This window comes from candidate division WOR-3 bacterium (genome assembly GCA_039802005.1).
Classification (GTDB): Bacteria; Hydrothermota; Tepidihabitantia; order SM23-42; family JAOAFX01; genus JAOAFX01.
Genome location: JBDRVV010000022.1, coordinates 1 through 46,347, shown reverse-complemented (window position 1 = coordinate 46,347; position 46,347 = coordinate 1). Strand labels below are relative to the sequence as shown.

Annotated in this window: 41 protein-coding genes, 4 tRNA genes and 1 pseudogene; 5 read left to right on the top strand and 41 right to left on the bottom strand. The window is 38.2% G+C overall.

The window, feature by feature from the left end; genetic code table 11:
- Window positions 1-221: 221 nt before the first annotated feature.
- The 14 genes from ABIL69_08150 to ABIL69_08085 form a co-directional block, all read right to left on the bottom strand.
- Entirely contained in the window at window positions 222-1,082 is an 861-nt protein-coding gene (locus ABIL69_08150) for an Omp28-related outer membrane protein (protein ID MEO0123954.1), read from the bottom strand.
- A gap of 188 nt (window positions 1,083-1,270) precedes the next feature.
- Complete coding sequence (locus ABIL69_08145) at window positions 1,271-2,233, bottom strand: T9SS type A sorting domain-containing protein (GenBank protein MEO0123953.1); 963 nt, start codon at window positions 2,231-2,233, stop codon at window positions 1,271-1,273.
- A gap of 84 nt (window positions 2,234-2,317) precedes the next feature.
- Complete coding sequence (locus ABIL69_08140) at window positions 2,318-3,559, bottom strand: YCF48-related protein (protein MEO0123952.1); 1,242 nt, start codon at window positions 3,557-3,559, stop codon at window positions 2,318-2,320.
- Window positions 3,560-3,639: 80 nt separating this feature from the next.
- Window positions 3,640-4,971 carry a T9SS type A sorting domain-containing protein gene (locus ABIL69_08135; GenBank protein MEO0123951.1) on the bottom strand — a complete coding sequence of 444 codons (1,332 nt, stop codon included), beginning with the start codon at window positions 4,969-4,971 and terminating at the stop codon, window positions 3,640-3,642.
- Window positions 4,972-4,983: 12 nt separating this feature from the next.
- Window positions 4,984-5,547, bottom strand: a complete 564-nt coding sequence (locus ABIL69_08130) for a hypothetical protein (GenBank protein ID MEO0123950.1) — start codon at window positions 5,545-5,547, stop codon at window positions 4,984-4,986.
- Window positions 5,548-5,605: 58 nt separating this feature from the next.
- Window positions 5,606-6,373: a T9SS type A sorting domain-containing protein gene (locus ABIL69_08125; GenBank protein MEO0123949.1), complete on the bottom strand. Its 768-nt coding sequence runs from the start codon at window positions 6,371-6,373 to the stop codon at window positions 5,606-5,608.
- A gap of 372 nt (window positions 6,374-6,745) precedes the next feature.
- On the bottom strand, window positions 6,746-9,496 hold the full coding sequence (locus ABIL69_08120; GenBank protein ID MEO0123948.1) for a S8 family serine peptidase: 2,751 nt from the start codon (window positions 9,494-9,496) through the stop codon (window positions 6,746-6,748).
- Between the two features lie 135 nt (window positions 9,497-9,631).
- Complete coding sequence (locus ABIL69_08115) at window positions 9,632-12,196, bottom strand: prolyl oligopeptidase family serine peptidase (protein MEO0123947.1); 2,565 nt, start codon at window positions 12,194-12,196, stop codon at window positions 9,632-9,634.
- A gap of 139 nt (window positions 12,197-12,335) precedes the next feature.
- Window positions 12,336-13,637, bottom strand: coding sequence for a signal recognition particle protein (gene ffh, locus ABIL69_08110; protein ID MEO0123946.1), 1,302 nt, complete (start codon window positions 13,635-13,637; stop codon window positions 12,336-12,338).
- Window positions 13,622-14,272: a ribulose-phosphate 3-epimerase gene (gene rpe, locus ABIL69_08105; GenBank protein MEO0123945.1), complete on the bottom strand. Its 651-nt coding sequence runs from the start codon at window positions 14,270-14,272 to the stop codon at window positions 13,622-13,624. Before rpe ends, ffh begins: the two co-directional genes overlap by 16 nt.
- Entirely contained in the window at window positions 14,269-14,973 is a 705-nt protein-coding gene (locus ABIL69_08100; protein MEO0123944.1) for a PASTA domain-containing protein, read from the bottom strand. The genes rpe and ABIL69_08100 overlap by 4 nt, the downstream gene beginning before the upstream one ends.
- Window positions 14,970-15,698 carry a PASTA domain-containing protein gene (locus tag ABIL69_08095; GenBank protein MEO0123943.1) on the bottom strand — a complete coding sequence of 243 codons (729 nt, stop codon included), beginning with the start codon at window positions 15,696-15,698 and terminating at the stop codon, window positions 14,970-14,972. Before ABIL69_08095 ends, ABIL69_08100 begins: the two co-directional genes overlap by 4 nt.
- A gap of 31 nt (window positions 15,699-15,729) precedes the next feature.
- Window positions 15,730-15,818: transfer RNA gene (locus ABIL69_08090), tRNA-Ser, on the bottom strand.
- 47 nt (window positions 15,819-15,865) lie between these two features.
- Window positions 15,866-16,048, bottom strand: a complete 183-nt coding sequence (locus tag ABIL69_08085) for a twin-arginine translocase TatA/TatE family subunit (protein MEO0123942.1) — start codon at window positions 16,046-16,048, stop codon at window positions 15,866-15,868.
- A 266-nt stretch (window positions 16,049-16,314) separates the two neighbouring features.
- On the opposite strand from ABIL69_08085, the gene ABIL69_08080 reads away from it, so the two are divergent.
- The 3 genes from ABIL69_08080 to ABIL69_08070 all read left to right on the top strand — a co-directional run bounded on the left by ABIL69_08080 (window position 16,315) and on the right by ABIL69_08070 (window position 16,671).
- Window positions 16,315-16,388, top strand: a tRNA-Arg gene (locus tag ABIL69_08080).
- Window positions 16,389-16,523: 135 nt separating this feature from the next.
- Window positions 16,524-16,596: transfer RNA gene (locus tag ABIL69_08075), tRNA-Lys, on the top strand.
- 3 nt (window positions 16,597-16,599) lie between these two features.
- A tRNA-His gene (locus tag ABIL69_08070) sits at window positions 16,600-16,671 on the top strand.
- A gap of 46 nt (window positions 16,672-16,717) precedes the next feature.
- Here the strand turns inward: ABIL69_08070 and speY are convergent.
- Genes speY through ABIL69_08055 form a run of 3 tightly spaced genes read right to left on the bottom strand, consistent with a single transcriptional unit; the run spans window position 16,718 to window position 19,902 of the window.
- Window positions 16,718-17,881 carry a deoxyhypusine synthase gene (gene speY, locus ABIL69_08065; GenBank protein ID MEO0123941.1) on the bottom strand — a complete coding sequence of 388 codons (1,164 nt, stop codon included), beginning with the start codon at window positions 17,879-17,881 and terminating at the stop codon, window positions 16,718-16,720.
- Window positions 17,882-17,889: 8 nt separating this feature from the next.
- Window positions 17,890-19,017 (bottom strand): type III PLP-dependent enzyme, encoded by a 1,128-nt coding sequence (locus ABIL69_08060; GenBank protein ID MEO0123940.1) that lies wholly within the window; start codon window positions 19,015-19,017, stop codon window positions 17,890-17,892.
- A gap of 12 nt (window positions 19,018-19,029) precedes the next feature.
- Window positions 19,030-19,902 (bottom strand): DUF2330 domain-containing protein, encoded by an 873-nt coding sequence (locus tag ABIL69_08055; GenBank protein ID MEO0123939.1) that lies wholly within the window; start codon window positions 19,900-19,902, stop codon window positions 19,030-19,032.
- Between the two features lie 217 nt (window positions 19,903-20,119).
- Between ABIL69_08055 and ABIL69_08050 the strand changes: the two genes are divergently transcribed.
- Entirely contained in the window at window positions 20,120-22,804 is a 2,685-nt protein-coding gene (locus ABIL69_08050; protein MEO0123938.1) for a T9SS type A sorting domain-containing protein, read from the top strand.
- A 7-nt stretch (window positions 22,805-22,811) separates the two neighbouring features.
- On the opposite strand, the gene ABIL69_08045 is transcribed toward ABIL69_08050, so the two are convergent.
- The 7 genes from ABIL69_08045 to selD are packed head-to-tail and all read right to left on the bottom strand — an operon-like array spanning window position 22,812 to window position 28,908.
- Window positions 22,812-23,522, bottom strand: coding sequence for a FecR family protein (locus tag ABIL69_08045; GenBank protein MEO0123937.1), 711 nt, complete (start codon window positions 23,520-23,522; stop codon window positions 22,812-22,814).
- On the bottom strand, window positions 23,519-24,094 hold the full coding sequence (locus tag ABIL69_08040) for a hypothetical protein (protein ID MEO0123936.1): 576 nt from the start codon (window positions 24,092-24,094) through the stop codon (window positions 23,519-23,521). Before ABIL69_08040 ends, ABIL69_08045 begins: the two co-directional genes overlap by 4 nt.
- 3 nt (window positions 24,095-24,097) lie before the next feature.
- Window positions 24,098-25,042 carry a hypothetical protein gene (locus tag ABIL69_08035; protein MEO0123935.1) on the bottom strand — a complete coding sequence of 315 codons (945 nt, stop codon included), beginning with the start codon at window positions 25,040-25,042 and terminating at the stop codon, window positions 24,098-24,100.
- A 19-nt stretch (window positions 25,043-25,061) separates the two neighbouring features.
- Window positions 25,062-25,304 (bottom strand): hypothetical protein, encoded by a 243-nt coding sequence (locus ABIL69_08030; GenBank protein ID MEO0123934.1) that lies wholly within the window; start codon window positions 25,302-25,304, stop codon window positions 25,062-25,064.
- Window positions 25,305-25,316: 12 nt separating this feature from the next.
- Window positions 25,317-27,479 carry a transglycosylase SLT domain-containing protein gene (locus tag ABIL69_08025; protein ID MEO0123933.1) on the bottom strand — a complete coding sequence of 721 codons (2,163 nt, stop codon included), beginning with the start codon at window positions 27,477-27,479 and terminating at the stop codon, window positions 25,317-25,319.
- The gene (gene ndk / locus ABIL69_08020; GenBank protein ID MEO0123932.1) at window positions 27,469-27,888 is read right to left on the bottom strand and encodes a nucleoside-diphosphate kinase; all 420 of its coding nucleotides are present in this window, start codon (window positions 27,886-27,888) and stop codon (window positions 27,469-27,471) included. Before ndk ends, ABIL69_08025 begins: the two co-directional genes overlap by 11 nt.
- 51 nt (window positions 27,889-27,939) lie before the next feature.
- A complete protein-coding gene (gene selD / locus ABIL69_08015) occupies window positions 27,940-28,908 on the bottom strand; it encodes a selenide, water dikinase SelD (GenBank protein ID MEO0123931.1) in 969 nt (322 codons plus the stop codon).
- A gap of 216 nt (window positions 28,909-29,124) precedes the next feature.
- Here selD and serS point away from each other — a divergent pair, with 216 nt between their 5' ends.
- A complete protein-coding gene (gene serS / locus ABIL69_08010; protein MEO0123930.1) occupies window positions 29,125-30,393 on the top strand; it encodes a serine--tRNA ligase in 1,269 nt (422 codons plus the stop codon).
- Window positions 30,394-30,399: 6 nt separating this feature from the next.
- On the opposite strand, the gene ABIL69_08005 is transcribed toward serS, so the two are convergent.
- The 17 genes and pseudogenes from ABIL69_08005 to ABIL69_07925 all read right to left on the bottom strand — a co-directional run.
- Window positions 30,400-31,377: an RluA family pseudouridine synthase gene (locus ABIL69_08005; protein ID MEO0123929.1), complete on the bottom strand. Its 978-nt coding sequence runs from the start codon at window positions 31,375-31,377 to the stop codon at window positions 30,400-30,402.
- Window positions 31,378-31,380: 3 nt separating this feature from the next.
- Window positions 31,381-32,097 carry a ribonuclease PH gene (rph, locus tag ABIL69_08000; protein MEO0123928.1) on the bottom strand — a complete coding sequence of 239 codons (717 nt, stop codon included), beginning with the start codon at window positions 32,095-32,097 and terminating at the stop codon, window positions 31,381-31,383.
- Between the two features lie 9 nt (window positions 32,098-32,106).
- Window positions 32,107-32,907, bottom strand: a complete 801-nt coding sequence (gene murI, locus ABIL69_07995; protein MEO0123927.1) for a glutamate racemase — start codon at window positions 32,905-32,907, stop codon at window positions 32,107-32,109.
- A complete protein-coding gene (locus tag ABIL69_07990; GenBank protein MEO0123926.1) occupies window positions 32,904-34,250 on the bottom strand; it encodes an N-acetylmuramoyl-L-alanine amidase in 1,347 nt (448 codons plus the stop codon). Before ABIL69_07990 ends, murI begins: the two co-directional genes overlap by 4 nt.
- Window positions 34,247-34,696, bottom strand: a complete 450-nt coding sequence (gene smpB, locus ABIL69_07985) for an SsrA-binding protein SmpB (protein ID MEO0123925.1) — start codon at window positions 34,694-34,696, stop codon at window positions 34,247-34,249. The genes ABIL69_07990 and smpB overlap by 4 nt, the downstream gene beginning before the upstream one ends.
- A gap of 124 nt (window positions 34,697-34,820) precedes the next feature.
- Window positions 34,821-35,798, bottom strand: coding sequence for a beta-ketoacyl-ACP synthase III (locus tag ABIL69_07980; GenBank protein MEO0123924.1), 978 nt, complete (start codon window positions 35,796-35,798; stop codon window positions 34,821-34,823).
- Window positions 35,795-36,763, bottom strand: coding sequence for a phosphate acyltransferase PlsX (gene plsX / locus ABIL69_07975; GenBank protein ID MEO0123923.1), 969 nt, complete (start codon window positions 36,761-36,763; stop codon window positions 35,795-35,797). Before plsX ends, ABIL69_07980 begins: the two co-directional genes overlap by 4 nt.
- Window positions 36,764-36,843: 80 nt before the next feature.
- Window positions 36,844-37,032, bottom strand: a complete 189-nt coding sequence (gene rpmF, locus ABIL69_07970) for a 50S ribosomal protein L32 (protein ID MEO0123922.1) — start codon at window positions 37,030-37,032, stop codon at window positions 36,844-36,846.
- A gap of 15 nt (window positions 37,033-37,047) precedes the next feature.
- The gene (locus tag ABIL69_07965; protein ID MEO0123921.1) at window positions 37,048-38,844 is read right to left on the bottom strand and encodes a glutamate mutase L; all 1,797 of its coding nucleotides are present in this window, start codon (window positions 38,842-38,844) and stop codon (window positions 37,048-37,050) included.
- Complete coding sequence (locus tag ABIL69_07960) at window positions 38,807-39,127, bottom strand: hypothetical protein (GenBank protein ID MEO0123920.1); 321 nt, start codon at window positions 39,125-39,127, stop codon at window positions 38,807-38,809. Before ABIL69_07960 ends, ABIL69_07965 begins: the two co-directional genes overlap by 38 nt.
- Window positions 39,115-40,542: an aminomethyl-transferring glycine dehydrogenase subunit GcvPB gene (gene gcvPB / locus ABIL69_07955; GenBank protein ID MEO0123919.1), complete on the bottom strand. Its 1,428-nt coding sequence runs from the start codon at window positions 40,540-40,542 to the stop codon at window positions 39,115-39,117. Before gcvPB ends, ABIL69_07960 begins: the two co-directional genes overlap by 13 nt.
- Window positions 40,542-40,736 carry a DUF6485 family protein gene (locus tag ABIL69_07950; GenBank protein ID MEO0123918.1) on the bottom strand — a complete coding sequence of 65 codons (195 nt, stop codon included), beginning with the start codon at window positions 40,734-40,736 and terminating at the stop codon, window positions 40,542-40,544. Before ABIL69_07950 ends, gcvPB begins: the two co-directional genes overlap by 1 nt.
- Before the next feature lie 123 nt (window positions 40,737-40,859).
- Window positions 40,860-41,894 (bottom strand): diaminopimelate dehydrogenase, encoded by a 1,035-nt coding sequence (locus ABIL69_07945; GenBank protein ID MEO0123917.1) that lies wholly within the window; start codon window positions 41,892-41,894, stop codon window positions 40,860-40,862.
- A 1-nt stretch (window position 41,895) separates the two neighbouring features.
- Window positions 41,896-43,140 carry an ACT domain-containing protein gene (locus ABIL69_07940; GenBank protein ID MEO0123916.1) on the bottom strand — a complete coding sequence of 415 codons (1,245 nt, stop codon included), beginning with the start codon at window positions 43,138-43,140 and terminating at the stop codon, window positions 41,896-41,898.
- Entirely contained in the window at window positions 43,127-44,344 is a 1,218-nt protein-coding gene (gene lysA, locus ABIL69_07935; protein MEO0123915.1) for a diaminopimelate decarboxylase, read from the bottom strand. Before lysA ends, ABIL69_07940 begins: the two co-directional genes overlap by 14 nt.
- An 899-nt stretch (window positions 44,345-45,243) precedes the next feature.
- Window positions 45,244-46,083 (bottom strand): annotated as a pseudogene (locus tag ABIL69_07930) (RHS repeat-associated core domain-containing protein).
- Between the two features lie 12 nt (window positions 46,084-46,095).
- A partial coding sequence (locus ABIL69_07925) for an RHS domain-containing protein (GenBank protein ID MEO0123914.1) occupies window positions 46,096-46,347 on the bottom strand: 252 nt, incomplete at its 5' end.

Below are 46,347 nucleotides of genomic sequence, written 5' to 3'. Positions count from 1 at the left end.
TTATTTTTCTAATAATCCCCTTCTATTCCCCTTTAAAAAGGAGAAGGAGTAATCACCCTATGTCCCCCTTTAGAAAAGGGGGATAGAGTAGTTCCTATAAAAGGTGATAGACGCAAATTGTCATCTCTGTCTCCCTCTAAAAGAAGGGAGAAGGAGCAATCCCCCACTCTCCCCCTTTAAAAAAGGGGGATTAAGGGGGATTTAATAATATTTTTTCAGCTTTACCTTACTACAATCTTTCCATTCGCATTCAGTTCCGAACTGATTAGTCTGTAGAAATAAACACCAGATTTAACACGATTGTTATTATTATCCAGAAGATTCCATTCTACAGTTTGAGTTTTACCCGTGCCATTTCCTTCAATCCTTTTCATCTCGCGACCAAGAGCATCAAAAATCACAATCTTCCATTCAACACCCTTATTGATGTTAAACTGAAAGCTCGTTCCATTTACACAGGGATTCGGGGTGGGAGAGATTTTTGATACTACATTTTCATTATTAAATTCTTCAACTACTGTGAGGTTGGTTACCTTAATAAATCCCGCCTGATACACTTCGCGTGTTGAATTATTCTGTATCCAGGTTACAATGTTGCAGCGATTGACATTCCAGCCTGATTGGATTGTGAAATTTTGCGAGACCGTTACTGAATCACCCGCTGGAATTGTCACTTGTTGGCCGATCTGGTTTGGGACATAATCGCGTGCAACATGATTATGCCACTGGTCACCATAGGGTGTAACATAATAGATACTATCTTCAGTGATAACAAAATATACATAGGCAGTGACTGATGCTGTTGAATCATTACGAAATCGGGCATAGATTGTGCCAGAACCAGAGCCATAAGTCCCCCACATTGAGATACGCATCGGTGCAGGTTGATTCATCCGTGTAACAATGTATGATTGCCAGGATGTATAACCGCTCCCTTTTGGCGTGCCATCAAGAATAAGGTTGGGCGTATACCAATTTGAACTTGGGTAGTATTGCATCCGGGCATATGCCTCTGGACAATATAACGGATAGCTGCTATTTAGATGCATCTCAATTGCGGCAATGCGTGTGGGATATTGCACACAGATATTGTCCAGCGTACCGCTGGCAGCAACACAGGAGGATCAGCTCTCCTGATAAAACTCTTCACACAAAACCACCCGCTGGGCAGAAAAACCGAGCAGCGAAATGCCCAGCAATATTAATAAGTATTTTGACATGAAACCCCCTTTCACTATAATTTTACTTGTTTTTTAGTTTATGTCAATAACTAATTGTTTCCTTTAAGTAGAATTACTTTCTCAATTTTAGTGGACTCACCAGAATCAAGTTTTACAAAGTAGATACCCGTAGGAACCTTATGACCTTCATTATCATCGCCAAACCAGGTGATACTGGATTCATGATTCAAGATACCTGATTCAAGATTAAATGACTTAACAACGCGACCCGAAATATCATAGATCCTCAAAGAAATTTCGGATTTCGGATTGCGGATTGCGTATTTGTTTGGAATTCGGGATTTGGTGCTTGGGATTTGGAACTTAACTACGCAGTAGTTCCTGAATGGATTTGGTGTGATCTGTAAGGAGATACTCTTCCCAATCTCCTCAAATTCTTCCGCGCCAACTTGTATATTCCATCGATACATTCCTGTGCCATTTGTTCCGCAGAACAACCAGTTATTTGGGTAAATTCCTAAAGAAGTTGTATTTGTATTTAATAGTCCAGTATTCATCAATGTCCATCCACCACCGCCAGTAGTGCTCTTGTAGATACCATTACTTGTTGCGGCATATATTTCGTTTTCATTTGAAGGATTTATCAAGACTGCCTGAACATTTTGTGATAAACCTGTACTTGTCCAACTGGCACCCGCATTTGTTGATTTGTAAACACCCGAAGAGGTTCCCGCATAGACTGTGTTTGCCTTGGTTGAAGCGACCTTAATATCATAGACTGTTCCACTCAATCCAGTATTAGAAAGAGTCCAGTTAACACCACCATTGGTTGTTTTGAAAAGATAACCATTATAGCCGCCGGCATAAACAACATTAGAATTACTTCTATCTATCGCGAGTGCATAACACATAGAATAATCTGTTGTTAGTGTATCCCTTTCCCATGTTGTTCCACCATCGGTTGATTTTGAGACTGCCATTACATAAGTTGAACCATTGTATATATAGCCACCGGTATAAAGGATTGAACTATTATTCGGATCAATTGCCATTGCCCCGCCATCGGTATAAAATGCATCAAGGGCATTTGACCAGACGGACCCGCCGTCTGTGCTCTTGTAGAGCTCGGCATTCCCTCAACCACTTCCTTCTAAGGCATATATGATATTAGGATTGTTATACGCAACCGCAAATTCACAGATATTTCCGCAGCCAACCGGTGTCGGCAATTGAATCCAATCTGTTCCTGAATTTGTTGTTTTATATACACCAACTTCAGCAAAGGAAGTATAGATCGTTGAAGGTGAAGAAGGCGCATTTGCAAAAGAAAGGATAGAACCCATATTCAAATTGTTATTGATACTTACCCAGGAAGTCCCGCCGGTTGTTGTCTTAAACATACCTTTGTTATTTCCAGCATATACATTAGAAGCATTCTGTGCACTTGCGGCAAGGCCATAGAAGGAAGTTCCACTCAAACCCGAGCTTACAGATGTCCAGGACAAGCCGGCATTTGTCGTTTTGTAAACCTCACCATAACAACCAGAGTAAGCGATATCAGGTGATGCTATACTCGTTGCCATACTATAGTTGTAGTAATTAGTAGAAACTTTTGTCCAGGAATTTCCGCCATTGGTTGAACGCATAATACCTTTTAAATAAGTACCAGCATAGACTATGTTAGAATTCGTTGGATGAACAGCCATAGAGTAAATATAATAAGCGTTCTGAAATACTGTATCAGTAGACACATCTATCCAGTTAGTGCCTCCATTTGTGGATTTGTAAATTCTGGGTATGTAAGATGTGGTATAAGAATAGCCACCCACATAAATCGTATTGGGATTCGTACGGTCAATTGCGAGACAATATCCATAGTTTGAAGAGCCTGAAGTATCCATTACAGTGGTTGTCCAGTTTACACCGGAATCTGTGCTTTTGAAAAATGCAAGCCCCCATTTTGTTCCTGTATAACTCATACCCGCGGCGCAAATTGTTGTAGGCGTTGTTGGATGGACCGCTATGCCGTAGATATATTTATTGTTCATAGTAGTTGATAGCCAATTCACACCGCCATCAGTTGAACGATACATTACATGTCCACTCCCCGCATATAGTTTATTATCATTCGTTGGGTCTATTGCCATACAATATGCCTGATTTGGTATTGAACCAACTGTGGTCCAGGTTGAACCACCATTTGTGGATTTTGCAACTACAGTGGGATTAGCATAAGATGCAGCATAGACAATATTGTCATTGGTTTGTGATACAACCACTGAGCGGACATAACCACCATAGGGACCTATTGTCTGCCACTGGGCAAATGATGCAGTGGCGACAATTAAAACAATCCAGATAAGTTTCTTACTGCCCATAAAACCCCCTTTTTAGACTTAAGTCCAATTATAAAAGATTTTCAGGAAGGGAGTATTTATACTCCCTTCCTGATTTCTAACTATTCTATCTTTATTACCTTCTCAATATATTTTTGACCGCCCGTTTCCAACCGCACGAAATAAATACCTGCGGGCACCTTGCGGCCGATTTCATCGTCACCAGACCACACGATTTTATTAAATTGGTAACTGGTTAAATGGTTAAATGATTTTATCAACCGTCCTGTTGCATCAAAAATCTTGAGTGAAATTTCGGATTTCGGATTTCGAATTTCGAATTTAACCACGCAGTTATTCTGGAATGGATTCGGTGTTACCTGGAAAGATATCTTTTGGAGCCCTTCTTGCTTATTCTCTTCAACAGGTACTTGGAATATTCCGAAGAAATGGAGGATGGAGTCAAGCAAGGCAGCACGGGTAGAGACACCCCCACCATCTACGAGTGCACCAAGTTCAAAAGAAGTTCCCACAGTCCTATATGTTCCGGCATCGCGGGCAACACCACAATCATAACTCTGGTCAACATCTTTAAATATTAAGAAAGAACCAGTTCCAGTCGGACTAATCCAGTCCATATAATTATTCTCACCCGAATAATTAAAATACATCTGGTTTGTAAATGTTCCTGGCTGCCCTTCTATTGGTCCTAAATTATAACTTCCATCAGCAGTTGCGTTGATTCCAAAAAGTGAGCAAAAGTTATAGCCGCCTATCAACGGGTCATAATACCAGACGTCACCGCCCTCAAGATAGAGTCTGCCACCGCTATTGACATAGTTGACGAGTGCTGTTGCCTCGGGGCTTGATGCACCAATTACATAATTATTAGGGTAGATTCCCACACAAACCAAAATTGCGCGATACACACTGAGGTCGGTCGTAGGCAGTGTTGTTGAATATAGACCACTGTAGCCGAGGGATGTCAAGATATTATGCATTGTCTGTCCCGGCGTGGCAGTCGGGTCAGGATTCCAGACCAGATAATGATATGAACCAACCGTGAGACTAAAGAAAAAGGTATCAACAAAAGCCCCTTGGGTTGTTATCAAGCGGAATTGAGCAATATGTCCCTGCGGGGTTGAGGCACTGACATTCACAACATAGGGGTCAGAGATATTCTCCTTTGTGCTGTCAATAAGAATCGTGCCAAAATAGCCAGAATTATCCGTGACTGTAATATAAGGACTCGTTGTTGAGAGTGTAGAATTTAGATTTGTAAAATTCGCACCACCAATATTTTTTAGAAAAGCAGTGATATTTGCTGTCTCTCCTGGGTCTAATCTACCATTATTATTTCCGCTCGGGTCATAGACTTTAGACTTAATGAAGGTAAGATAGAGCTGTGTTCCAGAATAATTCAATTTTACATCATCGGCGAAGACCTTCGCCAATTGTGAAGCCCCTCAACAAGTGTGGGCAGTTGTATCATAGAGCGCAATTTCTACCTTTTTCACATTTGCTGGATTGACGCCGGGAAGATTTCCAAGTTCAGTCTGGAGATTGAATGAATAATTATGCCAGAGTGAATCGCTAACTGTTATTAGATGGATTGTTGAAGTGTTTTGCCAGGGACAGGGTGCAGTGAACTGGCAAATTCTGGTTTCTCCAAGAAGTGCACCCGTGGCATTACGGTAAATTATTCTTATTGCTGCGGCAGCGTAAGTCAGAGTATCTGCATTATTATCATATGCATATAACTTTGCCTTTGTAGAAAAAGTAAATTCACTCGGTGTCGTAATATCAATAGTCTGAGAAAGTGTTGCAAACCCACTGCCTGAGCCTTTTTCCACACGCACTTCATAATCCGGGTCCGGTTCATAGGTTGTTGCACGGTCAATGTAGATATATGAGCCACTCTGGGTTGAAGTCCAGCCCGAGTTGAGTGCTTCCTCAAAATCGCCATTAATCAGCCAGTTGCCAGCGCTAACAAAACCTATCATTAAAAAGATAGGAATCAACATTTTCATAATACCCCCTTTGCTCATAATCAATTTTCTAATAGAGTCTTTCGTATTTCACCTCCTTCTACTCAATTACACATTTACCAGAAAATATTATTTTTTTATCTACAAAACGGTAAAAATAAACACCGGGTTTAGCTTTATACCCTTGGTTGTTTTTTAAATCCCATTTAACCGATTTGGCATTACCTGAAATATTCTTTATCTCCCTTCCGGTGCAGTCATATATTGAAATTTTGTAGTCGGTTGGATATGGAAAATAGAAGTGCAGGGCATCGGTGCGCGGACAGGGGTTGGGGAAAACCTGTAGACTTAATTTTTCACACTTCTTGCCTGGATTTTCTTCAATACCGAGTTCAAGTAGATTAACTATCGCACCCTGCCATATTTCCTTTGTTGAATCAGGTTGCATTACATCGTTTTGAATCCATGTTTTTATCTTGCAATGCGATTTATTCCAGTTAGGATGGGTGGTAAAAGGCATAGTTATTGTAATTGAATCGCCCGGTGGAATTGAGACTGTTGTGCCATTATGGTCGGGAATATAATCCCTGGGTACATTGCTATGCCATAATGCACCATTGGGTGCTGGATAAAATAGACTATCTTCAGTTATAACGAAGATTACCCTTCCATTGATCGTTGCGGTAGAATCATTTTTATATGTGGCATAAATAGTCCCTGAATTACTACCCGGTGAATATTCACCATCAAGATAAATTGTAACCGGTGCAGGTTGGTTCATACGGTTTACAATCATAGATTCCCATTGAGAATAATTCGTCCCGCCATGTTGATTTCCATCATACCAGAGCCAGGGATGCATATACATACCGTAAAATGGTGGTGGATAATAACGGATTCTATTATATGCTTCTTGCAGGAAGAAAGAATCTGCTGGGTTATCGTGAACATCAATTGCTGCTACCCTTCCGGGATAGTTTAAAGCTATTTGAGCAAGCGCACCGCTTGCCGCAGCACAGGATCCTCAGGTTTCGTCGCCGATCATCTCCGCAACTACAACCCTTTGTGCACCAGAAGAAATATTGAGCATTATAAGAAAAAACGATAGTATTACAACTGACTTAGCAATTTTCATAGCACCCCTTTCAGTATTTTCTATAGTATATTCATTATTTTTACAATGTCAACAATGAGATAAGCAGAGCCCCGGCTAAAGCCAGGGCCCTGCTCATCCATCTTTTTAGCGCGTAAGGACGAATTTTTCGGTTATTATTCCATCGTCCTTCTCCAGCATTGCAAAGTATATTCCATCGGCAAGAGAAGAATTCCGTGGATTCCAGTTGATTACACTCGCTCCTTTATCAAAATTGACTTTTGCTACAAGACGACCGCTGATATCGTAAATGCTCAAGTAGTTATGCTTTATATTGTTAGGATTGATGTAAAATGTAAGATTACTCTTTGCTGGGTTTGGAACAACCTTAAGTAGTTTCCAATTAGCAACATTCTCTTTTTCGGATTCTTCAACCGGGGTGAGAGGTGTGTAGAAACCTTTGACCTTTACAATTTGATTAACATAGGAGCCACTGATTTGCACAATCGTAACCCAGTAATTACCGTCTCTCGGGTCTGCCTCAATACCACGGATATTCCAACCAGGATTTAAAAGAAATTTCTTGCCAGTAAATGTAGGTGGTGTGCCCGTGAATTCAACAACACCAACACTATCAAGTGCCTGGCTTGAATTGAACCAGGTCTGGACATTTACAAAGGAATTGCCCAAAGAGTCATAAGCCAGACAGCGGGTATTGTAGTATCCCTGAATCGGACTGTTATATTGTGTTGCTGTTCCAAGGGTATCTCCAATATAAATTAACTGAGTACCACCAAGAGCGGTTCTTCTATCTGCATACCACATTGTATTAGGCGGACGGAAGGCAATACCCACCGGATAATCATTCGCGGGATTATTGAACTGACGAAGAACAGCGCCTGTATTTTTATTCAGCTTCCATACCAGTTTCTGCGGATAATTGGCGAAGTATAATGCGTCATCATACCGGGAGTATGCCAGGTCAACTCCAGAATCCTGTGGTGCAGTGATTGCACCGTAGTATGTTACAAAACTATCTGAGGAATAGTAACGGATTTGGGTAGACAAGAAATCTACCACATAGATTCTATCACCGGTGCGGTCATAGGCAACACCATAGATAAAATTGTTTGTTGGGAAATTGGGTAGGGATTTTGGACCCCATATAATTTCACCAGGTGCAACACCAACCTGATATGAGAAAGTTCTTACCCAGGTAGTCTCTGCAGCAATGAGCACCAGCTGGAAATTCGCCATATGCCCGGGTGGTGTTGAGGCATGGACACTTATATCATACGGGTCGGAGACATTATTTGCACTATCACCAGAATTTATCGTGCCATATGTGTACATTGAATCGGTTATAGTGATATAAGGCGATGTTGTCCTTAATCTTCCCTGCACATTGGTTGCTACTACACCGCCTGTATTCTTCACATAGGTCACAATACCTGCATTTTCACCCGGATCAAGTTTTCCATTGCCATTGTTGTCATTAACAATATTTGTCCGGCTCAATACTACATTCGGTCGGTTGCTGGTTGGAACTGCCTGTAATGAACGCCACAAGTTTATTCTGCCCCAACCATAATTATTATTCGGATATGGTGCACCAGCAGAAGGTTGATCACAGTAGTTGCGGAATAAATCATAAAGGTCACCCACAGTAAGCCCGTTATTCTTCTGCAATAAAACTGCGGTTCCACCAGTTACATGTGGTGACGCCATTGATGTTCCGCTCATTGTTCCGTAACCACCGGTTCTCAATGAGGAATTGACATTGACACCGGGTGCTGACACATCGGGTTTTAAGAAATTCCAGGTTGAATAGTACCAGTATTGTGGGTCATTTATTGGACTGACATTCGGTGATGGTCCACGCGATGAGAAAGACGCGATATTGTCGCCGTTATCAGTTGCACCAACACCAATCGTTATTGGATAACTTGCCGGTGAACCAACTGTTCCTGCACCAGGTCCTGAATTACCATTAGAAAATACGGGGAATACACCAAGATTCTTCCAGTTCAAGACTGCGGTCCAGAAGCCAGTATATGAACCATTACTATTGCCCCAGGAATTTCCAATCACCCGGATATCAACGCCGCTCTGTTTTAAATTTGCCAGATACTGCATACAGGCATCTATCCAGGAGAATTGACCTGAGCCATTAGCATCAAACGCTTTTGTAGGAATGAATTTTGCACCATAGGCAACGCCAATATCATATGTAAATGGACCAGGACCATCACCGCCACAGATTGTGCCCATTGTATGGGTTCCATGATTATGGTCATCATAAGGTGTTGATTGACCGCTGACACCATCGTGCCAGTATGGTGAAAGCCATTTGCCGGCGAGCGCGGGATGGTCAGTATAAACCCCGGTATCAATATGACCGATTATTATTCCGGTTCCATTGAATCCTGCTGCCCAGCATGATTCTGCCATAATTTTAGTAATATTCCATTCCGGAGTCCTCGGTTCAGTGACCTCTTCGCCCATGGTAGCATCCAATTGAATCGTTCCATTATGAGAAATGCACCATATATCATCCCTCTTTGCCAGTTCTTCAATCACATCCTTTGTTGCCTTCAAATGAAATCCATTGAAAATCCAGAATTGTCTAACAACTTCTGCCTTGTCTTTCGATAAAGAATTGAGATAATTCACTACATCGCGCTGCGAATTCATTGCCACGGACTCAAAAACATCGCACTTTTCCTGTGGTGTCATTCCTTCAATCGCATCGTACGGATATTCTGTATTCATATGGACGATCACAAAAACTTTTTCCTGTGGTGGTGTGTTATTTAAGATTTTTACGAGTTCCGGGGTCATTTTACCCGGAATGGGTGGCAATAATGCCAACAACATTATTGAACACAAACCTATCATTTAGCCCCCTTTCATTATTTTATTCACTCCCTTATTTCTTTACTAATATTTACTTATTGATTTTTTATTAAGATCACCTCCTTCTTTATGACCCTTAAGTCCCTATATTATATTATATCTATTATCGCTACTTTGTCAAGGGGTAAATTGATATAATAAATTCCAATCAATCTGCCAATTTTTATTAAAAAACCCTGCAGAAAGTACACCTGTCCAACCATATCTTGCCGCAGATTCATCCCATATAATAAAATCAGGTAATCCTGAGCCAGAATAGATTACCGGAAATAATCCAAGATATTTTTGTGCTTTTTTTGATGTTGCTGAATATAATAAAACAAATTTTTCTCGATTCAATGGATTGGGATAGATTTCCATCAGACATAAATCGGGATTTCTCAGGACCTTATTTTTTATTGCAATGCAATCTTCATAAGAACCGACACTTTTAAAATTTATCGGCAGTTTTTTGCTTATTTTCTTAATGATTGCATTGGTTTGAGAATTCCCAAAAAGGACAAGATTGAAATTCTTGATATGTTTTTCAACAATTTCAGTATCGGGAATAATCTCACAGAATCCATTTGCCCTTATCCACCAGGTATAAGACTGCAATCTTGCATAATGGAGATTATTTTCAACATCAATTGAATCGCCGATTGTACCATAAACCAAAATAAATGGGTTGAAATATGCCTGTTTTATGGGTCCATAAAGTGCTGGGGTCTTTTTCAATCCTTTTTTGCTGTATTTTATCATTTTAAAACCGTCTTTGTATTTTATAAATGTTATTTCATCCTGATAATCATATTTGCATTTTATCTCTTTACCATTTATATTGAATAAAATATAACCAGGAACAAACTTAAATTTTTTAAGTAAAACATTGAAAACTTTTATATTCTCAGTTTGAATATTGTATTGAATAAAACTATGCCAGGGGCCCACAGATGTTTCATCCCAACCCAAGGAATCAAATTTAGCGATTATCTTTCCATCCTGATAAATATTATCCAGTTCATCTATTCTTATCCAATACCCTTTATTTGAATGTCCAATATTTGAAGTTTTAAAAATAATACTCTCGGGATATGGATTCCTCTTTTTCTCTTTCAAAAAATCCATCATTTCTTTTAAATCCACACAATCAATTCCTGGTGTTGAATCAATATCCCACCAGTGTTCTTTTCCCGCAACTTCATTATACATAAAATCATAGTTTAATTCTTTCAGATACTGAGCCATCATTCTTCCCTGAATCGGTGGGACATTATCATCTGCCTCACCATGTAAAATATATATTGGTAAATTTAGAGCATTCTCTAAATATGCGGGTGCATTATCTTCTCTCAACACCATATCACGATATTTTATCTGTTCAGGTTCAGCAAAAATTTCGCTTCTCTGTAAAAACCACGGAAAATATAATTGGAAACTTGCCCAACCCGCACTCGGTGCAATTGCGGCAAATAAATCAGAATGTGATAATCCAATGTGCCAGACGCCATGTCCACCCATTGAATGCCCGGTAAGATAAACCCTATTTTCATCAATCTTAAAATTCCTTTTTACATCTTCAAGGACCTCAAGAAAATCAAGCCTTCCCCAGTCTTGCCAGTCAAAGCCATATCTTCTCCGATTTGTCGGTGCAACAATGTAAGCCCAGTCTTTTTGTGAATATGATTTAACCTGGTTTATCGCTTCTACATTTGCACCATGGCAGGACATAATTAATGCATAGGTAGATTCAGGCTCAAAATTTTTTGGTGGAAGGATTGCATAATATTGGCAGGAATTATCTATCTTTGAGATAAATGTCTTAATATAAGGCTCACCAGGTTTTTTAATCTTTATCCACACAGAGTCTTTCGCTTCATAAATGCTATTATATGCACGAATTCTGATTAGCGTGCTATCTTCTCTTTTTATCTTATCTTTTGATTCCAATACTACAGGAATTTTTGCCAATGATAAGGGCATAATCCTTAAAAATTCTTTTTCGGTCTTTTGTATATCATCGCCATAAATCTCAATCTTCAATCTATCTATTGTCTTTTCGGTTGTATTTATAACAGGTACACCAATATAGCCAGAATAATTCTCTCCATAAATGAAATCAGGTTTGGTGATATCTCTAATTATCATTAAAGATGCTGGGCTTGTAATGATTTTAAAAGAAAATGAATTCCCGCCATAGCCAGTGGGTCTTATAATAATTTTATTTTTGCCCTTGTTTAATACGACTGGTATCTGGACATAACCATCGCTATATACATCCCCAGGATAGGCTCTGCCATTCAAAATAAACGAACCCAATCCCCGGGCGCTTATTAAAGCGGAGATTCTATCAGTAGATTCAAACTCTCCATATAAAATACTTGCACAGGCGAGTCCTGCAACACCATAATATTCCTGGATTGCATCCCAGAACACATTGTTATATTCAATGTTTACATTATCATTTTCGGTATTTAATTTTCTCCACTTAATAAATCCCTCTGGGGCAAGAAAGCTGAAGTAACTAATCATGGTATCTGGTTGAAAATTTTCATTAAAAAAATCAATATCCAAGCCGGTTATTCCTTCCCGGACGCCAACGGGAAACGGACCGAGATACCACCAGTTGTTTATTATGATTGTATCTTTTAATACTGAATTATTGTCTAACGATACAATAATTATTAACAACATTATTCCCATTGTTCTACTCCCTTTCTTATTTTATCCACTTTTAGTATTTCGTCAATTGACTTAAAAAGCAAATAATGTGCCATTAGTTTTAAATATCAATTTTATTTTCCTATCGCGGTATCTATAGTAGATACTTATATTATAAAGTTTATTTTAGCTTAAATGGACTCTTTCCGGGTAATTTACTGTGCGCCAATTTCTTCAATAAATCCCGTGCATAAAAAAATTGCTTTAATAACTGATTCACATCTGCTACGGTCGTACCACTCCCTAAAGCAATTCTGCGTCTCCTTGAACCATCAATTATCTCTGGATTTTGCCGTTCTTTTTTTGTCATTGAGTTTATTATTGCTTCAATCTTTTTGAATTCTTTTTCATCAACATCTGCTTCTTTCACACCAGGAAGCATACCCGCGAGTTTGGAGAGTGGCCCGAGTTTTTTCACTGCCTTCATTTGTTCCATAAAATCTTCAAGATTCAAATCACCCTTAGCAATCTTTTTCTGTAGTTTTGCCTGATCTACTTCTTTTTCTATTGTTTTTACTTTTTCTACAAGGCTTACTACATCTCCCATCCCCAGAATCCTTTGGGCAATTCTGTCCGGATAGAATTCCTCAAGCCCATCAATATTTTCACTTATACCAATGTAGTATAAAGGCACACCCGAAACCCTCGCAATTGACAATGCTGCTCCACCCCTTGCATCACCATCAAGTTTGGTAAGAATTACACCATCAAGTCCAACTTTTTCTTTAAATGTTTTTGCCTGATTTACCGCATCCTGTCCGGTCATACCGTCAGCTACGAGAATTTTGTAATCGGGTTTTACGGTGTTATTTATTTTTATCAACTCCTCAACAAGTTCCTCATCAATATGCAGTCTTCCTGCAGTATCAATTATAACAAGCCCATAATTCTGTTTTTCTGCAGTCTCTTTTGCGAGTTTTGCGGTCAGAACCGGGTCACCATCTTTTAATGGGAAAACGGGAATATTGTTTCTCTTCCCCAACTGGGTAAGCTGCTCAACTGCTGCTGGCCTTTTTGCATCTGCCGGAACAAGGAGCGGCTTTTTATTATTAAAACGATGCGCAATCTTTGCGGCAGTGGTTGTTTTCCCAACACCCTGCAATCCAAGAAGGCTTATTATTGTTGGACCGGTGTTTTTAAAATTGATATGCTGTGGCTTGCTTCCTAACAATTGGACAAGTTCATCAAATACGATTTTCATCACTAATTCGCCAGGATTCAATCTCTTATCAAGATTTTGATTCAATGACTTTTTCTGGATATTTTCAATAAACTCCTTCACAACCTGATAATGAACATCTGCTTCAAGGAGTGTAATGCGCAAATCCTTTAATATTAAATCTATTTCCGTGCGTGTGATACGACCATAGCCAAGAACTTTGCGTCGAAAAATTTGGAATCTATCGGTTAAATTCTGGAACACTTCAAATTCCTTATTGCCTTTTTGTAGTTTTTTGTTTTAAAAACACCTGCACCAGCAACGAGTATATCTGCACCTGCGCGGGCAACGATGGAGGCATTTTCTCCATTTATCCCCCCATCAACTTGTATCAAACAGCGTAAATGATTTTTATCAATAAATCTTCTTGCTTGCTCAATCTTTTTCAAAACCTCAGGAATGAATTTCTGACCGTAGAACCCGGGGTGCACGGTCATTATCAATAGGTAATCAAGTCTATCGATATATTTAAATATCTTTTGCAATGGGGTTTCAGGATTGATAGCAATGCCGGGATGGCATTTTTTCTTTTTCAAAAAATTTATACTCTCTTTAACATTACGCACTGTTTCTATATGGAATGAAATCCATTTTGTACCACACTCAATAAATCTTTCATAATATTTTTCGGGATTGACAATCATAAGGTGGGCATCAAGTTCAAGTTTTGTCATTTTGTTTATTGCTTCAACAATCATTGGACCAAAAGTAATGTTGGGAACGAATACCCCATCCATAATATCAAGGTGGATTAAATCTGCTCCTGCCTGTTCAATCATTTTTATTTCATGCTTTAACTTGGTAAAATCTGCAGCAATGATTGATGGTGCAATCTTCACTTCACCACCATTAAATTTATCGTATCACCTTTATTTACTAACTGGTCGGGCTGTGGATTCTGGACAATTATTGTGCCTTTATCTCCGGTTCCCTCCACTTCAGTGATAGAACCAATGACTAAATTTGCATTTTTTATAAGAACCTTTGCTGAATCAACTTTCAAACCGATTAAATTCGGTGCCTTTAGTAGAATCCCCTTGCTGAGGATGATTTTTATCGCATCGCCTTTTTTTACTTCGGTCTCGGGCTCAGGTATTGTCTGTATAATCTTACCTTCACCGATTGAGTCCGAAAATATCGTATCAATATCGCTGATTGAAAGTCCTAGGCGGTCAATTATCTGCTTAGCCTTAGTGAATTCTAATCCAGAGAGGGTAGGTATTACAATTTTTTCCGGACCAAGGCTTACTGAAAGATTGATTATCCTCCCTTTTTTAACTTTTGTATCGGGTAGTGGCTCTTGAATTATAATCCTACCTTGTTCAATTATCTGGTCATACCTTCTTTCCGTAACAACAGATTGGAGTCCAGCTTTTTTCAATATTATCGTTGCGGAATCTAATGGCAGATTGCAGACATTCGGAACAATAACTTCTTCGCCCTTGCGCACAAAAATTGGCATTAATAAAAAATTCGCCGTTAAAAGTCCGATGATGAAAAAAATAAGAATAATAATTAAATAACTAAGAAATCTCTTCATTGATCAAGGACAGTAGCAACAGTGAGATCTACTTTTGAACCCTTCCTTGCCTTTGTCCCGGCACGGGGATTCTGTGCCATCACAATTCCCACATCAAACTCTGTGCTCACTTCATAAGATACACTACCCACAACAAATCCTTTTTCTTCAATAATTCTCTTGGCAGTGGATAATGCCCTGCCAATGACCCTTGGAACCTCAATCATTTCAGCGCCACCACTCAAAACGATTGTTATGGCATCTCCTTTCTTTGCTTTAGAACCAGAGGATGGTAGAGTCGTTACTATTTTATCCTTCTCAACTGTAGAATTCTCTTCAGTCTTAATATCACCGATACGCAGACCGAGTTCATTTAGCCTTATAGTTGCTTCGCTCAAACCAAGACCTTTTAAGTCAGGAATTATCACACTACTTGATCCTTTGGAAATAAAGACCGTGATACTGGATTTGCTGCGAACGATGGAACCGGGTAAAGGAGTTTGTCTACAAATCTGATTATCGGCATACTTATCATTTTCTTCTTCTCCGCCTACTACGAGCAACAAACCGCGATTTTCAGCAATGACTCGTGCCTGTTCAGGTGTTGAACCAGTAAGGTCAGGAATAACAACTTCGCCTGATTTTCCAATCGGCAAAACAAAAAAGAATAATACACAGACCACAATGGAAGTTATCAGAGAAACAAGAAAAGAAACCAAGAAAATCTTTGTTCCATTGTAATACATAATTCTCCTCTCTTTCTTTCAACGATATAAACGGAGAGGGCGGGATTTGAACCCGCGTTCCGCCTTTCGGCGGAAACACGATTTCCAGTCGTGCTCCTTGGGCCACTCGGACACCTCTCCATAAAGATAGTTTATAGGTATATGGTTTGGACGCTGGTTAAATTTTATCAATTTTGTTTTTCTTCCTTTTTATCCTTTTCTTCTTCTGAACTTTCTATATCGTGCAAGCCTTTTTTGAATTCTTTGACACCCTTACCCAGACTCCGTGCGAGTTCAGGAATTTTTCGGGCACCGAAAAGTAGAAGCACAATCAGTAAAATCAGCAGAATCTCCTGCCAGCCTAAGTTCATTAAAGCCTCCTTGAATTAAGTATATAGAAAATCAATATATTGTCAAGACATTAACCGTTTTATTATCTTCATTAGTTGAAAAGTATTACTCACTCCTTAACTCCATGGTAAACCAATAAATAAGGTAAATCCAATGTTTGCTTTACATTTACTTTTGATGCAAATCGAAATAATTGACTGAAATCAAAAAATGGATATAATTTATTTAAAGTGAGAAAGATGGTTTGTTGGTTAAGGTTGGGAAGTGGGAAGCCCATCCCCCTTATGCGCCTGTAGCTCAACAGGATAGAGCAACGGATTTCTAATCCGTAGGTTGGGTGTTCGATTCACCCCAGGCGCGTGCCAATTTTGCTGACAGCCATCAAGCGCAGCGCAGATGGATGTCATTGCAAAATTGAGCATCCCGAATGTAATGAGGGATGCCAATGACTGTGGTTGTAGGGTTGAGCATCCCGAATGTAATGAGGGATGCCTTGCCTCGCTAGCTCAATTGGCAGAGCAGCGGATTCTTAATCCGCGGGTTGCAGGTTCGAGTCCTGCGCGGGGTATTGGTGGGTATAGCTCAATGGTAGAGCACTGGACTGTGGCTCCAGGCGTTGCGGGTTCAAGTCCCGTTACCCACCTTCACCCTATCCATCTCCCAAACATGGGAGAGGAAGGGTGATGGGTTTACTTATGGTGTGCATAGTATTCACGAATTAAGTTTTGCAAATATTCCTGTCTTTTGAAATATAGTTTTTTTACTTTTCTCTTTTTATGCCTTGCTAATGCATAATGGGCAATGATTGGGAAACCAACAGTCGCATCAAGATAGCATACCACTGCATCGGGTAATCTCGTCGGGTCAACTTTTCCCCAGGATACTGCTTCATGTGGTGTGGCACCTGATAATCCACCGGTATCAGGTCTCGCATCAGTAATCTGGAAGAAATAGTCATGACCGACTTCTTTTATTCTTAGGACTTCTTGAATCTGCGGTTCAGTCTGTAGCAAGAAATTTTTTGGACTTCCACCACCTATCAAAAGTGCGGCAGATTTTCCACCCTGCCTTTTTGCCGCAAGGACTATCGCGGTTGTCTCATTAACATCTATTGATGGATTTATACGCAATTGCCCCCCAATAATTTCTTCTTCAGCGATATTCATCCCTAAGGTTGAATCTCCAGGAGAACTTGTATAAAGTGGAATACCAAGTCTGTAAGCACACGCAAGAACTGATGCATCTTTATTGCCGGTTTTGTCTTCCCATTCAGCCGCATATTTTCCCAGTAAATGATGGAATTCAGCAGTCCCCATCTCTTTTTGAAATTCGGGTTGTTTAAGAATCTTTCTTAAAATTTCATCCGTTGCCATCAGACAATCACTATAACCTAATAAAATATCATAAATGCGAACCACATCATTCTTCCTCAAATCTGCATCATCAACAAGCGGTGTGCCAACGTGTAATGGAAAATTAAAAGCGAAGTGTAAATCATGATACAAATTTGCACCGGTTGAAACGACCCAGTCAATAAAACCTGCCTTCATCAATGGAACAATAACAGATTTTCCCAATCCTGCGGGAATCAATGCACCGGCTAAACTCATTCCAACTGTCACATCCGGCTCCAGCATCTTTTCTACAAATAATCTGCACCCTTCACGAAGTCGGGCTGAATTATAAGCAAGGAATACATTTTCAATTATATCTTCAAGTTTTTGTTTGCCGGTCAATGCCGGCGGAAAAATCCTCGGACCTGATAAATATCTTTTCTTGTGTGGATATTTTTTCTTTTTTAACCAATCGGGTGTTTCATCAATATCCTTTTTTACTCTATGCATTCTTTTCATAAAACCTCCTATGGGATTATTACCACCTTTGCAGGTGGAAGTCCATTAAAATTTGTGGCGGTTGCCCAGGAATAGGCACCAATATTTTCAACATATACAATATCTCCGATATCAAGCTCAGGAAGTTCTTCACTCGTTGATATTATGTCAAATGAATCACAGGTAGGGCCAGCGAGGGTTGTAATCTGGGTGACACCTTTTTTTAGAACTTTATATTGATACTTACAATGGTCATAAACAAGGCCTGAGAGCGAACCATAAACACCATCATCAAGATAATACCAGTGTTTGTTGTTTCTGATTGATTTACCTATGACCTTCATCACCAGAATACCTGCGGGACCACACAAAACCCTTCCCGGTTCAGCAATGATTTTTATATTATCCGGGAATAGACGATTGAGTTCTTTATTTATACTACCTGCGGTCTGGGCAAAAAGGTCTTTTTCATAATCAAAATGTTTGATCGGAAATCCACCACCAATGTCAAGGATTTCAAGCGGAATCTGTTTGAGCTGGGCATCTTTGAAAATAATTGATGCAATCTCTAAGGCATCAAGATAGTTTTCTATATGTATATTTTGAGAACCCACATGAAAACTAACGCCAGCGGGTTTCAATCCCAGTCTTATTGCTTTGATCAAAAACGGTATTGCATCGGGCGGTTCAGCACCGAATTTTAGTGATAGTTCTACCATGGAACCAACATTGGGGACTTTTATTCTTACCAGTACCTTCGCCCCTGGTGCATATTTTGCAATCTTATTTAATTCATATTCAGAATCAAATGTCATTAGATTAATCTTATTATTTGCGGCAAACTTTAATGCCTCAGGGGTCTTAACAGTATTGGCAAAGACCATTCTATCCGGACTCACACCCATATCAAGCAATGTCTTCATTTCCTGGACTGATGCCACATCAAAGCCAGTTCCTGCATCAGCAAAGGTCTTTAAGATAAAGGGATGGGAATTTGACTTGACTGCATAGAATGGTTTTACCCTCGGCAAGAGCATCTGGAATCTCTTTAATTGCCCGAGAAGTTTGCTCTTGCTGATCAGAAAAAGTGGTGTATTGTGCTTACGCACAAGACCTTCAATGAGTTTTTTTATATTATTTGCAGATTTTGTCTTCACCTTACTCCTTTTCTATTGAGCAATTAAATCTTGTTCAAATGAATTTAAATCTCCGTCAATCTTCCAGATCCTCAATTTCATTTCCGAGAAATTTTTTAATGACTCATAAATATCCTCATCAATACTTTTTAAATCTTCTTTTGTAATCGTAATTGGCTCGTGAGCAAGATTTATTCTTTTAATAGATATTCCTGAAAATCTGGATAGTAATCTGGGTGTGAGTATGATGAGTTCAACCGTTGTAAATCCTGATGCAAGGCGCGTGATCTTCAACGGATAAAAAAGTTTTTCAGTAGAAAATCTATACTGAATGGGCTCAAGGGTATTCTGTTCTTTATTGAGATTGATTATATCAAAGACAAACCAGACAAAACCTCCATTTATATATTCTTCAATCAATTCCTTATGGGCTTGGGAAATTATTTCTCCTTCAAATCCGAGCGATGCGATATATTTCTTCACCCACTCTACAAAGCCATTTACTTCTTTAAGATGGACAACCGAAATATCATGGGCGCCGATTTTCTCGTGAAATGTTATCTCTGCGGGTGGTGGAATTGTTCCTTCTGATAATCTACCGCCATTCTTTTTCTTGCTGATATAGATTCTTTGATTTATAAGATTCGTTGCCCTGCGGAATGTTTCAATATCACCTTTTTTTACCTGTGGTTCTGATGGCAGAGGCAGGACTTCCAGAACCATCGTGGAATCAGATGCACTCAAATCAGTAGATAACAGAAGAATCTCTTCTTCTCCATTCCAGGCAATGATTGCCCTTTGATTGGGTTCAAATATTGCGATATCAGGATTAAATGGAATCAACCCGCGGTCAGCAAAAATCATTGATAATAAAAGAATTTCTGTCAGAAAAAAATTTTTAAACATAAATTGATTATAACAATTATTCTAAAAAAATCAATAGGAAAGATTTTCACTATTGACAGAGCAAATTACAATATTATAGTTTGTAATGGCAGAGTAAGTAGGAATATAAAAAAAAATTAAACTGTAGAAAAGAGTTAACTATGAAACATTGGGCCAAAATGAAGATTTCACAAAAATTTCACAAATTAAAAATATAATGAAATAAAGGATGTTTATTATGAAAAGAATTTTTATAGTTGCAATAATATCCCCACTCCTGATTTATTCTTACTGGGATATTCGGTACAACACAATTGCCCAATGGGAGGTAGCAATATCCAATTATGGCAAGTTCGGGCAGTCTAAGGCCGGAAACACAGGTGCTTTCTGGCCCAGAAATTCAGGACATAATTATATCTTTGGTGCTGGAATCTGGATTGGTGCGATTGCACCCAATGGAGATACATTGGTTACTATTGGTTATGATCCGTCAGGGGGAGTGTCTGAATTTACACCCGGTATTCCATATTCAAGTTATATCGATCCTCGGTGGAAAGTATATTTTTCCTTTGATAATGATTATCCATTTACTTCTGTTTCAATGGAAGATGGCTATGCAGTCTTTCATGACTTTGACCCGACTCAGCATATACCCAATGATACAAGACCGATTGGTAGTACTGTCACTCTAAAGACCTTTGTCTGGCCCAAAGATTGGGCAAATGATATTCTGTTTTTTAAATATATTATCAAGAATGATACAAATTATACAATTAACAATATATATGCAGGAATCTGTATGGACTATGATATTGGAGATGAAGTTGGACCGGCTGCCAATGACCGTGGGGGCATAGACTTACCAAGAAAATTGTTTTTCGGCTGGCAGGAACAACCAGAACCTGGCTGGGACTCAAGAGGGATGATTGGCTTCAAATTACTTTCCCCTTATTCCCTTTCTTGTTTCAAAAGGTTGACACTAAACTTTGCGCCTAATATAGATTGGCAAAGGTATATGGTAATGGCTGGGTATAATTTCCAGAATGGCAATTATGAGCCATTTGATACCGTGTGGTTCCCACCCGATGACCAAAGGATTTTGATGTCAGCAGGTGTCTGGAATCTACCTCCCGGTGATAGCATTATTCTTGACTGGGCATTGATTGCGAGTCATGATTCAGTGCCACCGAGCCCCGAGATGGAATATAAGGCAGATAAGGCACAAACACTCTTTGAAACACCTCTGCATAATGTCACCGTAGTGAATCCCAATGGTGGTGAAGTCGTCTCGGGTATCTATCAAATTAATTATACGGCAAATTCTTCAACCAATAATCCCCTTCTTGTTGATATTTTCTTTAAATCAGAACACGGACTTGATACCATTGCATTGAACCAACCAAATTCCGGAAACTTTTTCTGGCATACCGATTCATGTTTAGATTGTGTTTTAGGGAAAATATTGATTATGGTTTATGATACAATCACTTTCGGATTTGATGGCTCTAATAATTATTTTATAATCAACAATCCGGGTAATGCTCCACCATATTTTAAGGTTTATTCACCAAAAAATTATCATTCTTCTTATACCGTTGATACGCTTGCTCGTGAGCTTGATATTAACTGGTTTGCGCGCGACCCGGAATTCCAGGACTCACTTTACATCAATATCTATTTCAAGAGCCAGTATGATACAAGTTTTGTTTCTATTGCCTTAAATGAGCCAAATGATAGCCATTTTATCTGGAATACCCTATCCTATCGTAATGGTTCAGGATTACTGGTTGTTGAGACACATGATGAAGAATTTACCGTTGCGGAGACTATTCCTGTATATCTTAAAAATCAAATCTCGGGTGGACCGATAAATCAAATCAGTGGGATAAATAATATTGTTAATCTTGCCTGTTTGGTTCATCAGCCTGAAAACCTCACCGGGCATAATTACGAACTTGAGTTCCTGCAATATCAAAGGATAAAAGAAGGAACCTACCTACACTATCCAGAATATATCTATAAACTTACGGATTTGAATACCGGTCAGGTTGTCCTTGATACCTATTCGTTAAAAAATGCCTATTTCCGATATTATTATTTCAATGATTACTCTCCAATTGTTGATGGTTTTTCAATAAGGGCATTTACACCCAGCCCAAATGTAATAAGGCAGACAAATTTCCATAATGATTCAGTAAGGGTTGTAGTTGGAAGTTATCCTGAGGATTCTATTTATCTCTACGGTACCAGTAATTATACCTGGTGGGCATATCGTGGTTCTACCTTACAACTTGACTGGGTTATTAAGCCTTGTGGTGGATTGACACTACTGGTTACGGACTTAAATTACAACGATACAATCCCATATAAACCATATAATCGTTATGGTTTAAATCCGGATAGTGCCTATGGCTGGTGTTTCGTTCGTTTTCTACCTACCAATTCACCACCGTCTGATACCTTTCGTCCAGGATACGACAATGTTATTATGTTATGTGGTGAAGTGATTAGACTTAGGGCACACGGGACATTTCCCCAGGTGGGTGAGCGCTGGATTGTCTATCCTTCCCAGTATTCGCCCCCGATAAAAGGAAATATTTATAGATTCGCGCCGATAAATTATGTAGCAGAGATAAAATCTCCATTGAAATCAATAAGTTTTAATATCTTTCCTGTGCCGAGTAAAAATAATTTAACTATTACCTACTCATTATCTAAGGCACAAAAAATAAGTCTTATTGTTTATGATGTCGTGGGTCGGCAGGTGAAGAGATTAAGGGATGGTATTGAAAAGAGTGGTGATTACAAAATCTTCTGGAATGGATTTGATGATAACAATCGCAAAGTTTCATCAGGTGTCTATTTCTGCAGATTTGAAACCGAGGGTTATTCTAAGACAAAGAAGTTTATTATAATGCGATAAAGTCGCTTTACCAGAAGATACAACCCTTTATTTTCTTCTTTCCTTCTTTTATCAGTTCTTCTTTTTTCTCCTTTATCTCCTGCTCTGCCTTCTTTCTTAATGAATCAAGCACTGCACCGCGGTTGAGGAATTCTTTGTATTTATCTGCAAATGCCTGGATTTCTTCAATGGGCAGTTTATCAACAATGGGTTTTAATTCTCCCTTGCCAATCTTTGCCTTGAAGTCTTTATCAAGCAATATTTCTTTTGCCCCTTCAACTAAACTTTTCACCTTTATCTTTCCGGCAAAAACACTGAATGAACTCTTCCCTTCTTTATCAACACTGGTCTTGAATATCGTTCCCCTTATATATGCCTGTGCTGCATCGGTCTTTACAACAACCTCATCCCCTTTATTTAATTTTGCGACCTTGGTAATTACTTCACCAATTGAAGCGAATATCCGCTGGTAAAATTTCTTGTCTACTTTTTCTTTCTTCTCAATCTTTATACTTGAATTCGGTTCAATTCTGACCAGAGAATAATCAGAGAATTGTATCTCACAAACTGACTCGCTGTAAGTTGTAATAATATCATTTACATACAACTGGGCATTTAGAACCCCGGTATATTTCTTGCCACCCCTTTCCACAATTACATTGCCAACAAGGTATGTTATCTTTGCTGGCACTTCTGCTGAAATCAATGATAAAAATAAAATTCCTGCAATGATATTCATTTTTCCTCCTTTTTAGCGAATCCTACCTTAACTGCAACTTTTTTTGTGTAATGCTGAACCTGTAAAATTATCAAAGGGAGTCCAATTAATAGTGCGTATACAAACACAAAATATGAATCATATCCAAATGCCATTGAGAATATTATGAACCCAATACTTATATAAAATTTTAGAACTGTCTGCCTATCTTTTTCAACCATTCGGAAGTTCTTTTCTCTTAAATATATTCCATAACACAAAAGTATTATTCCAATTATGGGTAAGACCGGACTGTTTAAAATTTTATACCTATGCCACCAAACAATTGTGATAATACCGAAAACAAAGGAAGAATAGAAGAATAGTGCAAACAATCCGCGCAATAGATAATTATGGGCTTCGTTCGGAATGTAAGTCGGCTGGAAAAAAAGATTTTTCTGGTAATATTCTTTGCAGAGCCAGATGACAAGAAACATTGTATATAAATAAGAGAAAAACCAGTTTTCATAAGGACTCAGACAGTTATAAAAGAACAGCGCAGAGTAAAGCAGAATAAATATATCCCAGAGAAGTCTTTTATAATTGATTTTCATTTTTTAATAGAATATCAAGTCAAAAAGATAATCACCTTCAGGGTCAGGCATAAGAACAATATTCTGTTTAGTGATTTTGCCAATAACCGCATATATCTTATCATTCAGAATCTTATTAACCTCAGATTTACTCAATTCCTTAACCTTGAATTTTGTATCACAATTGACCTTATCCATAAATTCAGCAACAGTGAGCGAATCTTTTAATAGATTATCTTTTATCATATTTACAGGGTAAATCATCAGATTAGTGTTGTATTTCTGTTTAATTTTATTAAATATGAATTCGCTTATCGGCTGATTTGCAGTAAATATTTTAGTCTGGAGTGTTTTTAATAATAATTGTTGGAAGTTATTTATCGTATTCAATAGTGTAGTATCAGGACTTATCTTTATCTTTTTTACTATTGTATCCTGCAGAGTTCTTTCCCGAATAATAAAATCAATCGCGATCGGAGGCGAGCTCAATAATTTCTTATCCACAATCCATAGTACATCACTCCGCTCTTTTACCGTTGCAAGTTTTACCTGGTCTGAAATACCCAGAGAATCACGATATTTGGTAAATATTGCAAACCTAATTCCTTCATAATTTTTAAATCCATAACCGAGGTCAACAGGAATTGATAAGAATTTTGTTCCATAAACTGGCTGATTGGTAATAAGAAAATCAAGCGGGATTTCGTCAAGGATATTATAAAATCCTAATCGCTGAAATATCCGGGACATAAATGGAGTTGCAAAATTGAGATAGCCGACCTTAATACCCTCAAAGTTTTTGGCACCACAGAGATAGGGCTCAGGATTGTTGATATCATCAATGAGTGAGGATAGATACACAACTTCAATCTTTGTTGTTTTTACGCTTACCCTTTTTGGGCAATTGAGGAATATTAAACATATAAAAATAAATATAAAAATTTTCTTTTCAGAACAAAATAGTTTCATAACTTATTATAACTATTGCTCAATCAATGTCAATATCTGAAGCAGGGTGTGAGAGAAATTCCTGAACATATTCAAGGGCTGGTTCATAGTCTTTTTCATCAACTAAAACTTCACCCCAGCCACCTTCTAATATTTTGGGTAGACCATCAAGCCAGGTCGTTTCAAATCTCCGTATTAATGCATCAATGTTATGTCCCTTTAACATTTCTTTTATTGTTATTGCACCAAATTCATCCTGGGCAAGATAAACACGTTTCAGCAAAAATTCTCCTTTTTAATCAAGGATATCTCCCCATATCATTTTATATATCATCTGGCGTGCTAATGTAAGCCTTACATAATCCCTGGTCTCACCGAAGGGAATCAATTCGATGAATTCATCAAGTTCTGCATTGGAATTCTTTCTGAGCCATCTCTTTAAATTTAGTGGGCCAGCATTATAGGCAGAAAGGGCAAGCGGTACTGAATTAAATTCATTTACCATCTTTTTGAAATAATAGGTTCCAAATTTTATTGAGATGTATGGGTCATAAAGTGAGTAATCGATCAACCCGAGCTCACCGGCAATCAGCCTTCCAGTGTTAGGAATTATCTGCATTAATCCCCTTGCATCAGCACGACTTCGGGCACCGGGGTCAAACATACTCTCCTGCCAGATGATTGCAAGGGTGAGCCATACATCATTACTGTTTTCTTTAATTGAAAATAAATACCGTGCAGGATATAGCAATCTCAAGAATTCCAAAGGATAAATTTTTGAATCTATATTATTTTCAAATCTTTTTTTCAATTCAAGAGAGAATTTTATTGAACCATAATCATAACCATATTCAGCACATAATCTGCTAAGATAAATCAAATCAGCAAAAGATCTATCTTCTATTGACTCAAGTTCAGCGAGAGCATACTTTTTTTCACCAATAGAGAAATATCTGATTGCCCTTTTGATATGTAAAGAATCTTTCTGGTCAAAGGTCGTGATTGTATCACCAAGTCGTCCAAGCCAGTTGACAATAGATGTAGTATCTAAGGGAACAGCATCTTTAATTTTTATTAATGTATAATAAGAAAGTGGATAATTCTGGATTAAGAAATTTCGTAAACTATCTGTGGCTTTGTCCAATCTCTCTCTTATTTTAATCTGCCAGTATATAAAATCTGGTTCCTTATAATTTGAAAATATCTCAAGTGCTCGGTCTAACTTTCCAATTCTAAAAAGTTGAAATCCGGCACGAAAATTCGTTGTTTTTTCTTTAACTTTTACAAATGTTTCAACTGCACCGAGCGTATCACCCATATCTTCCATTAAAAACGCCTTCCGTTTCAATGCCCTTGTCGCATATTTAGAATTTTTATATTGATTTATTAATGAATCGTAAATGATTATTGCAGAGCGGTAATCCTGACGATTTTCATAAATCAACGCGCGGTAATAATATGCCTCCATACGACTGCTTTTGCGAAAATAGCTCAGTGCGCTATTATATTGTTGCTGGTCATAAGCAATTTTACCAAGATAATAATTTACATCACTGTCTTTTACTGCTTTAGTTAGAAACTTTGTTGCCAGTGGATAATCATTATGGATGAATGCGACTTTGCCAAATAATTTATATTCATTATTATTCTGTGGTTTCAAAACTGTTATACAATACTTTGCACCTGGAGATGAAGGATTATTTATGATTAAATCAAAGGCAAGTTTTTTAAAATTAACTTTATCTTTTTCGCGCTCATATAATTTAAGAAACAGAAATTTACGTGCAGCCGATTCTTTTATTTTAGGCAATTCTTTTTTTATCAAAGAGATATCTGCAGTACTCAGTAAGAGGTCAAAAAGTAAGTTTTGATACTCCGAAGATAGAGCAGGACTTATTGAATCAATCTTAAGGGCGATATTCAGGGCATTCTGAAAGTCATTCAATTTATAATAACAGCGGGATAAATAAATCAGTCTATATTCATTCGGGTCAGAAACTTGAGATAAATATTCTATTGCCTCACTGTATCTTTCAAGGTTGTATAATGCAATTCCTTTTAATAGTGTGTCATCGGTGAGGTTGATAACCTTCTCCCAATTTTTTTGATTGAGATAGACCCGCAGGCAGAGACTTTTTAACAAAGAATCACTTTCTACTTCATTATCATTTTGCAGACTATCTAATAAAGCAGATGCCCTTGAATATTCTCTTTGTTCAAGATAAATATTCAAAAGGATTTTTATTTTATCAATTCTGTATTGGGAAGAATGAACTTTTTTTAAGAGTTCAAAAGAATATAGAGGCTTCTCCTTTATATTATGTTCTGCTTCTATAAGTAATTCTTTTTCGGGAATTCGCTCAATAATTATTTCTTTGGTTCCCGGACTCGGGCAGGAAATAATTGTTAATAGAAATACTAATAAATAATGGACGCTTTTTAAATGCTTAAAAATCAAAAATCTCTTGTTGACTGAAAAAGAAATTTATTTCACGTTGAGGGTCCTCATCAGGTGCTGATGCATGCACAACATTTTCACCAACTGATGTACCATAGAGATTTCTGATTGTCCCGGGTGCAGCCTTTTTTGGATCTGTAGCACCAACGACTTCGCGCAGTTTTTTGGGTGCATCAGGATATTTCAAACAGGCAACGACGACGGGCCCTGATGAAATGAAATCCACAAGCCAGTTATAAAAATCTTTACCCTTATGTATCTCATAGAATCTTCCGCCCTGTTCTTTTGTCAGCCATACCATCTTCATCGCCACAATCTTGAATCCAGCATCCATAATATGTTTTAATATATTACCAATCAAATTTCTTTTTACTGCATCTGGTTTTATGATTAATAATGTTTTATCCATAACTTAAGTATATAAAAAATTTTGTTAATGTCAATTATTTTAATGTATGAACTAAATGATTTTTAATATTCCGGGATGTTCTTTTGTTATGCGACCAATATCTCTGACTGATCTTTGATATTTTTCAATAAATAAATTAACTTTTTCCTCAGGCATAACAATTGCCAGACCGCCTGAGGTCTCAGAACCAAAAACCAAATTGCCAATCTCCGTGCTTATATTCCCTTTCACAACCCGGTCTGAAAAAGATTTAATATTCATTGTGATACCGGGTTCAACAATACCACTCTTTAAAATTTCAATAGCCCCGGGATAAACGGGTATTTTGGATGCATACAGCTCAATACCGGCATTGCTCGCCTCAGCCATTTCCACTAAATGCCCAACAAGTCCATAACCAGTTATATCAGTCGCGGCATCAACACCAACTTCCTGCATTACCTGTGATGCATTTTTATTAAGAGTGGTCATTCCTTCAAAAACGGGCTTCAGATCTATTCCCTCTGCTTTATCAAGAAGGGTTGCTTGGATAATCGTGCCCACGCCGATTGGCTTGGTAAGAAGGATTACGTCGCCTGGTTTCGCATTTGCATTCGTGACAATCTTCTGGGGATTGATATAACCGATGACCGAAAGTCCATACATTATCCCTTCAGAATTAAAAGTATGGCCACCGCAGATAGTCACACCGGCCTCCTTTGCCTTTGTTTGACCACCCCTTAAGATTTCACCGAGTATCTCGGGGTCGCCATTACCCGGGAATCCAACGATATTGAGCGCCAGTTTTGGCTCACCGCCCATTGCGTAGATATCTGAGATACAATTCGTTGCTGCAACCATCCCGAAGAGATATGGGTCGTCTACGACTGGAGCAAGAACATCAACCGTATAAACGAGTGCAAAATTATCACTTATTTTATAGACACCCGCATCATCAGCTGTATTCAACCCAACGAGTAAATTAGGGTCTACAATTCCCGGTAAATGTGAAAGTGCTTTCGCTAACTGCGCCTTAGAAATCTTGCTTGCTCAACCCGCACACTTGATGAAGGATAATAATCCTTTCGGCATCGCAATCACCCCCTTTCGTTTTCATATTATACACATTTAGTATTTTAAGTCAAGAAAAAACAAATCAATTATTTGAAAGCGATTATATAGTGATGGCAAGTAATAAAGAAAGGACCCACAGATACAACAATTGACTTTTGAAGATTTTGGAGTATACTTTTTCATATGTTGGATTTGAAATTATTAAGAGAAAATCCAGAAATAATCAGACAGGCGTTACAGAATCGTGGCATAGAATTCAATCTTGATGAATTACTTGAGATAGATAAAAACAGAAGGGCAATAATTACTGAAATTGATAATTCAAGAAAAGAGCGGAATAGATTATCTGAAGAAGTGGGAAGATTAAAGAGAGAGAAAAAAGATGCCTCCGAATTAATGGAAAAGGCACGGGTCATTGGTGATAAGATAAAAGAAATGGAAGAAGAACTAAAACAAATAGAGAAGAAATTTGATGAATTGATGTTATTACTTCCCAATATCCCCCATCCCAGTGTGCCTGCAGGAAAAACAGGTGCCGATAATAAATTTGTCAGGGGTTTAAAAGAACCTCCACAATACAAATTTAAACCACTCCCCCATTGGGAGATATGTGAGGCTCTTGATATCCTTGATATAAAAAGGGCACCGAAACTTGCTGGTTCAAGATTTATACTATATAAAGGTATGGGTGCAAGATTAGAACGGGCATTGATAAATTTCTTTCTTGATTTACATACAAAAAAACATGGGTATAAAGAGATATTTCCGCCGATTCTCAATAACCCTGATTGTTTTTATGGAACCGGGCAATTGCCAAAATTAGAATCGGAAATGTATAAGTGCAAGGACGATGAATTTTATCTTATTCCTACGGCTGAGGTCCCCTTAACAAATATGCATCGTGAAGAGATTATCTTAGAAAAAGAACTTCCTATATGTTATGCTGCATACACACCTTGTTTCCGGCGTGAGGCAGGTTCTTATGGTAAAGAGGTTCGTGGAATAACCCGTGTTCATCAATTCAACAAAGTGGAACTTGTTAAATATACTACACCGGAAACCGGATATGAAGAATTCGAGAAATTATTGAATGATGCTGAAGAAGTCGTAAAACTTCTTAATTTACCCTACCGGATTTTGCTTTTGTGCACCGGTGATATGACCTTTGCTTCTGCCAAAACCTATGATATTGAAGTATACGCACCAGGGATGGGTGAATGGCTTGAGGTTTCTTCGGTCAGTTGTTATGAACAGTATCAGGCAAGAAGGGCGATGATAAGATATCGTAAATCAACAGGTGGTGTTGATTATGTATATACAATAAATGGTTCAGGACTCGCAACACCAAGAACATTTATTGGAATTGTAGAAAATTATCAGACTGAAGATGGGAGGATAAAAATTCCTGATGTCTTAAAACCCTATATGGATGGGGTTGAGTACATTGAATAAAGACTATTAGTTAAAACTTTTTCTTAGATACTCTAATATAATTTTCATATCATCAGGCAATGGGGCAGAGAAGTGTAGGATTTGTTTTGTGCGCGGATGCTTGAATTCTAATTCGGATGCATGTAATGCCTGTCGGTCAATCAATTTTAATATTTCTTGAAAGTTTGATAAGTATACAGACTTTTTTATAACACCTGGGTTTCTACCACCATAATCTTTATCGCCGATTACCGGACAACCGATATAATTTAAATGGACGCGAATCTGATGTGTCCTGCCGGTGATGAGCCAGACCTTCAAATAACTTGCAATTGGAAATTTCTCTAAAACAAGATATTTTGTTGTTGCCAATTTGCTTGAAAGTGGTGTCACGGTCATCTTTGTTCTCATCACAGCGCTCCTGCCGATGGGTGCTTCTATTATACCTTCATTCATTCCAGGAAAATTCCAGCATAAAACATCATATTTTTTTTGTATCTCCCGGCGTGCAATTGCCTTTCCCAGAGTGCTTAATGCCTCATCAGTCTTGGCAAAGATAATAAGCCCGGTTGTATCTTTATCAAGACGATGCAGGACGCCGGGTCTCACTTCATCAGTCAAACTGGGAAGTCTTCCACAGTGATGTAATAATGCGTTGACCATTGTGTGCTCAAAATGTCCCCTTGCCGGATGGACGATTATACCCTTTGGCTTATTTACGATGATGATATCGTCGTCTTCGTATATAATATCAAGCGGAATATTTTCTGGTTTAATCTCCGGCGATGTTTGCAATTCAAATATTGCATAAATTTCGTCTCCTTCTTTTACCCGATACGAGCATTTTACAGGTTTATTATTGACCAAAACTTTTTTCTGCTTTATTAGTTTTTGTATAAGACTTCTTGATAAACCTATCCCTGAAATATAAAGATACTGGTCAAGTCTTGTCCCCCATTGTTTCTCTGATACCTTGCGCCTGAATTCCTGCTGGATTGTTGGCATATATTATCCAGAAATAACCTTCTTCTCCATTTCAATAATCTGTTTTATTCCTGCCTTTGCAATCTCCAGCAATTTATCAAGTTCTTGTTTTGTCATTGGAATCTTTTCTGCCGTAGCACCGAATTCAATTATCTTCTCACGCCCGGTCATCACGAGATTCATATCAACCTCGGCATTGGAATCTTCCTCATAACAAAGGTCAAGGAGTATTTCACCATTGACGATACCAGCACTTATTGCACCGACGAAATCAAGAATAGGAAATTGCGAGAATTCTTTATTTACCCAGAGTTTCTTCACCGCACTGTATAATGCCAGAAATGCACCATTTACTGCTGCGGTCCTTGTGCCACCATCGGCTTGAAGAACATCACAGTCAATTATAAAGGTCCGCTCTCCAACAACTGAAAGATCAAAAATAGGTCTGAGTGCCCTGCCAATGAATCTTCTTATTTCCTGGGTTCTACCGGTTAGCTTTCCAGTATTTGCTTCACGCTGGGTCCGCTCTTTTGTAGACGCGGGAAGGAGTGAGTATTCTGCGGTCAGCCAGCCCTGCCCTTTTCCTATAAGAAATGGGGGGACACGATTTTCAATTGTAACCGCACACAATACTACAGTTTTACCAAGTTTGAAAAGACACGAACCAGCGGGATAATCAAGATAATCAAGTTGAATCTCTATTTTTCTTAATTGGTCATTTTGTCTTCCATCAATCCTCATAAGCCTCCTTTATGTTGAACTCAATCCAGCCCGAAAATAATTTTTCAAAGGCTCACCCAAAAACCTCTCGGCAATCTCTTTAAAGTTCATTGAGAAGTCAGTTAAATATACAGTGATATTACCTTCACCTGAAGGATTTAATAAATTTTTTTCAGCAAGTAAAGAACCAAGTTCCCTGCTTAATTCCTGTGATGCGTCAACATAATTTATATCACCTAAAATTCTTTTTATCACATTTAACAATAATGGAAAGTGTGTACAGCCAAGTAGTAAGGTATCAATGCGATCTTTTTTTAGTGGTTCAAGATATTCCCGGGCGATCATTTCTGTAACTGGATGGTCTATAAATCCCTCTTCTACGAGAGGAACGAATAAAGGACAGGGTCTACCAATAACCTCAATATCGGTTGACAACTCCTGAAATGCCTTTTCATAAGCACCGCTCTGAATGGTTAATGTTGTTCCAATGACACCAATCTTTTTATTTTTCGTCAATTCAAGTGCCCTTTTTGCACCGGGTTTTACAACTCCAATAATCGGAATATTAAACTCTCTCTGGAGTACCTCAAGGGCAACTGAGGTAGAAGAATAACAGGCAATAACGATAAATTTTACACCCCGCGCCAGCAGGAATTTTGTATTTTCGCGTGAGAATTGTATAATTGCATCAAATGACTTTGTGCCATAAGGAAGGCGAGCAGTATCACCGAGATAAATTATATCTTCTTTCGGAAGTGTTTTTCTAATTTCTCTAACCACGGTGAGTCCGCCTATCCCTGAATCAAATACACCAATTGGAGAGTTATTCAATGGTTTAGCCTCCTTTCATATCTTGTGATAAAATCCTTTAATCCACAAAATACTGCATAGGCAATTTTTTGTTTAAATTCTTTCTGTCTCAATAGTTTTTCTTCTTCTGGATTAGAGATGAATGCACATTCAACCAATACTGCAGGCATAAATGCACCCCTTAAAACATAAAAACCTGCTTGATTTACCCCTCGTGCTGGAATATTGAGGAGTTTTTCTGCACTTGTTTGTATTGCCTCAGCAAGATTATTTGATTCCTCAAGAAATAAACTCTGGGCAAGGTCATAGAGAATAAAATTTATATCACCTGAAATTTTCATTTCTTCATCGAACATCAAAGAGGCATTCTCCATTGCAGCAACCGCGCGTTCCTCATTGGTTCTTGCCTCCGAAAGAAAATAAGTTTCAAATCCACGTGCCTGCCTGCTCTTTGGTGAGGCATTGCAATGGATGCTCACAAAGATATCTGCCGCATTTCTGTTGGCAAAACTCGTCCTTGCCTTTAAAGATAAATATTGATCCTTATCCCTTGTCAATAAAACTTTAACTTTTAAACTATCTTCAATAAATTTTTTCAATATCTTTGAAATATCAAGGTTCGCATCCTTCTCGTACAAACCATTCTTTCCAACTGCCCCAGGATCAATTCCACCATGCCCAGGGTCAAGAACAATTAATTCCACCCTTTTTGCAACCTTTTTATAAAAAACAATCTCGTTTTCCCTTTCCAGACAGGCATTTATATCTACTAAATCCAATTCTATTCTGGTGTATGTCTTAAATGGCTGTAGATTTAAAGATTTAATCGCACCTTTTGGTTTTAATTTTGTCTTTTCTTTATATTCTCCGTCAAGTTCAATAATCGTCTGTTGGGGTGAAAACTGGACATCAAATTCCACAGGTGTTTTCCAGTAAAATTTTAGAATTGTGGAATCACCTCGGGTGATTAGTTCAATTTTATCAATCAATGGGATTTCTTCTATTTTTTTCAAAAAAATTAGTTTTTTAAGTTTTGAACCGATTATGTCTGTTATCATAAATGCAGGGAGATATAAATCTTCATTGAAATAGTGGGGTGGAAATGGTATAGAGAAATATATTGTATCATACTTTATAACCGAAATATCTGATGTTATTTGAATTCTGTGTTCTTCTGAGGAAATTAAACATCGTTGATGAACTTTATCAAGGACATAATTTATTTCACACAATTCAGCAATTGGCTTCAATGGTAAATAATCCTGTCCTTCAATAAACTCACTTTGAATTATGGAGGAGTTATTTTCATATACAATTTCATATTTTTGGAACAAATTAAATAATAATAAAAATATTATATTCATCGGTTCAAACTTTTAATCTTCTTCAAATCCTTTTTTGCCTCTTCGCGTAGGATTTTTTCTTTTTTATCATATAATCTTTTGCGTTTACATACACCAATCGTCACTTTTGCATATCCTCGTTCATTAAAATAAATTTTTAAAGGGATCAAAAGATTTCCTTTTTGAGTGATAATACCATATAATTTTTTGATTTCATCTTTATTTAAAAGTAACTTTCTCTTTCGCCGCGGGTCAGGGGTGGAAATGGTGCTGAAGCGATAAGGTGTAATATGGAGATTGTATAAAAATACCTCACCATTTTTAACCTCGGCATAGGCGTCGCTCAAAGAGACCTCGCCCAAACGTAATGCTTTGACTTCGCTTCCTTTCAATACCATACCTGCTTCGTAAGTATCAATTATTTCATATAAATGACTGGCCTTGCGATTCGTGCTAACGACTTTCATTAAATATTATAGCAGACAATCACAGAAAAGTCAAGAAATAGAGCATTAGAATTTTTTTGATAAAGAATTACGGGTTCAAACAGACAACAGATTATATTTTATGGGCAAGTGTATTAAAAATAGGTTATATTTTTATTAAAACCCCGCCCCAGGTGAAACCAGCACCAAATGCCACCATAAGTACATAATCATTCTTCTTTATCCTACCTTCCTGGAGGGCTTCAGCAAGGGCAATAGGTATTGATGCGGCAGATGTATTACCGTATTTATCAAGATTCACATATACTTTTTCCATTGGTATATCAAGCCTTTTTGCCGTTGCTTCAATAATTCTAATGTTTGCCTGATGGGGAATTAGCAATGCAACATCCTTTGATGAAAGATTGGCTTTTTTTAGCGTATTTACCGCTGATTCAATCATTGCACGCACGGCAAGTTTGAAAACCTCATTACCTTCCATTTTTATATAGTGCAATCTATTCTTTACCGAATCCTCTGAGGCGGGAATTCTTGAACCACCAGCAGGTTGATGGAGTAATTTCCAATCTGAACCATCCGCAGCGAAATATGAAGCAATTATTCCATGGCTGTCGTCGTTATTCTTTTTTACAATTACCGCGCCGGCACCGTCACCAAATAATACACAGGTAGCACGGTCAGTAAAATCAGTCACCTTACTCAATGTTTCGGCGCCAATCACAAGGACATTATCATAGCCGTTTTTTACCATAGAATCTGCAATACCCAAGCCATATAGAAATCCACTACAACCCGCAGATATATCAAATGACATAATCTGGCGTGCACCGATCTGACTCTGCACAAGGCAGGCAGTGGATGGAAATAGCATATCGGGTGTGGCGGTACCAAGGATTATCGCATCTATTTCTTTCGGATCAATGCCTGCATTTTCGATTGCCTTCTTCGCCGCAATGACAGCAAGGTCGCTCGTCGCTGTTTTTTGGTCAGCAATATGTCTCTCCCTGATTCCTGAACGGGTTCTAATCCACTCATCTGAAGTTTCAACAATTTTTTCAAGATCAAAATTGGTTAAAACTTTTTCTGGTACATATATTCCAATTCCTGCAATATATGCTCTCATTTTTTTATCACCTTTTTTATTTCTTCAGTAATGTTAAATTCTACACATTTCTTTGCCATAATTATGGCATTTTTTAAGGCAAGTGGTGAAGAATGACCATGGCAGATTATTACCACGCCATTTACACCGAGTAATATACCACCGCCGTATTCTTCATAACTGAATTTTGCCTTTAAATCATTCATTGCTGGTTTGACAAGGAATTGACCAAATTTTCTGCGCATTGCTGCATCCACAGTTTCTTTTAACATATGCCACAATGCATCAATAATACCTTCAGAGTATTTTAATAAAACATTGCCGGTGAAACCATCTGTCACAATTACATCAACGAAACCCTTCATAAGATTGTTACCTTCTATATTCCCCACAAAATTTCCACAACCATCTTTCAACATTTGATATGCCTTCTGTCTAATCTCGTCGCCCTTCACGCTCTCTGACCCAATGTTTAATAACCCTATTCTTGGATTTTCTTTTCCTAAAATAATTCGTGCTAAAATTGAACCCATAATACCATAATACAATAAATCAACCGGTCTTGGTTTGACATTTGCACCAACATCAATCAAAACTGAATATCCCGATTCTGTAGGTAAGGTTATAGCAAGTCCGGGCTTCGCATTTTCTTCAATCGTGCCCAATTCAAAGAAACTGAATCCCATTATTGCGCCGGTATTTCCTGCGCTCACGATGCTGTCGATCTCTTTGTTTTTCAACATAGAAAAAAGTAAGCCTAACGAAGAATTTTTTTTCTGCTTCACTGCTACCGTAGGAATTTCATGCATGCCAATGACTTCTTCAGCAATCCGATATTCAAATCCCAGATTTTGGACTTCCATTTCATAATCGCCTTTACCGGCAACAACGAGTTCCTGTTTTATATCATCCTTAATAAGTTTCAATGCTTCAATCTCAACCTTTGGTGAACCATCAGAGCCCATTAAATCAAAGCCAATCTTCATTTTTCACTCCGTCTTGATAACATAACTATACCCCGAGTAGAATGTATAATCTATCGCCTTCATAATACAATGTAAATTTCTTATGTTTTTTCTTCTTTGGGGGCTACAACCAACGAGTCTTTGTATGTGCCACAGACCGGGCATACCCTGTGGGGTAGTTTTGGACTGTGGCATTTTGGACATTCGATATATTGCAAAGGCTTCATCTTGAACTGAGAACGTCTTTTATTTTTCCTTGAATGCGAATGTCGTCTTTTGGGTACAGGCATAAAATATACTCCTTTCTATTTATCTGGATACATATTGACTGCCTTGAACCATTTATTGAGAAGTTCAATCCGTTTTTTCTTATCCTCGGGAAGAATAAATGGTCTGCCACGACAATCAATAATAATGCCAACCACACCACCTTGTAAGACTGTTTCCACAACCTTTCCTTTTCCATTACCGACATCAAAACCACGTTCAGGATGTAGAATAATTTTCACTTTTTTATCAACCGGCACGGGAATGAGTTCGATATCACCGAATTTTATGGTCTTTTCGCTCGTTCCTTTCTCGTCTTCAATCTTTACTTTTAAAACATTTATACCTTCGCGCCCCTCGCCAACCGGGGCAATGCAATATCCTAATGGAACAAGACAATCTTTATTAAAAACCTCAGTTGCTGATCGTTCATGGACAGTGGAAAGCACACCGAGATGGGGCATCATAAAGATTGAATCAACCGCAAGTTTTGTGATCCCCTGGGGCAAAAATGCATCAATCATCATCAATGCTGATTGATTTCTCCTTGGTGCATGCGAAAGTATACCACCAGAACCGATCAAAAGATTCAGTGCCATAAGGTCAATCAAAGTCTCACCGGTCATTGTCTGGGCAAATGTATCAGAGATGGTCCTTTCCTGCTGAACTCCCTTTAATCCCACAGCCATAGACTTATGTTGTTCAAAGGCAAGCCTTAATGCCTCGCGTGCGATTGCCTGTTCAATCTTCAAATCATCAAGGGTATGAGGAATAGTTGTTGGTCTAATCATCTTATTTCTTATTCTATTTCTAAGATCTCTTTCCTCGATCTCAAAAGGAAGCCAGCGTATTATATTCTCTATGCCAGTCTCAGCGAGGACATTGCTTATTGAATAAGACATTCCGAGGTTTGCACTAACCGTTCTGTTAAAGACACCTTGAAAAACTGAAAAGACATCAGTCGTTGCACCACCAATATCAACACCAATCACTGTAATATTTTCTTTTCGGGCAACCGTTTCAACGAGGAGCCCAACTGCACCTGGTGTGGGCATAATTGGGACATCGGTCATTTCCATAAGTTTTTTATATCCCGGTGCATGTGCCATCACATGTTCCATAAACTGATCGTGAATTTTATGACGGGCTGGATTTAGGTTTTCCCGTTCCAGCACCGGTCTGATGTTTTCAACGATTACCAGTGCGGTATTCTCTTTCAGTATATCAAGTATTGCCTGACGCGCATCCTTATTCCCCGCATATATCACAGGCAATCTATAACCGACACCAAAGCGCGGCTTGGGGTCTGCTGCTTTAATTAATTCAGCAAGTTCAACAACATGGGATATCGTTCCACCATCAACCCCGCCCGAAAGGAGAATCATATCGGGCCTTAAATTTCTAATCCGCTCAATCTTTTCATGAGGCAACCTACCATCATTGGATGCAATTACATCCATTACAATTGCACCGGCACCGAGTGCGGCTCGGGCCGCACTCTCGGCGGTCATTGTCAGCACTACGCCCGCCACCATCATCTGAAGACCACCACCAGCACTGGAAGTGGAGACATAAAAATCCACCCCCTCGGAACCATTAACACCCTTTATTATTCTCTCGCCATCAAGAATCTTTACATTCGCAAGTTCCTCAACCTCACGCACTGCATTGAGTACTCCTTTTGTTACATCTTCAAACGGTGATTCAACGGTAGTAGGTGCCTCACCACGAACAATGAGACGATATTCATCTCCTCTTTTCTCAATTAAAATTGCCTTGGTCGTAGTGCTTCCGCAATCAGTTGCCAGAATTCTTTTTGGCTCTTTTATCTCCATGTCGTTCCTCCTCAAGGTGTTCAATTGCACATATCAATTTTTCAATATTATTTCGGTCTTCAAGCATTGCAGTAATCTCTTCATATTCCTGATAAGAAAAAAATGCGCGATAAAATGGTTGCATAAATATCATTAACTGATTACCCAAAAAGGTTAGGGGTTTTGAAGACTCAAGAAAAACAATAGCTACCGGGGATAATCGTAAATCCACAACTTTCTGGGCAATTTTGTTTATCAAAAAAATTTTTCTTTCCTCGGTTATTTCAAATCTCACTTCTGCCATTTTAATTTTAAATCCTTTACTGCCTTAACTTCATCAAGACGGCGAACCGGTGTATTATGGGGAGCAGACTTTAGAATATCGGGATTTTCTTTTGCCTCTTTACTTATCTGTATCATTGTTTCAATAAATTTTTCAATTGTCTGCAGTGATTCACTCTCCGTTGGTTCAATCATCAATGCCTCACTCACAATTAACGGAAAATATACAGTTGGTGCATGAAATCCAAAATCTAAAAGGCGCTTGGCAACATCAAGGGTTTTTATTCCATTGTCTTTTAAATTTTTGCCTGAAAGCACGCCTTCATGCATGCAGAAACCTGGATAAGGCAGATGGTAATAATCTTTTAAACTCTGAATTATATAATTTGCGTTTAATATTGCAGAGCGGGAAATAGAATTTAATCCATTTTCACCAACCATTCTAATAAAAGTATAGGCACGCACCATAACAAGAAAATTACCATAATAGGATTGGACTTTACCAATCGTATCAGGAATGTCATAGTCAAAATAATAATAACCGTCTTTTTCTTTTATAACCGGCACCGGTAAAAATGGTTCAAGTAGAGTGCGAACCGCTACCGGTCCTGACCCAGGACCACCACCACCATGTGGAGTTGAAAATGTCTTGTGTAGATTGAAATGGACTGCATCAAAACCTAAATCTCCAGCCCGCACCAGACCGAGGAGTGCATTCAAGTTAGCACCGTCAAGATATAAAAGTCCTCCCTTAGAATGAACGATCTCAGAAATTATTTTAATATTCTTTTCAAATAATCCAAGGGTATTCGGGTTTGTAAGCATTAACCCCGCAACCTCGGGGGTCATAAGTTCATCAAGTTTCTTGATATCAACTAACCCCTGTTGATCAGAACTTAGGGTGAGAGGTTTGAATCCCGAAAAATTGACACTGGCAGGATTGGTGCCATGGGCAGAATCCGGAATCAGAATATACTTTCTTGGCTCACCTTTTTTATTAAAATATGCCTTGAACATACTGATTGCGGTAAATTCACCATGCGCGCCCGCGGCAGGCTGTAGTGTAATCCCGTCAAGATTTACGATCTTTTTTAAATACTCTCCGAGTTCATACATTAATTTCAAGGCACCCTGGACGGTTTTTTCGGGCTGTAACGGATGGAGATGGGCAAAACCAGGATAACGGCAGGTTTCTTCATTTATTTTTGGGTTGTATTTCATTGTGCAGGAACCGAGGGGGTAAAATCCTTTGTCAACATGATGGTTAAGGGTTGATAGATTGACAAAATGTCGCATAATCTCCGGTTCACTAACCTCGGGTAATTCAGCAAATACCCTGCGTTGATATTTTTCAGGTAATTTATACTCAGGAACATCCAGGGATGGTAAAGAATAACCTTTTCTCCCTGATTTTGAAGTCTCAAATATAAGTTCCATTAACACTCCACGGTTTTAATAAATCTTTTAAAAGACCGGTCATAGGTCCTTTCAACTTCGGGTGGAAAACAGCATGCAGGGAGTTCATTATGCTTTAAATGATAGCGCAAACAATCACAGCACCTGCCCTTTCTTGAGCAGGGTTCGTAGGTGCAGGTGCAATCCTTCTTATTCTTATCTAAATTGCAATCCATAGGTAATTATATCCAATTTTATACTGGTGTCAATAATTATCTATTTTCTTTACTTTTGTCCAAGAAATCGTTTTTATCTCCCACCTTAAAATAATTTTTATTGAAATCCGAACGATTTATTCTTTACATATAATTTTGAAGCAGTTCGGAGATTGAATGCGCTGAATAATAAGAGGGTGGAATTTCTAACATAGTAAGTGCACCGTATCTTTTCTCTTTATTCAGTCTAAAACAAGCCCTGGCACAGGCAATAAGGATGCTTGCGGTTGCCTCAGGATTGCTATCCCAGATACAACGATATTCAATCACTGCTTTATTATTTCTGCCTGTCTTACCCGAAAGTATTACTGAACCACAATGTGGAAAACCATTATGCTTTCTATTCAGGATTTTTTCGGAGATAAATATTATTTTGGTATCATAGTCCGCAAAATAATTGGGCATCTGTTTTATATTTCTTTCTATCTCTTTTTGATCGGCATCCTTGTGGGCAACAACATAAACAACCCTTTTATGCATCATTTTGGGTTTCAATTCAGGTTTATTACCTTTTCTGACTTCTGCCAGCGCCCTTTTTATCGGGATTGTGTATGAGCGGGCATCAAGCACACCGGGAATCTGACGGACTGCGTCGGAATGACCCTGGCTAACACCAGGTCCCCAAAAGGTATAAATTTTGCATTCCGGAATAAAGGTATCTGCCATTACCCTTTCCAAGGAAAATGTTCCCGGATCCCATCCTGCAGAAATGATTGATGTATGGCGATTCAATCGGGCTACCTTATTCATATGCTGATAATAATCAAGAATACGTCGGTGTGTATCAAAACTATCAACCGTATTGAAAAATTGTGCGAAATATAAGCCCTGTCCATGTGAATAGGGGTCTGAAATCCGTACCGTGCTTAACTCTTTATTATTGCCTGAACCAAAGATATCCTCTTTTGAGCCCCCACATAGTACTGCTACATCGGCAAGAATATCAAATTTTTCAAATGAAAATACCGGGATATCTTTTTCTATTTTTTTCACTGCCTCAGGCCTGCGCGTTATGATCTCAACAAGTTCCATATCTGGATTTTTTTCAATTGCCAGTTTAACACTTTTGCCAAGGTTCCCATAACCAATTATTGCAATCTTTATTTTATTTTTTTCCATTTTACTCCTTCCTGAATAATTGGTTGATAAAATTGTATGCCTTAACTTTATCCTGGGATTCAACGAATACCATAATATCGGTATGGACCGTTAAAATTTCCCAGATATTGATCTTTTCACGGGAAATCGGTGTAACTATCTTTTTTATAGCACCTGGTTCATTGATAAATTTCAAACTTCTTATCACAATCTTTGCAATCCCCTTTTTCAGGTTTAATGCCTTAAGACTTTTGATCTTTAAAATGAGGGGGGAAAGTATTTCGTAAGCCTTTTCTGACTTGTCTTCCTCAACATAAATTGCCAGGAGATTATCAGAAATAGTAATTGAATGGATAGCAATCTTTTTTTCGGTCAGTGCATTTGAAACATTGCTCAAAATCCCTAATGTCTCTGGAATTTTTTCACCAATAAAAGTCAATACACCGAAAGTTTTTTCAGAAAGGGTGATAGAGACTTCTTTATCAAAAAGAATCTCAGTACCACCATTTTCTATATTTATACTATCATTGGCAATTACCCGCAATTTAGGAAGATTTTTTCTATGCTTTAAGGAGATTGGATTCAAGACCTGGGCACCGGATGCAGCAAGGGCACCAAGTTCTGCCCAGGAAAGTCTTTTTATCATCTTGGTATTTGAAACAATCTTGGGGTCTACACTCAAGATTCCTCCTACATCCTTTACTAAAATGAGTTCTTTTGCCTCTAATAGTTCAGCAACGATTAATGCTGAGATATCGCTTCCGCCCCTGCCCAGGGTCACGGTGTTATTTTTTTCATCCTGGGCAATAAATCCCGGGATTACAACTATTTTATTTTTATTCAGCAGGGGAGTTAGATATCTTTTAGCAATATTTTTTGATTTAGGCAGGAGTTTAAATTCCCTTTTTTCATTTATTTTTTGTGCACTGAGTTGAGATTTTGATTCGAGTCTTATATGTATGGGCCATTCATCCATTCCTGGAATAACTGCCTTTACTTCAGCGCCAAGGTATTTGAAGACCGATTCAAATATCATTGCTGCTTGAATCTCGCCCATACCTACAAACCTTTCAAAATTATAGAAATCAGGCTCAGGAACAGCCGTGGTGTAAACCTTTATCAATTCATCGGTCTTACCTTTTATTGCTGAGGTTACAAGGCAAATTTTTGTATTCTTAAATTTTAGAATCAACTGGGCAATTTTTAAGAAGTCCTCGGGCTTTGAAAGGACCGATCCGCCAACCTTAAATACTTTAATATTGTTCATTCTCAATCAACCCCCTTAATGCTTGTTTTTTTCTTATCAATCTTATTTTATTATCGACGAAAAATTCTGCAGGTAATGGTCTGCCATTATATGTAGAAGCCATTGTCCTGGTATAAGCACCGGAATTATGTATCAAGAGATAATCGCCTATATCAAGTTCAGGAAGATTGAATACCCCAAATTCATCTGCATTTTCACATAATGGACCCGTAACCCTCACCTTAAATTGTTTACCTTTTTTCTCAAATAAAGGGTTAATATGATGGTATGCATCATAAAGGGCGGGTCTTGGATTTTCAGTCATACCCGCATCAATCATATAGATAGGCAGACGATTCCTTTGTTTCTTGTCAATTAACCTTGTCAGTATATATCCAGCATTTGCCACAAAAAATCTGCCTGGTTCAAGCAGTATCTCGACATTATATTTTTGTTTCAGCGCCTTATAACAATCTACTATTGGTTTGAAATTCAATGGTTTTTCTTCAGGTGTATAAGGGACACCAAATCCGCCACCGAGGTTTACCGCAGAAATATTAAATCCATTTTTTCTGAAAAATTGAATTGCCTCAACGACCTTTTTGCTTGCATCTATGAAAGGCTTGGGAGATAGAATCTGTGAGCCAATGTGACAATGGATTCCGATCAAATCCACAAACCTGAATTTTTTTGTGATTTTGACAACCTCGGGAAGTTCCTCCATTCTGATACCAAATTTACTCGCCTCTGAACCTGTTGAAAGATGGGGATGGGTCTTGGGAAATATCCCGGGATTTATGCGGACAAACGCCTTTATTTTCTTCCCGATTTTTTGAGCAACTTTTTCAAGGAAAATTGCCTGGTTTATACTCTCAAAATTGAAGAATCTTACTCCATTTTCACGGGCATAAAGTATCTCATCTTCTTTTCTTGCAACATTATTGTAGAGTATCTCATCACCCTTAAATCCTGCCTTTTTGCAGATATATATCTCACCCGGTGACACAACTTCAGCGCCAATACCTTTACTTCTTATCAATCTCAGAATTGCTATATTAGTATTTGCTTTTACTGCAAAAAACAAACGGGCGATACCCTTGAAATTTCTTTTAAGAATTTCAATATTCTCCTCTATCTTTTCCCTGTCGTAGATATAACAGGGGGTATCAATATTACTTTCAAATTTCAGATATCGCTTCAATGTCGCCAACCATTTCTGTTCCATCAAACCTCCTTTTAATCAGGGAATAAAAAAGCCCACCTTCTGGTGGGCTTCTCGTCCATTTAAATATCTATTCATGGGAACGAAAAGCCCCTTCCCTTCATAACCTTCTTCATCCAGTATCTCTTAAAATTTTTCATCATTGTGGAGTATATTCAATTTTTGAAAAATGTCAAGAATTAGTTGCACTGAGTCCTCTCCACATTTTTATAAAATGTTTTATTTAGCGACAATAAAACCTATGGGCAAAATTGGTAAAGGTATCCAAATAATTCCAGTGTAGGGCGAGGTTTTCTTCAAGAACCGATGGTTCTTTCAGAACCAGAGGTTAGCCTTGCAAAAATAGAAAATGCAAACCTAACACAACCTTAAATAATCTGTATCATCTGTAAAATTTATGTAGAAAGTAGAAATCTGACCCCCCGCCTACAGCTGTCTTTCACTTGTCCTTATCTCTAAATACTATAACGCTGTCAATCGTCTGTAGGAATATGTCCAAAGGAGGTCTCCCGGGGTAAGGAATTTTCCAAAGAGGCGGAAAGACATGCTTATATATAACAGAATCATTTATTCGAGCAGTAACTTGATACCTATGATAGAAAATAGTATCACGACTAATACTATCATAATAAGGTGCTAAGCCGAAACGTCTACCTTCATTAAAAGAATAAAGAGTCAAATACGGCTCTTTCCAGAATTCTAGTCTCCAACGCTCAATGCTGTTTTGCTTCAATGTCGTTACAACCAACGTATCAACAGATAAGACAATGGAAGAATCGGTATAATTTTCAAAAACTATAGATCCCAGGTTTGGGGGACATTCTACAACTCCCATAGACAAGAAAGCCATTATTATTAGAATGGAATTTCTTAGACATTTTATTTTGTATTTACCATTCATTCTAACCTCCATCCTCTCTTCTCCTCGCTTCAATTTCAAATGGATTGTTCCAATAAAACCAGTACCAAAACCCTCCTCCACTTGATAAAATAGGATCTCTCCAGAAATGACCACCAAGATTAATTCCACCAGCACTCCCGTAGAGCAAAGGAAATAAAGCCCCAAACTTATCAAATTGTGCTACATGAGTCATTTCATGTGCAAGCGTGCGTGCATCTAACTGACCAACACCAATAATTGTATGGCCTATGGTAATCCCGCCAAATCCAAGTTTGCCAAGAAGCCTGGCAAATCCTTTTTTACTTTCAATAATTGCTACATCGTTTTTAATTGTCGGTAAATCAAATGACAAAAGACCAAGCCCTAAACCTAAATAAGTGAATGGAATTGTTGAAGTATAAGTAACAAAACCCAATAAACCACCTATCAATTCACCTAATGAACCTGGGCTAAGCACTATCCATTCCCTATTATATGGATCCCAGCATCTATACAAACCATCACCTAATGGTATTATCTCCCGATCTGGAGTGGCCCAGAAGTCAGGGTCTAATTCGGCGGATGAACCTAAAAACCAATTCTTTGGCACCCAGCCAGTATAACAGTGCGTCATTCCTGCCTTCCATATACCATAATCCTTCATAAACCAATATTTCTCTTCCATTTCAATGTCGCTAAATTTTTCTCCGGTCGGGTCGGTGAATTTTAGTGGGTTGTTGGAACAATACGCATATGGTGAGCTACCATTTTTGTCATCTATTGGATCTAATGTCATAAACCTGCCAATTTGCGAATCATAATACCGCTGGCAGAAGTAGTTGAGATCGCTTTCTGAATCAAGTTCCTTCCCTGCCTAACCCGTTAGAAGCGATATTCTTTCTAACGGGGTAAATCCATGGACATTGCCACTCCCTGCCAGCATCTCACCAAAGGGTTGATAGGCATCGGTCCAGACCACATTTACAGATTTCTTCGTCATCTTTCTCGGCGAACCCAATGCATCACAATGATACCACATTGTATCCGCACCAGCAGTATAGTAAAATCCGAAATACGAATTTCGAAATCCGAAACAAATTCCAAATTCAAAATTCCAAACTGAATA

Coding starts and splice junctions, on each gene's coding strand:
- ABIL69_08145 (MEO0123953.1), bottom strand. CDS start 2,233: ATGGCAATTGATCCGAATAATAGTTCAATCCTTTATACCGGTGGCTAT.
- ABIL69_08140 (MEO0123952.1), bottom strand. CDS start 3,559: ATGGGCAGTAAGAAACTTATCTGGATTGTTTTAATTGTCGCCACTGCA.
- ABIL69_08130 (MEO0123950.1), bottom strand. CDS start 5,547: ATGAAAATGTTGATTCCTATCTTTTTAATGATAGGTTTTGTTAGCGCT.
- ABIL69_08125 (MEO0123949.1), bottom strand. CDS start 6,373: ATGTATATGCATCCCTGGCTCTGGTATGATGGAAATCAACATGGCGGG.
- ABIL69_08120 (MEO0123948.1), bottom strand. CDS start 9,496: ATGATAGGTTTGTGTTCAATAATGTTGTTGGCATTATTGCCACCCATT.
- ABIL69_08115 (MEO0123947.1), bottom strand. CDS start 12,196: ATGGGAATAATGTTGTTAATAATTATTGTATCGTTAGACAATAATTCA.
- ABIL69_08100 (MEO0123944.1), bottom strand. CDS start 14,973: ATGAAGAGATTTCTTAGTTATTTAATTATTATTCTTATTTTTTTCATC.
- ABIL69_08095 (MEO0123943.1), bottom strand. CDS start 15,698: ATGTATTACAATGGAACAAAGATTTTCTTGGTTTCTTTTCTTGTTTCT.
- ABIL69_08085 (MEO0123942.1), bottom strand. CDS start 16,048: ATGAACTTAGGCTGGCAGGAGATTCTGCTGATTTTACTGATTGTGCTT.
- speY (MEO0123941.1), bottom strand. CDS start 17,881: ATGAAAAGAATGCATAGAGTAAAAAAGGATATTGATGAAACACCCGAT.
- ABIL69_08055 (MEO0123939.1), bottom strand. CDS start 19,902: ATGTTTAAAAATTTTTTTCTGACAGAAATTCTTTTATTATCAATGATT.
- ABIL69_08050 (MEO0123938.1), top strand. CDS start 20,120: ATGAAAAGAATTTTTATAGTTGCAATAATATCCCCACTCCTGATTTAT.
- ABIL69_08045 (MEO0123937.1), bottom strand. CDS start 23,522: ATGAATATCATTGCAGGAATTTTATTTTTATCATTGATTTCAGCAGAA.
- ABIL69_08040 (MEO0123936.1), bottom strand. CDS start 24,094: ATGAAAATCAATTATAAAAGACTTCTCTGGGATATATTTATTCTGCTT.
- ABIL69_08035 (MEO0123935.1), bottom strand. CDS start 25,042: ATGAAACTATTTTGTTCTGAAAAGAAAATTTTTATATTTATTTTTATA.
- ndk (MEO0123932.1), bottom strand. CDS start 27,888: ATGGATAAAACATTATTAATCATAAAACCAGATGCAGTAAAAAGAAAT.
- serS (MEO0123930.1), top strand. CDS start 29,125: ATGTTGGATTTGAAATTATTAAGAGAAAATCCAGAAATAATCAGACAG.
- ABIL69_08005 (MEO0123929.1), bottom strand. CDS start 31,377: ATGCCAACAATCCAGCAGGAATTCAGGCGCAAGGTATCAGAGAAACAA.
- rph (MEO0123928.1), bottom strand. CDS start 32,097: ATGAGGATTGATGGAAGACAAAATGACCAATTAAGAAAAATAGAGATT.
- ABIL69_07990 (MEO0123926.1), bottom strand. CDS start 34,250: ATGAATATAATATTTTTATTATTATTTAATTTGTTCCAAAAATATGAA.
- smpB (MEO0123925.1), bottom strand. CDS start 34,696: ATGAAAGTCGTTAGCACGAATCGCAAGGCCAGTCATTTATATGAAATA.
- ABIL69_07980 (MEO0123924.1), bottom strand. CDS start 35,798: ATGAGAGCATATATTGCAGGAATTGGAATATATGTACCAGAAAAAGTT.
- plsX (MEO0123923.1), bottom strand. CDS start 36,763: ATGAAGATTGGCTTTGATTTAATGGGCTCTGATGGTTCACCAAAGGTT.
- rpmF (MEO0123922.1), bottom strand. CDS start 37,032: ATGCCTGTACCCAAAAGACGACATTCGCATTCAAGGAAAAATAAAAGA.
- ABIL69_07965 (MEO0123921.1), bottom strand. CDS start 38,844: ATGGAGATAAAAGAGCCAAAAAGAATTCTGGCAACTGATTGCGGAAGC.
- ABIL69_07960 (MEO0123920.1), bottom strand. CDS start 39,127: ATGGCAGAAGTGAGATTTGAAATAACCGAGGAAAGAAAAATTTTTTTG.
- gcvPB (MEO0123919.1), bottom strand. CDS start 40,542: ATGGAACTTATATTTGAGACTTCAAAATCAGGGAGAAAAGGTTATTCT.
- ABIL69_07950 (MEO0123918.1), bottom strand. CDS start 40,736: ATGGATTGCAATTTAGATAAGAATAAGAAGGATTGCACCTGCACCTAC.
- ABIL69_07945 (MEO0123917.1), bottom strand. CDS start 41,894: ATGGAAAAAAATAAAATAAAGATTGCAATAATTGGTTATGGGAACCTT.
- ABIL69_07940 (MEO0123916.1), bottom strand. CDS start 43,140: ATGAACAATATTAAAGTATTTAAGGTTGGCGGATCGGTCCTTTCAAAG.
- lysA (MEO0123915.1), bottom strand. CDS start 44,344: ATGGAACAGAAATGGTTGGCGACATTGAAGCGATATCTGAAATTTGAA.